This is a genomic window from Streptomyces sp. NBC_00086 (assembly GCF_026343255.1).
Classification (GTDB): domain Bacteria; phylum Actinomycetota; class Actinomycetes; order Streptomycetales; family Streptomycetaceae; genus Streptomyces.
Genome location: NZ_JAPELZ010000002.1, coordinates 1 through 56,784 on the forward strand (window position 1 = coordinate 1; position 56,784 = coordinate 56,784).

Annotated in this window: 54 protein-coding genes (1 of these 54 only partly in view); 29 read left to right on the forward strand and 25 right to left on the reverse strand. The window is 71.4% G+C overall.

Translation table 11 applies throughout. The features are described 5' to 3' along the window. Positions 1–316: 316 nt before the first annotated feature. Entirely contained in the window at positions 317–760 is a 444-nt protein-coding gene (locus OG276_RS37085; protein WP_266913589.1) for a transglycosylase SLT domain-containing protein, read from the forward strand. Positions 761–846: 86 nt separating this feature from the next. Here the strand turns inward: OG276_RS37085 and OG276_RS37090 are convergent, their stop codons facing one another. The 3 genes from OG276_RS37090 to OG276_RS37100 form a co-directional block, all read right to left on the reverse strand. Continuing rightward, entirely contained in the window at positions 847–3,672 is a 2,826-nt protein-coding gene (locus OG276_RS37090; protein ID WP_266913590.1) for a LuxR family transcriptional regulator, read from the reverse strand. Positions 3,673–3,767: 95 nt separating this feature from the next. Beyond that, on the reverse strand, positions 3,768–4,679 hold the full coding sequence (locus OG276_RS37095; RefSeq protein ID WP_266914160.1) for a dienelactone hydrolase family protein: 912 nt from the start codon (positions 4,677–4,679) through the stop codon (positions 3,768–3,770). A 288-nt stretch (positions 4,680–4,967) separates the two neighbouring features. Continuing rightward, complete coding sequence (locus tag OG276_RS37100; protein ID WP_266913591.1) at positions 4,968–6,155, reverse strand: CdaR family transcriptional regulator; 1,188 nt, start codon at positions 6,153–6,155, stop codon at positions 4,968–4,970. Between the two features lie 187 nt (positions 6,156–6,342). On the opposite strand from OG276_RS37100, the gene OG276_RS37105 reads away from it, so the two are divergent. The 5 genes from OG276_RS37105 to OG276_RS37125 are packed head-to-tail and all read left to right on the forward strand — an operon-like array spanning position 6,343 to position 11,209. Next, complete coding sequence (locus tag OG276_RS37105; protein ID WP_266913592.1) at positions 6,343–7,140, forward strand: ABC transporter ATP-binding protein; 798 nt, start codon at positions 6,343–6,345, stop codon at positions 7,138–7,140. Then, positions 7,137–7,928, forward strand: a complete 792-nt coding sequence (locus OG276_RS37110; protein ID WP_266913593.1) for an ABC transporter ATP-binding protein — start codon at positions 7,137–7,139, stop codon at positions 7,926–7,928. The genes OG276_RS37105 and OG276_RS37110 overlap by 4 nt, the downstream gene beginning before the upstream one ends. Continuing rightward, positions 7,925–8,815, forward strand: a complete 891-nt coding sequence (locus OG276_RS37115; RefSeq protein ID WP_266913595.1) for a branched-chain amino acid ABC transporter permease — start codon at positions 7,925–7,927, stop codon at positions 8,813–8,815. Before OG276_RS37110 ends, OG276_RS37115 begins: the two co-directional genes overlap by 4 nt. A gap of 40 nt (positions 8,816–8,855) precedes the next feature. Then, a complete protein-coding gene (locus OG276_RS37120; protein ID WP_266914162.1) occupies positions 8,856–9,950 on the forward strand; it encodes a branched-chain amino acid ABC transporter permease in 1,095 nt (364 codons plus the stop codon). Continuing rightward, positions 9,947–11,209: an ABC transporter substrate-binding protein gene (locus OG276_RS37125; RefSeq protein ID WP_266913597.1), complete on the forward strand. Its 1,263-nt coding sequence runs from the start codon at positions 9,947–9,949 to the stop codon at positions 11,207–11,209. Before OG276_RS37120 ends, OG276_RS37125 begins: the two co-directional genes overlap by 4 nt. A 120-nt stretch (positions 11,210–11,329) precedes the next feature. Here the strand turns inward: OG276_RS37125 and OG276_RS37130 are convergent, their stop codons facing one another. Together OG276_RS37130 and OG276_RS37135 are read right to left on the reverse strand one after the other, a co-directional pair. Further along, positions 11,330–12,118, reverse strand: coding sequence for a GNAT family N-acetyltransferase (locus OG276_RS37130; protein WP_266913599.1), 789 nt, complete (start codon positions 12,116–12,118; stop codon positions 11,330–11,332). Between the two features lie 163 nt (positions 12,119–12,281). Then, on the reverse strand, positions 12,282–12,485 hold the full coding sequence (locus OG276_RS37135) for a cold-shock protein (protein ID WP_243336897.1): 204 nt from the start codon (positions 12,483–12,485) through the stop codon (positions 12,282–12,284). A 306-nt stretch (positions 12,486–12,791) separates the two neighbouring features. On the opposite strand from OG276_RS37135, the gene OG276_RS37140 reads away from it, so the two are divergent. Both OG276_RS37140 and OG276_RS37145 read left to right on the forward strand, forming a co-directional pair. Beyond that, positions 12,792–13,184 (forward strand): molybdopterin-binding protein, encoded by a 393-nt coding sequence (locus OG276_RS37140; RefSeq protein WP_266913601.1) that lies wholly within the window; start codon positions 12,792–12,794, stop codon positions 13,182–13,184. Positions 13,185–13,190: 6 nt separating this feature from the next. Beyond that, a complete protein-coding gene (locus tag OG276_RS37145; protein WP_266913603.1) occupies positions 13,191–13,979 on the forward strand; it encodes a sulfite exporter TauE/SafE family protein in 789 nt (262 codons plus the stop codon). 55 nt (positions 13,980–14,034) lie between these two features. On the opposite strand, the gene OG276_RS37150 is transcribed toward OG276_RS37145, so the two are convergent. Continuing rightward, entirely contained in the window at positions 14,035–14,634 is a 600-nt protein-coding gene (locus tag OG276_RS37150) for a hypothetical protein (protein ID WP_266913605.1), read from the reverse strand. Further along, complete coding sequence (locus OG276_RS37155) at positions 14,631–15,005, reverse strand: PadR family transcriptional regulator (RefSeq protein WP_266913607.1); 375 nt, start codon at positions 15,003–15,005, stop codon at positions 14,631–14,633. The genes OG276_RS37150 and OG276_RS37155 overlap by 4 nt, the downstream gene beginning before the upstream one ends. Before the next feature lie 168 nt (positions 15,006–15,173). On the opposite strand from OG276_RS37155, the gene OG276_RS37160 reads away from it, so the two are divergent. The 4 genes from OG276_RS37160 to OG276_RS37175 all read left to right on the forward strand — a co-directional run bounded on the left by OG276_RS37160 (position 15,174) and on the right by OG276_RS37175 (position 20,306). Further along, a complete protein-coding gene (locus tag OG276_RS37160) occupies positions 15,174–16,199 on the forward strand; it encodes a helix-turn-helix domain-containing protein (RefSeq protein WP_266913609.1) in 1,026 nt (341 codons plus the stop codon). Positions 16,200–16,209: 10 nt separating this feature from the next. Then, positions 16,210–16,845 carry a class I SAM-dependent methyltransferase gene (locus tag OG276_RS37165; protein ID WP_266913611.1) on the forward strand — a complete coding sequence of 212 codons (636 nt, stop codon included), beginning with the start codon at positions 16,210–16,212 and terminating at the stop codon, positions 16,843–16,845. A gap of 320 nt (positions 16,846–17,165) precedes the next feature. Then, positions 17,166–19,295 (forward strand): glucose PTS transporter subunit IIA, encoded by a 2,130-nt coding sequence (locus OG276_RS37170; protein ID WP_266913613.1) that lies wholly within the window; start codon positions 17,166–17,168, stop codon positions 19,293–19,295. Positions 19,296–19,454: 159 nt separating this feature from the next. After that, complete coding sequence (locus tag OG276_RS37175; protein WP_266913615.1) at positions 19,455–20,306, forward strand: PRD domain-containing protein; 852 nt, start codon at positions 19,455–19,457, stop codon at positions 20,304–20,306. A gap of 51 nt (positions 20,307–20,357) precedes the next feature. Here OG276_RS37175 and OG276_RS37180 read toward each other — a convergent pair whose 3' ends face one another. Next, a complete protein-coding gene (locus tag OG276_RS37180; protein WP_266913617.1) occupies positions 20,358–21,032 on the reverse strand; it encodes a response regulator transcription factor in 675 nt (224 codons plus the stop codon). After that, positions 21,029–22,198, reverse strand: a complete 1,170-nt coding sequence (locus OG276_RS37185; RefSeq protein ID WP_266913619.1) for a sensor histidine kinase — start codon at positions 22,196–22,198, stop codon at positions 21,029–21,031. Before OG276_RS37185 ends, OG276_RS37180 begins: the two co-directional genes overlap by 4 nt. A 133-nt stretch (positions 22,199–22,331) precedes the next feature. Between OG276_RS37185 and OG276_RS37190 the strand changes: the two genes are divergently transcribed. Both OG276_RS37190 and OG276_RS37195 read left to right on the forward strand, forming a co-directional pair. After that, positions 22,332–23,252, forward strand: a complete 921-nt coding sequence (locus tag OG276_RS37190; protein WP_266913621.1) for an ABC transporter ATP-binding protein — start codon at positions 22,332–22,334, stop codon at positions 23,250–23,252. Then, positions 23,249–24,112, forward strand: coding sequence for an ABC transporter permease subunit (locus OG276_RS37195; protein WP_266913623.1), 864 nt, complete (start codon positions 23,249–23,251; stop codon positions 24,110–24,112). Before OG276_RS37190 ends, OG276_RS37195 begins: the two co-directional genes overlap by 4 nt. 53 nt (positions 24,113–24,165) lie before the next feature. On the opposite strand, the gene OG276_RS37200 is transcribed toward OG276_RS37195, so the two are convergent. Continuing rightward, positions 24,166–25,164 (reverse strand): endonuclease/exonuclease/phosphatase family protein, encoded by a 999-nt coding sequence (locus OG276_RS37200; protein WP_266913625.1) that lies wholly within the window; start codon positions 25,162–25,164, stop codon positions 24,166–24,168. A 478-nt stretch (positions 25,165–25,642) separates the two neighbouring features. Between OG276_RS37200 and OG276_RS37205 the strand changes: the two genes are divergently transcribed. Together OG276_RS37205 and OG276_RS37210 are read left to right on the forward strand one after the other, a co-directional pair. Next, on the forward strand, positions 25,643–26,176 hold the full coding sequence (locus OG276_RS37205) for an SMI1/KNR4 family protein (protein WP_266913627.1): 534 nt from the start codon (positions 25,643–25,645) through the stop codon (positions 26,174–26,176). Between the two features lie 126 nt (positions 26,177–26,302). After that, positions 26,303–29,641, forward strand: a complete 3,339-nt coding sequence (locus OG276_RS37210; protein WP_266913629.1) for an alpha/beta fold hydrolase — start codon at positions 26,303–26,305, stop codon at positions 29,639–29,641. Between the two features lie 95 nt (positions 29,642–29,736). Here OG276_RS37210 and OG276_RS37215 read toward each other — a convergent pair whose 3' ends face one another. From OG276_RS37215 to OG276_RS37230, 4 genes are all read right to left on the reverse strand, one after another. Further along, positions 29,737–30,120: a hypothetical protein gene (locus OG276_RS37215; RefSeq protein ID WP_266913631.1), complete on the reverse strand. Its 384-nt coding sequence runs from the start codon at positions 30,118–30,120 to the stop codon at positions 29,737–29,739. Beyond that, positions 30,117–30,704: a TetR/AcrR family transcriptional regulator gene (locus OG276_RS37220; RefSeq protein WP_266913633.1), complete on the reverse strand. Its 588-nt coding sequence runs from the start codon at positions 30,702–30,704 to the stop codon at positions 30,117–30,119. The genes OG276_RS37215 and OG276_RS37220 overlap by 4 nt, the downstream gene beginning before the upstream one ends. A 154-nt stretch (positions 30,705–30,858) precedes the next feature. After that, complete coding sequence (locus tag OG276_RS37225; protein ID WP_266913635.1) at positions 30,859–31,083, reverse strand: hypothetical protein; 225 nt, start codon at positions 31,081–31,083, stop codon at positions 30,859–30,861. 418 nt (positions 31,084–31,501) lie between these two features. After that, positions 31,502–32,836: an MFS transporter gene (locus OG276_RS37230; protein ID WP_266913637.1), complete on the reverse strand. Its 1,335-nt coding sequence runs from the start codon at positions 32,834–32,836 to the stop codon at positions 31,502–31,504. 70 nt (positions 32,837–32,906) lie between these two features. Here OG276_RS37230 and OG276_RS37235 point away from each other — a divergent pair, with 70 nt between their 5' ends. After that, positions 32,907–33,920, forward strand: coding sequence for a GlxA family transcriptional regulator (locus OG276_RS37235; protein WP_266913639.1), 1,014 nt, complete (start codon positions 32,907–32,909; stop codon positions 33,918–33,920). Between the two features lie 36 nt (positions 33,921–33,956). On the opposite strand, the gene OG276_RS37240 is transcribed toward OG276_RS37235, so the two are convergent. Then, positions 33,957–34,286, reverse strand: coding sequence for a putative quinol monooxygenase (locus tag OG276_RS37240; protein WP_266913641.1), 330 nt, complete (start codon positions 34,284–34,286; stop codon positions 33,957–33,959). A gap of 59 nt (positions 34,287–34,345) precedes the next feature. Between OG276_RS37240 and OG276_RS37245 the strand changes: the two genes are divergently transcribed. The 4 genes from OG276_RS37245 (at position 34,346) to OG276_RS37260 (ending at position 37,291) form a co-directional block, all read left to right on the forward strand. Beyond that, positions 34,346–34,705, forward strand: coding sequence for a MerR family transcriptional regulator (locus OG276_RS37245; RefSeq protein WP_266913643.1), 360 nt, complete (start codon positions 34,346–34,348; stop codon positions 34,703–34,705). A gap of 52 nt (positions 34,706–34,757) precedes the next feature. Next, on the forward strand, positions 34,758–35,882 hold the full coding sequence (locus OG276_RS37250) for a DUF6183 family protein (protein WP_266913645.1): 1,125 nt from the start codon (positions 34,758–34,760) through the stop codon (positions 35,880–35,882). An 88-nt stretch (positions 35,883–35,970) separates the two neighbouring features. Then, the gene (locus OG276_RS37255) at positions 35,971–36,417 is read left to right on the forward strand and encodes a hypothetical protein (protein WP_266913647.1); all 447 of its coding nucleotides are present in this window, start codon (positions 35,971–35,973) and stop codon (positions 36,415–36,417) included. Between the two features lie 649 nt (positions 36,418–37,066). Beyond that, positions 37,067–37,291, forward strand: a complete 225-nt coding sequence (locus tag OG276_RS37260; RefSeq protein ID WP_266913649.1) for a hypothetical protein — start codon at positions 37,067–37,069, stop codon at positions 37,289–37,291. Between the two features lie 388 nt (positions 37,292–37,679). Here OG276_RS37260 and OG276_RS37265 read toward each other — a convergent pair whose 3' ends face one another. The 4 genes from OG276_RS37265 to OG276_RS37280 form a co-directional block, all read right to left on the reverse strand. Beyond that, positions 37,680–38,180, reverse strand: coding sequence for a hypothetical protein (locus OG276_RS37265; protein ID WP_266913652.1), 501 nt, complete (start codon positions 38,178–38,180; stop codon positions 37,680–37,682). Between the two features lie 339 nt (positions 38,181–38,519). After that, the gene (locus OG276_RS37270) at positions 38,520–38,756 is read right to left on the reverse strand and encodes a hypothetical protein (RefSeq protein ID WP_266913654.1); all 237 of its coding nucleotides are present in this window, start codon (positions 38,754–38,756) and stop codon (positions 38,520–38,522) included. Between the two features lie 176 nt (positions 38,757–38,932). After that, positions 38,933–39,736 (reverse strand): phosphatidate cytidylyltransferase, encoded by an 804-nt coding sequence (locus OG276_RS37275; RefSeq protein ID WP_266913656.1) that lies wholly within the window; start codon positions 39,734–39,736, stop codon positions 38,933–38,935. Then, positions 39,733–41,511, reverse strand: coding sequence for a histidinol-phosphate aminotransferase family protein (locus tag OG276_RS37280; protein ID WP_266913658.1), 1,779 nt, complete (start codon positions 41,509–41,511; stop codon positions 39,733–39,735). The genes OG276_RS37275 and OG276_RS37280 overlap by 4 nt, the downstream gene beginning before the upstream one ends. 931 nt (positions 41,512–42,442) lie before the next feature. On the opposite strand from OG276_RS37280, the gene OG276_RS37285 reads away from it, so the two are divergent. Continuing rightward, complete coding sequence (locus OG276_RS37285; protein ID WP_266913660.1) at positions 42,443–42,874, forward strand: OsmC family protein; 432 nt, start codon at positions 42,443–42,445, stop codon at positions 42,872–42,874. A gap of 42 nt (positions 42,875–42,916) precedes the next feature. On the opposite strand, the gene OG276_RS37290 is transcribed toward OG276_RS37285, so the two are convergent. Further along, positions 42,917–44,305 carry a hypothetical protein gene (locus tag OG276_RS37290; RefSeq protein WP_266913662.1) on the reverse strand — a complete coding sequence of 463 codons (1,389 nt, stop codon included), beginning with the start codon at positions 44,303–44,305 and terminating at the stop codon, positions 42,917–42,919. A 652-nt stretch (positions 44,306–44,957) separates the two neighbouring features. Between OG276_RS37290 and OG276_RS37295 the strand changes: the two genes are divergently transcribed. The 3 genes from OG276_RS37295 to OG276_RS37305 all read left to right on the forward strand — a co-directional run bounded on the left by OG276_RS37295 (position 44,958) and on the right by OG276_RS37305 (position 47,220). Further along, entirely contained in the window at positions 44,958–45,170 is a 213-nt protein-coding gene (locus OG276_RS37295; RefSeq protein ID WP_266913664.1) for a cold-shock protein, read from the forward strand. Positions 45,171–45,640: 470 nt separating this feature from the next. Next, a complete protein-coding gene (locus OG276_RS37300) occupies positions 45,641–46,366 on the forward strand; it encodes a thioesterase family protein (RefSeq protein WP_266913666.1) in 726 nt (241 codons plus the stop codon). A gap of 77 nt (positions 46,367–46,443) precedes the next feature. Then, positions 46,444–47,220 carry a class I SAM-dependent methyltransferase gene (locus OG276_RS37305; protein ID WP_266913668.1) on the forward strand — a complete coding sequence of 259 codons (777 nt, stop codon included), beginning with the start codon at positions 46,444–46,446 and terminating at the stop codon, positions 47,218–47,220. Between the two features lie 75 nt (positions 47,221–47,295). Here OG276_RS37305 and OG276_RS37310 read toward each other — a convergent pair whose 3' ends face one another. Next, positions 47,296–48,525 carry a HAMP domain-containing sensor histidine kinase gene (locus OG276_RS37310; protein WP_266914164.1) on the reverse strand — a complete coding sequence of 410 codons (1,230 nt, stop codon included), beginning with the start codon at positions 48,523–48,525 and terminating at the stop codon, positions 47,296–47,298. 65 nt (positions 48,526–48,590) lie between these two features. Further along, entirely contained in the window at positions 48,591–49,253 is a 663-nt protein-coding gene (locus OG276_RS37315) for a response regulator transcription factor (RefSeq protein ID WP_266913670.1), read from the reverse strand. Positions 49,254–49,414: 161 nt separating this feature from the next. On the opposite strand from OG276_RS37315, the gene OG276_RS37320 reads away from it, so the two are divergent. The 4 genes from OG276_RS37320 (at position 49,415) to OG276_RS37335 (ending at position 53,384) form a co-directional block, all read left to right on the forward strand. Further along, complete coding sequence (locus OG276_RS37320; RefSeq protein ID WP_266913672.1) at positions 49,415–50,713, forward strand: ABC transporter permease; 1,299 nt, start codon at positions 49,415–49,417, stop codon at positions 50,711–50,713. A gap of 164 nt (positions 50,714–50,877) precedes the next feature. After that, entirely contained in the window at positions 50,878–52,257 is a 1,380-nt protein-coding gene (locus tag OG276_RS37325) for an FtsX-like permease family protein (protein ID WP_266913674.1), read from the forward strand. A gap of 5 nt (positions 52,258–52,262) precedes the next feature. Further along, positions 52,263–52,979, forward strand: coding sequence for an ABC transporter ATP-binding protein (locus OG276_RS37330; RefSeq protein ID WP_266913676.1), 717 nt, complete (start codon positions 52,263–52,265; stop codon positions 52,977–52,979). A gap of 102 nt (positions 52,980–53,081) precedes the next feature. Then, the gene (locus tag OG276_RS37335; protein WP_266913678.1) at positions 53,082–53,384 is read left to right on the forward strand and encodes a hypothetical protein; all 303 of its coding nucleotides are present in this window, start codon (positions 53,082–53,084) and stop codon (positions 53,382–53,384) included. Between the two features lie 39 nt (positions 53,385–53,423). Here the strand turns inward: OG276_RS37335 and OG276_RS37340 are convergent, their stop codons facing one another. The 3 genes from OG276_RS37340 to OG276_RS37350 all read right to left on the reverse strand — a co-directional run. After that, positions 53,424–54,254, reverse strand: a complete 831-nt coding sequence (locus tag OG276_RS37340; protein WP_266913680.1) for an alpha/beta fold hydrolase — start codon at positions 54,252–54,254, stop codon at positions 53,424–53,426. Between the two features lie 148 nt (positions 54,255–54,402). After that, on the reverse strand, positions 54,403–55,089 hold the full coding sequence (locus OG276_RS37345; RefSeq protein ID WP_266913682.1) for a 4'-phosphopantetheinyl transferase superfamily protein: 687 nt from the start codon (positions 55,087–55,089) through the stop codon (positions 54,403–54,405). 11 nt (positions 55,090–55,100) lie between these two features. Continuing rightward, a protein-coding gene (locus OG276_RS37350) for a type I polyketide synthase (protein ID WP_266913684.1) crosses the window boundary here: on the reverse strand, positions 55,101–56,784 show its end. The gene runs 3,182 nt beyond the window's last position; the window shows 1,684 of its 4,866 coding nt (coding positions 3,183–4,866); the start codon falls outside the window, past its right edge; the stop codon is at positions 55,101–55,103.

The window sequence follows — 56,784 nt, forward strand, 5'->3', positions numbered from 1 at the left end:
CCACGGAGGGTGAGATTCGGGGCTCCGGGCGGTGACCCGCCCCACAGGACCTTGGTCACATACGAGGCGGGATAGTAGTCCTTAAACGTCCCTTACCGGGCCCCTCGCATCGCTCCCCACCAGGGGTAATGCCTGCCCAGCCGGTGGGGGGCCATTGCGCCCCGGCTGCGAGGACCACTAGTAAGAGGGGTCGTTGCCAGGCGAGCTCGACCCCCGTAGAACTGGATGAGTCGCAGGGCGGACGGAGATCCCCCGGATCCCCGCTCCCGCCGACGAACCCCTCTCCTTCGTGTGAGTGGCTCACGCATGCTCCGGCATGCTGCGGCAGCCCTTGTCCCCTGCGAAAGGCCCGTCCGTGTCCAACGCCGTCATCCGCCGCATCGCCGCTTCGAAGAAGACCCTCACGGGTACCGTCCTCGCCCTGGGCGTCGCCGGTTCCATGCTGGCCGCGGTTCCCGCGCAGGCCGCCCCGATGAGTGCCAAGGCGATCGCTCAGCAGATGATCAAGGACCCGGCGCAGTTCGCGGCGTTCAACAACATCGTTTCCCGTGAGAGCGGCTGGGACCACACCGCCACGAACTCTTCCTCGGGTGCTTACGGCCTGGTCCAGGCCCTGCCGGCCTCGAAGATGTCCTCGGCGGGCTCGGACTGGAAGACCAACCCGGCCACCCAGATCAAGTGGGGCCTGGACTACATGAACTCCCGCTACGGCAGCCCCGAGGGCGCCTGGAGCTTCTGGCAGAACCACCACTGGTACTAAACCACCAGCGGATCGCGGGGACACGAAAACGCTTGGCCGGACCCCTCCGGCCGGGCGCTTTTGCATGCGCCCGCGGAGGCAACGGCTCACCCTTGCGCCGGTGCCCCGCCCCTTTCGGCCCGGTCCACCAGTCGGGAGAGCTCCGTCCGGGAGCGCACTCCGAGCACGGCGAAGACGTTGCGCAGGTGGTGGTCGACGGTGCGCGGGCTGACGGAGAGGGTCAGCGCCACCTCCCGGTTCGTGGCGCCCTCGGCGACACAGCGCGCGATCCGCAACTGCTGCGGTGTGAGCAGGGCCAGCCCGCCCGCCGGCGCCGGTGCGGGTGCGTCGCCGGTGGCCCGCAGTTCGGCGCGGGTCTGCTCGGCCCAGGCCGGGGCCCCGCAGCGCTCGAAGGTGACCAGCGCGTCCCGCAGCCGGTTCTTCGCCTCGGCCGGACGGCGCCGGCGGCGCAGCCACTTTCCGTACAGCAGCTGGGTGCGGGCCCGTTCGAAGTCGCCGTGCACCGTCTCGTGCTGTGTCAGTGCCAGGGCGTAGAGCGCATCGGCGGTGTCGTCCGGCGGGGCGATCAGGGCGCGGCACCGGGCCAACTGCGCCGGTGCCTGAGGATCGGTGCCCAGGGCGGCCCAGAGGGCGAACTCCTCGACGGCCGCCTTCGCTTCCGCCGAAGCCCCGGACTGTACGGCCGCTTCCACGAAGCACGGCAGGGCGAGCATGCGGACGGCGAAGTGGCCGCACCCGGGCCCCGGCCTGGTCAGCGGGCCGAGCCGGGCGGCGGCCTCGAAGGGCCGGCCCCGGCACAGGTCGGCGCGCGCCGAGGCCCATTCGGCCAGGGTGACGGCTTGCAGCAGCCCGTGCGGGCGCGCGATCTCCACGGCCGCTCCCGCGTGCGCGGCGACGGCTGCCGCGTCGTCCTCGACCGAGGCGACCAGGGCCAGGATCGCGTGCTGACCTGCGGCCACGTTGCGCTGGCCGGCCCGGTGGGCGGCGCGGAGGCCTTCCTGTGCGTGGGCCCTGGCCCGCGCGTGCTGGCCGGCCCGCAGCTCGGCGTACGCGAGGTGTTCGAGGATCCGCGGGGTGAGGGAGGCCAGCCCCCGCGACCGGGATACGGCCAGGGCCCGCGCGTTGGCCCGGCACGCCGCCGCGATGTCGCCGAGTACGAGCGCGGCCACCCCGGCCCGCAGCAGCCGGGTGGGGTCGTCGTCGTCCCGCGCACGGTCGAGGACCCGGCGCAGCGGTGATCGTGCCTCGGCCAGGTGCCCGACGATCGCCGTGCGCAGTCCCGCCCGGTAGTCGAGCATCGGATCCACGCCCCGGCCGGGCGCGAACGGGTCGGCCGGCGCCGCCGGTGAGCAGGCGAAGGCGGGGTCCCGTGGTGGAGCCGGGAGCGGGGCCTCGGCGAGGGCCGCGAGGCAGGCGGCGGCGTCGCCCGCGGCCCAGGCCGCGTCCATGGCCTCCATCCTGGCTTCCAGAGCGGCCTCCGCGTCGGACGGGTCGAGCCGCTCCGCGGCCATGATCAGCGCCTGATAGGCGTCGCCGACCGGCCCGTCCCGCAAGGCCATGCTGCCCCGGACGAGCTCCGTGCGGCCCTGCAGCGCATCGGGGGACGCGCCCTCCCGGGTGGCCGCCAGCAGCCGGCGCGCCCTGCGGGCGTGCCCGGCCAGGCGGGCGTAGTCCGCCGCGGCGGTGAGGCGGGCGGTACGGGCATCCTCGTGGGCGGTGAGTTCCGCGGCCCTGGCCAGGGCGGCCGAGCGTTCCATGCCGGACGTCGGCGTGCCGGGAGCGGCCGCCTCGACGAGGCCGGCCGCGAGGACGGCGTCGGGCCCTTGCGCGGCCAGTGCGAGGTGCAGCAGGTGGTGCAGGCGGTGGCGGTCGGAGTCGATGACAGAGGCGAGCAGCGCGTGGGCGGCCCGCCGCTGCGAGGACGGCGCGCCGGAGTACACGGTCCGGCGGAGCAAGGAGCCTGCGAAGGCGATGCGGTCCCCGTCGTGGTGCACCAGCCTCGCCGCCTCGGCGGGGTCCAGCGCGGCCGGGTCGAGTCCGGCCTTGCGGGCGGCCAGCAGGACCAGGGAGGCATCCGCCCCGGCCGCGTCGGGATCGGGCTCCTGCGCGGCCGCCACCAGGAGCAGGAGCTGTCGGGCGGGGGACGGCAGCGGGGCGAGGCGGCTCCCGAAGACGGCCCACAGGGCGCCGCCGTCCACGAGCGGGCGCGGCAGCGGCCGATGGCCGCCGAGCTGATCCGGTGTCAGGCGCTGGGCGAGGGCCGTCAGGACGGCCGGGTTGCCTTCGGCCTCCGACAACAACTCCGAACGTACGGCAGGGTCCAGTCCCCCACCGGTGAGGTCGCGGAGCAGGGCGGTCGCCGCACCGTCGTCGAGCGGGCCGAAGCGGACCACGGGCAGTCCCGCGAACTCGGGATCGTCCGCCCGGTGTTCCGCGACCGAGAGCAGGAGTCCGATCGGGCGCGCGGGGTCGGGACGTCGTGCGGCCGAGCCGAGGACGGCCCGCGAGGGCGCGTCCCACAGATGTACGTCGTCCACGCAGACGAGCAGGGGATGTTCCTCGGGGACGTACTGCCTCAGCAGTTCGGGCAGTCCGGCCGGCCGGACCGTTCCGAACGCGGCCCGCGGCGGCGCCGCGCCCCTACTCTCGGCCGCCGCGCACAGCAGTGCGTGCATACCGTCGTAGGGGCGGGGCTCGCCGGGGAGGCGTCGGGGGCGAAGGACCGGCCCGAGCGTGAACGCGTCGGCGGCCCAGGTGAGAAGAGCACTGCGGCCCAGGCCGGGCTCCGCCGCGAGCAGCAGCGCCCCGCCGTGTCTGGGCCGGAGCTGATCCGACAGGGCGGCCACAGCCGCCAGTTCGGTCGTCCGGCCGTAAATCCGGCAAGGAGTTGCCGCAGTCGTGTGTCCGGTCACGCCGGTGAGGTTACTGCCGTGTAAACAATGGCGGAAGACCGTACGCAGCAGGTGGGAGGCCGAAGCGGAACGGCCTCCCACCTTTCGGGGGTGGTTCAGGAGGTGTGGGGGCAGTTGCCCCGGTACTCCTCGATGGTCAGGCTCGGGCTCGGCACCGGGCAGAGGAACTGCTCGAAGCGGGTGTCGTTGTCGATGAACCGCTTCAGCCACGAAATGCTGTACTTCGCGATCGTGGTGTCCGAGCTGTTCGGGGTGAAGTGCGTGGCGTTGTTGAGTTCCAGGTACGCCTTGTCGAGCGAGCTGGGCAGGCTCGTGTAGAAGGGCTCGGAGTGCGTGGCGACCGGCGCGACCGTGTCGCCGTCGGCCCCCACGATCAGGGTCGGGGTCTTGATCTCGGGCCAGGACTTGTCGGTGTTCCAGCCGGTGAGCGCGATCGCCGCCTGCAGCGAAGTCCGGCTCTTCGCGGCCTCCAGCGTGCCGCCGCCACCCATGGAGTGGCCCATCACACCGAGCCGGCTGCTGTCGATCCTGTTGCGGACGCTACTGCGCTCCGTCAAGTAGTCCAGGGCGGAGAGCAGTTGACGTCCCCTGCTGTCGGGCTGGTCGAGGGTGGTGAGCGTGTCGATGGTCATGACGATGAAGCCCTGGGAAGCCAGTCGCGGGCCGAGCCAGGCGATGGAGGACTCGTAGGCGGTGAAGCCGGGCGAGATCACCACGGCGCCGAAGGTCCCGTCCGCGGTGGACGTGGGGTAGTAGATGGTGCCGCCGCCGAAGCCGGTGACCAGCAGGGAGGAAACGCTGGTCTGCGACACCGAGTAGGAGCCGCGGAGTGCCTCGATGCTCGAGTTGGTCGGAGCGGGGCCCCGCTCGTACGGGTTGGCCGCGGCCTGTGCCCCGGACGCCGTGAACGTGGCGATCGCGCCGATCGTCACGAGCGCCGCCAGTGCGGACACGAGCGAACGGAGCCGCGTCCCGCCGCCGGCGGGGTCGACGGACCGTCCCCGCATACCGGCGGCGCCGTGGTCGGAGTTGGCCTGGTGGGCGTTGTCGGAGTGTTGCTGCTGCACGACGGAGTCGTCCTCTCGGTCGTGGCGGAGCCTTCCCGGCGGTGGCCCGTACCCGGCTGAATGCCGAGGTCCGTGCCCCCTGACGGTGCTTCCCGCCGCTGTCGCTGGCCGGACCACTGTCACGGCGCGCTCCGCGACCGCACATCGGTGGAATCACCGGTCTCGCCGACGCAATCACCGGCCCCGTCGGTGGACGTACCGGGGCGCCGCCGGACGTACCGGTCTCGCTCAGCCCCCCGACAACCGGTACGCGTCCCGCGCCAGGGTCAGCGCGATCAGGTCCCGCGGACGGGACAGGGACTTCGACGTCAGGCTCTCCAGCCGGCGCAGCCGGTTGAAGACCGTGTTGCGGTGGCAGTACAGGCGGCTCGCCGCGCGGCCCGCCGAACCCTCCGCCGTCAGCCAGGCGTCGAGGGTCTCCAGCAGCATCGCCCGGTCCGCCGGGTCCAGGTCCAGCAGGGGGCCGAGGACCGCCTGGACCAGCTCGGCAGACAGCTCGGGCTGGCGCACGACCAGGGCCGTGGGCAGCCGGTCGGTCAGCCGTACCAGCACCCGTTCGTCCTGCCCGCAGGTCCGCAGCGCCGTCTCCGCCAGCCGGCGGGCCCGGCCCAGTTCGGCCAGTCCGTCCACCACGGGGCTGATCCCGCCCGGTCCCGGGCAGCGGTCCGCGAGCTCCACCGCCAGCTCGGCCGTCGAGGAGTCGCCCAGCGCCACCACGGCCAGCTCCCGCTCCGTGCGCATCCGCCAGAACAGCCGCATCCCGCCCGCCGCCACCACCCGGTGCACCGTGTCACCCCGGTCGGCCGGCAGCACGACCACCGCGTACCGCCCCTGCTCCGGCAGGTCCAGGGCGAGCGCCACCTGGGCCGCCAGCGCCGGAGCGCTGTCCCCCTCCAGCAGGGCGTCCAGGAGGGCCTGCACCCGCTCGTCGCTGCGCCGGCGCATCTCGACCTCCGCGCTGCGGTACGCCTCCGCGGTCGCGGCGGCCTGCTGCTCGATCCCGGCCCACATGGCCCCGGCGGCGCGGGCCAGTACGGGCAGCGCCTCCGGGTCCTTCTCGGTGACGATGTCCAGCAGCGCGTCCCAGGTGAGCCGGCCCGCCCTGCGGTACGCGTAGAGCAGCAGGTCCAGTGGCAGCCCCTGCTCGGCCCGTCGCCGGCCCAGTTCCTCCGCGTACGACAGGTCCTTGCGCGGGGCGGACCGGGGTGCGGCGAAGGCCTCGATCCCGTAGTGCATGGCTTTGCTGACCTGGCTCCAGTGTTCGTCCCGCGGAACGGCCAGGTCGAAAAGCGGCGAATGTTTCGCCAGGTCCTTGATGAGCTGGTCGGTGAGTCCGGGAATGTCCGTGATCAGTACGTCCGCCGCCGACAGCAGGACCGACCATTCCTGTTCCGTGCGTGTTCTACGTCCACCCATGGCCGCCGAGGATGTCACCCCGCCCACCGCCGCCGCCAGGGGCGTGCGCGGCCGGTCTGTGCCCGTGCACAACGCGCGAGTTCCACGGCTGGTCATCGGCAGCGATTCCGCATCCGCCGGTGGACGTCCGCCCCGCCACGGTGTTGGTCTGTGCGCCAGCACAAGGCTGCCCAGAGGAAGGAAACACGTGGGTTCGCTACAGGTACGCGCGCTCTCCGTCGGCTACGGGCCGGTCCGGGCACTGCGCTCCGTATCGCTCGACGTGCCCGCCGGCGCCGTGGTCGTCGTACTCGGTGGGAACGGCGCCGGGAAGTCGACGCTGCTGCGCGCGGTGTCCCGGACGCTCGGGTTCCACCGGGGCACCGTGACGGACGGCGCCGTCACCTTCGACGGCAAGCCGCTGGACGGGCTCAGCCCGGACCGGGTCGTCGCCGCCGGGGTGGTCCAAGTACCCGAAGGACGCAAGATCTTCACCCGCATGACCGTCGCGGACAACCTCCGTGCCGGGGCCCTGGGAGGCCGCGCGGGATCCCGCGCCGATACGGCCCGATCGCTGGCCCGGGTGCACGAGCTGTTCCCCGTACTGGCCCAGCGGGCTCGGCAGCGGGCCGGACTGCTGTCCGGCGGCGAACAGCAGATGCTGGCCCTGGGCCGGGCCCTGATGGCCCGCCCGCGCCTGCTCCTGCTCGACGAACCCACCCTCGGGCTCGCCCCCAAGATGGCCGCCACCATCGCCGAGACCATCACCGAGATCAACGCCTCGGGCGCCTCGGTCCTGCTCGTCGAGCAGAACGCCGCCCTGGCCCTGAGGCTTTCCTCGCACGCCTACGTCTTGGAGGTCGGCGAGGTCACCCTCGACGGCCCGGCCGACGAGCTGGCCGCCTCGGACGAGGTCCGGCGCCGCTACCTCGGCATCACGGACGAGACCGCACCCGGGCCGGCCACCGCCGGGACGGGCCCGGAACTGCGGAGGTGGTCGGCGTGAACGAGAACGCCTCCCCTCCGCCGCTCACCGTCACCGACGTCACCGTCCGCTTCTCCGGCCTCACCGCCCTCGACTCCGTGTCCTTCACGGTGGAACCCGGCAGCGTGCACGCCGTCATCGGACCCAACGGTGCGGGCAAGTCCACCTGCTTCAACGTGCTGTCCGGGGTGTACCGGGCCACCAGCGGGAGCGTCCACTTCGGCGACGCCGAGCTCACCGGTCTCGCCCCGCACGCCGTCGCGGCCCTCGGCATCGCCCGCACCTTCCAGAACCTGGCACTGCCCCCGCACACCACCGTCGCCGAAAGCCTCCTGCTGGGGCGCCACCGGCTGATGCGGACCGGCTTCCTGGCCGCCGGACTGCGGCTGCCCGCCGCCGCCCGCGAGGACCGCCGGCACCGTGAAAGGGTCCGGGAGATAGCCGAGTTCGTCGGGCTGGAGGGCGACCTCGCGGCGCCCGCCGGTTCGCTCCCGTACGGAAAGCAGAAGCTCGTCGAGCTGGCCCGCGCCCTGTGCATGGAGCCCCGGCTGCTGCTCCTCGACGAACCCGTCGCCGGGATGACCGCGGACGAGAGGCAGCGCACCGCCGCCGTCATCGCGGGTGTCCGGGACAGCCTCGGCATCTCGATCGTGCTGGTCGAACACGACATGGGCATGGTGATGCGGCTCGCGGATGCGGTGACCGTACTCGACTTCGGCAAGCGCATCGGCGGCGGGACCCCCGCGCAGGTGCAGAACGATCCCGCGGTCATCCGCGCATACCTCGGAGAGGAGGAACCGGCCGCATGACCACTTTCCTCGAACTACTTCTCGGCGGGCTCTCCATGGGCTCCGTCTACGCACTGATCGCCCTCGGCTTCGTGGTCATCTTCAAAGCCACCGAAGTGGTCAACTTCGCCCACGCCTCCCTGCTGCTGGCAGGCGGCTACGTCACCGCGACCCTGCACGAGGAGCTCGGATTCTGGGGCGCCCTCCTGGCCGGCGCCCTCTCGGCGGCCGCCGTCGGGGCGGCCATCGAGTTCCTGGTGATGCGGCGCTACCGGGGCCAGGACCAGAGCGTGCTGGCCATCGTCACCATCGGCGTCGACATCCTCCTCATCACCGACCTCACCCGGCGCCTCGGCACCGACGTGCTCTCGCTCGGCGATCCGTGGGGCGACCGCGTGGTCCACCTCGGCGCGGTCACCGTGCCCCAGACCCGGATCGCCGCCATCCTGGCCGCCGGGCTGCTCATCACCGTGTTCCTGCTCGTGTTCCGGCACACCTCCTGGGGCGTCGCCATGCGCGCCGCCGCCGAACAGCCCGAGACGGCCGCGCTGATGGGCGTACGGCTGGGCCGGGTCTCGATCGCGGCGTGGGCCGTGGCCGGTGCACTGGCCGCCGTCGCCGCGCTCTTCCTGACCGTCTTCCCCACGCCCGGCCTGGAGCGGGCCACGTCCCTGGCCGCCCTGAAGGCCTTCCCGGCCGCGATCCTCGGCGGCCTCGACTCCACCTCCGGCGCACTGGCCGGCGGACTGATCGTCGGAGTCACCGAGGCGCTGGCCACCGGCTACCAGGGCCAGTTGACCTTCCTCGGCCGGGGCATCGGAGATTTGGCCCCGTACCTCGTGATGGTCGCGGTCCTGCTGATCCGGCCCGCCGGACTCTTCGGCACGAAGGAGCTCGCCCGTGTCTGACACCCGCAGCCCCGTGCTGCAACCCGAGGCCGTCGCCCCGGTGGCGGCCACCCGGCCGGGCCTGCTCAGCGCCCGGAACGCGGCGGCGGCCGCCGCCGGCCTGGTGCTCCTCCTGCTGCCGTTCTACCTCGACCGGTTCTGGCTGCAGGCCGGGCTGTTCGCCATCGCCGCCGCCATCGGGGCCATCGGACTCAACCTGCTCACCGGAGCCACCGGTCAGCTGTCGATGGGACACGCCTTCTTCCTCGCCGTCGGCGCCTACGGGTACTGCGCGCTCGCCGGGGACGGCAGCACGGTGGGCAGCCACACGCTGGTCGGCCTCGGCCTGCCCAGCTGGCTCGCCGCGATCCTGGCCGTCGCCCTCGCCGGGGCGGCGGGCGGCATCTTCAGCCCCATCGCCGGCCGGCTGCGCGGCGCCTACCTCGGCATCGCCACGCTCGCGCTGATCTTCATCGGCCAGCACGTGCTGTTCAACGCCACCAGCGTCACCGGCGGCTTCAACGGCCGGGAGGTGGAGCCGCTGTCCCTCTTCGGCTTCACCTTCGACGACACCGAGACCGTCATCGCGGCCGTCCCCTTCCAGTCCGCCGAGAAGCTCTGGTACGTGGGCCTCGCGGCCCTCCTCTGCGGAGCCCTGTTCGCACGCGGCGTCCTGCGGGGCCGTCCCGGCCGGGCCATGAACGCCCTGCGCGACCACAGCATCGCCGCTGGGGTGATGGGGGTGCCGGTCGCCCGGTACCGGGCCGCGGTCTTCGTCCTGTCGTCCATGTACGCGGGGCTCGCCGGCGTCCTGCTCGCACTGGTCTTCCAGCGCACCGTGCCCGACTACTTCGGCATGGTGCTGTCCCTGGAGTACCTCGCCATGATCGTGATCGGCGGCCTCGGCACGGTCTCGGGCGCCATCGTGGGGGCGGTCTTCGTCTCCCTCCTGCCCCAACTCCTCACCCGCTACAGCGACGCCCTCCCGCTGGTGTCCGCACCCGGAACGGGCGGGGTCTCGCCGGGCGAGGCCTCCCGCTACCTGTACGGAGCCGCCGTCGTCGTGGCCGTCCTGTTCCTGCCCGGCGGTCTCACCGGCATCACCCGGATCCTCCGCACCCGCACCCGCACCACACCCTCGAAGGAGCGAACGTGAACAGAAGAAGGCACGCTGCCGCGATCCTGGCGGCCGCACTCGTCCTGACCGGCGCAGCCGGGTGCAGTAGCAAGGCCAAGACTGCAGAGGGCGACAAGCCCGCCGCAGGCGGGATCAAGACCGGCCCCGGGGTGAGCGACAAGGCCATCAAGCTCGGCGCGCTCACCGACATGACCGGCGTCTACGCCTCCCTCGGCAAGAGCGTCACCCAGGCCCAGCAGCTGTGGGTGAAGCAGACCAACGCGGCGGGCGGCATCTGCGGCCGCACCATCGAGCTGACGGTCCGCGACCACGGCTACGACCCGCAGAAGGCCCTCGCCGGCTACACCGAGCTGGAGCCCTCCGTGCTGGGCTTCTCCCAGTTCATCGGCTCCCCGTTCGTCTCCGCCGTCAAGCAGCGGATCGACGGACAGGACAAGGGGCTGGTCATTCCCCAGGCCTGGTCCGCCTCGCTGCTGGGCAGCCCGTACATCCGCACGGTGGGCGCGACGTACGACGTCGAGACCATCAACGCCGTCGGCTACCTCCTCGACGAGAAGCGGATCGCCTCCGGCGACAAGATCGGGCACGTCTACTTCGAGGGCGACTACGGCGAGAACGCCCTGACCGGAGCCAAGGCCGTGGCCGCCGAGACCGGGCTGACCATCGTCGAGCAGAAGATCAAGCCGACCGACAACGACATGACGGCCCAGGTCGCGGCGCTCAAGCAGGCCGGGGTCAAGGCCGTGATCGTCAGTGCAGGACCCCGGCAGGCCGCCTCGCTCGTCGGGGTCGCCGCCGCGAGCGGATGGGGCGTGCCGGTCGTCGGCAACAACTCGGCCTTCTCCCCGCAGCTCCTGGCCACCCCGGCGGGCGCGGCCCTGCAGAAGGACTACTACTTCGCCTCCTCCACCTTGCCGATCGGCTCGACCGAGGCGGCTCCGGCCGCGCTGGCCGCCGCGTACAAGGCGGAGTACCCGGACTCCGGGCTGGACAACGGCGTGGTGGCCGGATTCTCGGCCGGCACCCTGTTCGGGGAGGTGCTGAAGAAGGCCTGCGCCGACAAGGACCTGACCCGCGAGGGCATCCGGGCCGCGCTGCTGAGCCTGAAGGCCTACGACAACGGCTTCGGCATCACCCACGACTTCTCCGACCCGAAGGCGCCCTCGACCCGGCAGAGCGTGATCCTGAAGCCGGACGCTTCGGTCCCCGGCGGCATGAAGGTGGTGAAGGGGCCGGGCACGGCACCCGCCGCGGCGAAGTTCACGCCCGCGTCCTGAGCAATGCGTCCAGCCGTTGCCGCCCCGGCCCGTGCCGGGGCGGCAACGGCCGTTCGGCTGTCCGGCCGGTCCGCTGTCCGGTTCCCGGCGGGCCCCGGCCGGTCGCGAACCGCCGACGCCTTACGGGCGGGCCGTGAAGGCGGCTTCCGTGAACTCCGTGACCTCGGTGAAGCCGAGCCGGCGGTAGAGCCGGACGGCGGTGGCGTTGTCCGCACGGACGTTCAGCCCTATGTGGTCCACGGTCTTTCCGAGCTGTCGGCACAGGGCCGCGACGCAGGCGCCGCCCGCGCCCTGGCCGCGTACCCGCGGGTGCGTGGTGACGTTCCCGAGCGCGGCGACCCGGTACGCGGCCGAGTGGACGTGCACGCCCGCCACGGCGACCAGCTGCCCGTCCTGGCGCGCGCCGAGGTACTGGCCGGTGTCGAGCATGCGGTGGTCGAACCAGTTGCCCGGGTACGCCTGTTCGAACAGTTCGAGCAGTTGCGGGAGGTCGTCCCGGCTCAGCGGAGCGGGCCGCCACGGCCCGGCGGGATACCGGTCGGCCAGGCCGGGCTCGGTCAGCGCCATCCTGAGCAGGGTGCCGTGCGACTCCGCGGTGTACGCGGATTCCAGTACCTTCGCGGCGTTCCCGGTCAGGTGTCCGAGGAAGCGCCGGGGGAGTACGGGCAGCAGCGCCTCGGCCAGTTCCTCCAGGGCGGCCGCCTGCCCGGGGCGGGTGAACCCCAGCAGCGTCGGGACGTCGCCGACGGCGTAGAGGAGTGCCACCGGGCCGTCCTCGGAAAGGGTGTACCAGCTGGTGTGGGGCCACGGCAGGTCGTCGAGGTCGCCGAGCTCCATCAGGTTCACGGCCGGGTCCCGTTCGAAACGGGCGGCCAGGGCTGATCGGTCGTGAAGGCTGTGCAGGATCACCCGGACAGAGTACGGCGGGGACCGGACCGGCTCGACGGCGAGGTGGGCACGGACGCGGGACGCCCTCCGCCGGACGCCCCCGCCGGACGCGGCGACGCCCCGCACCGAAAGGGTGCGGGGCGCCGGGATGCTGCGGCTCAGAGCTGCTGCTCAGGGCTGCGGCTCAGAGGGGACGGATGTCCTCGGCCTGCGGGCCCTTCTGGCCCTGCGTGACCTGGAACTCGACCTTCTGGCCCTCCTGGAGCTCACGGAAGCCCTGGGCGTTGATGTTGGAGTAGTGGGCGAAGACGTCGGGGCCGCCGCCGTCCTGCTCGATGAAGCCGAAGCCCTTTTCCGAGTTGAACCACTTCACAGTTCCGGTGGCCATCTGAATGCTCCCTGTCGGGGACGAGGGCCCTCGCTTGTGAGGACCCTTGGGTGTGGGTTGCTTGCCCTGGTCCTCCGACGCTTGGTGAAGCGGTACTTCGGACACACGACTGCCGATCACGAGGCATGATCTACCCACTTGCACGAGGAGGGCAAACCGATGATCGGTTTGCCCTTGCATCGGCACCTCCCCGGGTCGGCGAAGACGTCTCACAGCGGTCTTCGCACCCGGTGCCAAGAGCCCGGAACGGCGCGGGGCACAGGGCGCTCAACCTGCCCATGACCTGCAGCCTCTAGGGTGGCCCTCATGGAGTCTTACACGATGGGGCAGGCCGCCGAGCTGCTGGCCGTGAGCGTGGACACGGTGCGGCGGTGGGCGGACGCGGACCGCTTCCCGACCCACCGGCAGGGCAACCGGCGCATCGTGGAGGGGCCCGACCTCGCCGCGTTCTGCGTGGAGGTCGCCCGGGAAGGCGCCGAGGGCGAGGACACCCCGCACACCTCGGCGCGCAACGCGTTCCCGGGGATCGTGACCGCGATCAAACTGGGCGAGGTCTCGGCGCAGGTGGAGGTCCAGGCGGGGCCGCACCGGGTGGTGTCGCTGCTGACCCGGGAGGCCGTCGAGGAACTCGGCCTGGAGCCGGGCGTCACGGTCACCGCACGGGTCAAGTCGACCAGCGTGCACGTCGAGCGCGGCTGAACGGCCTTGGAGTGGGGGACGGGCCTGGCCGGCCTGGCCACCGGCCTGCTGATCGCGGTGATCACCGCACCGGTCGGCGTCTCCGGGGCGGTGTTCCTGCTGCCCGTGCAGCTGAGCGTGTTCGCGGTCCCGAGTCCGGCGGTCACACCGACCAACCTGCTCTACAACGTCGTCGCCGGCCCCGGCGCGCTCCTGCGCCACCATCGCACCGGCACCCTGCACGGGCCACTGGTCCGCAGGCTGGTCCTGGGAACCCTGCCCGGCGTGGTCATCGGCGCCGTCGTCCGGGTGTTCGCGATCCCGGGCCCGGTGGTCTTCAAGGCCCTGATGGCGGCCTTCCTGCTGCCGCTCGGACTGTGGCTGGTCATCCGCACGCTCCTGCCGTCCCGGCGGTCCGGACGGGCCCGTGAGGAGCTGTCCCCGCGCGCGGTGACCGGCCTGGCCCTGGGTGTCGGAGTGGTCGGCGGGATCTACGGCATCGGTGGCGGCTCCCTCCTGGGCCCCGTCCTCGTCGGCCGCGGCACGCCCGTCGCCCAGGTGGCCCCGGCGGCCCTGGCCTCCACCTTCGCCACCTCGGTGGTCGGGGCCGCCACCTACGCGCTGCTGGCGCTCTCCGGGCCGGGCAGCATCGCGCCGGACTGGTTCCTGGGCCTGTCCTGCGGCGCGGGCGGACTCATCGGCGGCTACCTCGGCGCCCGCCTCCAGCCCCACCTCCCCGAGAAGGCCCTCCGGCTCCTGCTGGGCACCCTGGCCACCGGCGTCGGCACCCTCTACGCCGCCCAGTCCATCGCCTGAGGCTCTTGTCCGAGCCACGGACGGTGACAACGCCTCAGGAGACGGCAACCACGCCTCAGGCGCGCCGGATCCGCCAGAGCCATCCCGTCGTACCGGCCAGCAGAGCGAGCGTCGCCAGGTTTGCCAGGTTGGCCGCGGTGTCGCTCGGCGGTGCGGCGAGGAACAACTTGCAGAGGCCGATGGCGAGGGTCGGCAGGACGGCGGTGAGCAGAACGCCGGTCGTCTTCTGCGTCGAGGTCCAGTGCACCGAGGTGCACAGGAGCACCGCGCCGATGACGCGGAACAACGTGCTCAAGAACGCCGTGACGTCGCTGTAGGGGAGGACCGCGGCGACGAGGAAGGGGACTGTGAGCATCAGGAGGGGGGCCAGGGGGTGCACCTTGCCCCGCCGGACGGGTGCGCCGGCGCCGCTCTCGGCCGGGGACCCGACGACCCCGTCGCCGGCCTCGGCCAGTGCCGTCGCCGCGATCGTACGGGGATCCCCCAGCTCCGCGAGAACCTCGCCGATCGTGACGTGGGGACGTTCGGCGCGGGTCACCTCGATGTGTTCGGCGAGATCGGCGAGGAGTTCCCGGCGACGGTCGGCGGGCAGTGCGGAGGCCTCGCGCTCGACGGCGGAGAGGTAGTCGCTTACGGGGTCGGCCGAGGTCTTCATGCGGGATCTCCGGTGGCGGGGTGCGGGATGGTGAGGAAGTCGTCGACGGCGTCGCGGAAGCCGGGCCAGACGCGGGTGAACTCGTCCAGCGCGGCGCGGCCGCTGTCGGTGAGCGCGTAGTAGCGACGGGGCGGTCCGGAGGCGGACTCCTGCCAGGTCGTGGTGACCAGGTCGTCGCGGCGCAGCCGGGAGAGCAGCGGGTAGACCGTGCCCTGGCTGGTGGCGAGGGTGCCGGAGTCCTCCAGGGCTTGGAGGAGCTCCACGCCGTAGCGGGGGCGGTCCCGCATCAGGGCGAGGACGCAGTACTCCAGGACCCCCTTGCGCAGCTGGGCGGCTGCCCGGGCCTGCTTGGTCGAATCACCTGGTTCCATGCGATGCAAGATACCTGGTGAGGCAACCAGGTGGGAAGAGGGGGTGTGGACCCGGCACGGATGCGTGACCTCGCCGGATTCGCGTGACTGATACTTGATCGCGGACGGGGGGAAGCACGGCTGTGGGGCGACCGGTGAAGGGCTGGTTCCACTGCCAGGTCAAAGGGTGTGGGTGATCGCATGGGCTCGCTGGTGGCGTCGGAAGCCGTCGTGGAGCGCGGGGACAGGTTCGACTGGTTCTGCGAGACGGTGTCCAGCGACGTGATGCCGGTCATGCTCAGCACCCCGCACACGGCCGACTTCCGCGCGAAGATCACGGACCTGGACCTCGGCGTGGTGCGGTTGTCCTCCCTGGCGTGCTCACCGGTGCTCTCGCGCCGTACCTCGGCCCACGTACGGCGCGGCGATCCGGAGCACTTCCAACTGGCCCTCGTGACGCAGGGCCGTGTCCGGATCTCTCAGCGGGGCAGCGATTCGGTGGTCTCCGGGGGGCTCGTGCTCACCGACACCTCACGGCCGAGCTCGGGGGCCTGCGAAGGCGGGCAGGTGGAGACGATCGTGCTGCAGATCCCCCGCCCGGCCCTGGCGCTGCGCCCGAACCGGGTGGACCGCCTCCTCGCACAGAACCTGGCCGCGGACACCGGGTCGGGGGCGATCCTTGCCGACTTCCTGAAAACGTTGCTCACACACGGTTCGCCCTGCCGCCCGGAGGAACTGCACGGGATGGGGGCCATTGCCCTCGGTCTGGCCACCGCGTGCCTCGCGCGACAACTGGGGGACCTGGCCGAGGCGCCCGCCGAGGTCCGCACCCAGGAGACCCTGCAGCGGATCCACCGATTCATCGAGAACAACCTCGGCGACCCCGGCCTGACTCCTCAGGCGATCGCGGACCGGCACAACATGTCCCTGCGGGGTCTGCACGCTCTCTTCGCGGGCCAGGACCTGAGCATCACGGCTCGCATACGCGAAAGCCGGCTACAGCGAGCCCACGCCGACCTCGCCCGTGCGGAACTGCGCGCTCAGCCCGTCCAAGTGATCGCCGCCCGCTGGGGATTCTCCAGCGCCACCGCGTTCAGCCGGGCATTTCGCGAAGCCTACGGAACCACCCCCACCGAACACCGGGCGTCATCGCCGTCCACCCCGGGACAGGCACTCCCGGCACCGGCCGGGCGGGCCGCTCCGCGCGGATGTTAGCTTCCTCCCCGTGGCGGATCATCAAGAGCAGACCAGGGTGGCCTACGACGGCATCGTCGAGCTGTACGCGTCCATGTTCGCCGACCGGCTGGAGACGCAGCCCTTCGCGCGAGCCATGATCACCACCTTCGCCGAGCTGGTGCGGGGCACGGGGAACCCGCGAACGGCCGACGTCGGGTGCGGTCCCGGACACCTGACGGCCATGCTGCACGACCTGGGACTGGACGCCTTCGGGCTCGACCTCTCCCCGGCCATGGTCGACCACGCCCGCCGGGCCCATCCGGCGCTGCGGTTCGACGAGGCGCGCATGGAGGCCCTCCCCATCGAGGACGGCGCGCTCGGCGGCGTACTGGCCCACTACTCGATGATCCACACCCCGCCCGGGGAACTGCCCGCGCTGCTCGCCGAGCAGGTCCGCGTCCTCGCACCGGGGGGCCTGCTCCTGGTCTCGTTCTTCGGGACCGACGGACCGGATCCGGTCCCCTTCGACCACAAGGTGGCGCCCGCCTACAGCTGGCCGGCGGACCGGCTCGCCGAGTTGCTGACCGCAGCCGGCCTCGTCCCCTTCGCCAGGCTGCTCCACGACCCGGCCTCCGAGCGCGGCTTCCTCGACGCTCACCTGCTGGCCCGCAACCCCCGTCCGTAGCCGCTGAAACCGCGCCGCGAGCCGCGCCGTGAATCGCTCCGTGCATCGCGCCGTGAGTCCCATCACGCCGGCACCGTCCTGTGCACGCGTTTCCCGGTGTTAAGGTTTTGTCTGATCGATCTCGATCACAGGATTGTTACTCCCCGAGGACGTCACCTTCGTCGCCACCCGCGACGTCAAGGCGGTGGACCGCTTGAGGGGAGGCAAGGCCTGGGTAGCGCCGTGTGCGCGACCCGGGCCTTTTTTGTTGCCCGGATCCGGGCGTGAGAGATCGCGGACCGAAGCAGGATGGCCAGCGCCCCAGGATGCAAGGACGCATCATGAACACACCCGTAGCCGGACCCGGCACGCTCGCGGAGCAGATCCTCCGCGGCGTCGGCGGAGCCGAGAACATCGAGAGCCTCACGCACTGCGCGACGAGGCTGCGCTTCCAGCTCCACGACGGGGCGAAGGCCGACGCGGCCGCGCTCGATGGCCTCGACGGCGTCATGGCCACCGTGCCGCAGTCCGGTGACCGCCTCCAGATCGTGATCGGCGGAGCCGTCGCACGCGTCTACTCGGAGATCATGAACCTGCCGTCGATGAGCGGCGGCGCCGCGCCCGGCCCGAAGTCCGACGCGGACGTCAAGGCCGCGATGCGGGCCAAGAGCCGCGGCCGCTACGCCTGGGTCGACAACTTCTTCGAGTACCTGTCCGACTCGTTCCGCCCGCTCATGGGCGTCCTGCTGGGCTCCTCGCTCATCATCGCGATCGCCTCCGTCCTCGACGCCCTCGGCTTCGTCGACTTCCGCGCCGCGGACAAGTCCGCCACCTGGGTCTTCGTCGACGCCATGTGGCGCTCGGTGCTGTACTTCCTGCCGATCATGGTCGCCTACAACGCGGCCAAGAAGCTGAAGATCGACCCCTGGGTGGGCGCCGCGGTGATGGCCGCGGTGATGACCCCGAACTTCACCGGCATGCTCAACCCGAAGTCCGGCATCCCCGGCATCACCTGCACCACCAACGGGACCCTGGGTACCCAGGAGTGCGTGGCGCACGTCTTCGGACTGCCGATGCAGCTGAACGACTACGGCGGCCAGGTCTTCGTGCCGCTGCTGATGGTCGCCCTGCTCGCCCTGGTCTACAAGGGCCTGCAGCGCATCTTCCCGGAGGCCGTCCACCTGGTCTTCGTGCCGTTCTTCAGCATGCTGATCATGATCCCGATCACCGCCTTCCTCATCGGCCCGCTGGGCGTCTGGGCCGGCAACGGCCTCGGTGAGGGCCTGTCCTGGCTGAACGGCAACGCCCCGATCGTCTTCGCGATCCTCATCCCGCTGCTCTACCCGTTCCTGGTGCCGCTGGGCCTGCACTGGCCGCTGAACGCGCTGATGCTCGTGAACATCAACACCCTCGGCTACGACTTCATCCAGGGCCCGATGGGCGCATGGAACTTCGCCTGCTTCGGCGCCACCGCCGGTGTCCTGCTGCTCTCGCTGCGCCACCGCGAGAAGGAGATGCGCCAGACCGCCACCGGCGCCCTGGCCGCGGGTCTGCTCGGCGGCATCTCCGAGCCCTCGCTGTACGGCATCCACCTGCGGTTCAAGCGGATCTACCCGCGCATGCTCGTCGGCTGCCTCGTGGGCGGCGTGATCGTGGGCGTCCTGGGCGGCGTGGACACCAAGGCCTTCGCCTTCACCTCCCTGCTGACCATCCCGGTCTTCTCCCCGATGGCCACCTACGGCATCGCCATCACGGCCGCCTTCTTCGTCTCGATGGCGCTCGTGTACTTCTCCGACTTCCGCACCCCGGAGGACCGCGTCCAGGCCAACGCCGACCGCGACGCCGCCGAGGCCGCCTCCCACGGGGAGACCGCGGCAGCCGATGACCGCGAGCTCGTCACCGTCGGCGCCGCCACGGCCGCCGCGGGCGCGTCCACCGGCTCCGCCACCGCATCCGCGACCGGCTCCGTCTCCGCGTCCGCCACCGCCGCCGGTGCCCCCGCCTCCACCCCCGCCCGGGGCACCGAGCTCGCCGCGCCCGTCGCGGGCCGTGTGGTCGGCCTCGACGAGGTCGGGGACCCCGTCTTCGCCTCCCGCGCGCTCGGCGAAGGCGTGGGCATCGAGCCGGCCGACGGCCGCATCGTCGCCCCGGTCGACGGAGAGCTGATCATCGTCGCCGCCACCGGCCACGCCTTCGGCATCCGTACCGCCGACGGCATCGAGGTCCTCATCCACATCGGCATCGACACGGTGAAGATGCGCGGGGAAGGCTTCGACGTCCGCGTCGAGGCGGGTCGGCAGGTCTCCGTCGGCGACCTCCTCGCCGAGGTCGACCTCGACGCCGTGCGCGCGGCGGAGCACCCGACCGTCACCCTCATGACCGTCACCAACACCGCCGACCTCACCTCGGTCGAGCCGCACACCGGGCAGACCGTCGCCGCCGGTGCCCCCGTGGTGACCGTACGGCGGTAACGACCGTCATCGTTCCGACGCGGGCGCGCCACCTCCCGGGGGGCGCACCCGCGTCGGAACGGTTCGGGGGAGAGGGTGGCGCATGCGTGCCAGACAATGCGGGATCATTGGGCAGAACCGGACCGCGAACCGGACCGCGAACCAGAAGGAGAGCAGGCGTTGAAGGCGCTGCGTGTCCTCAACAACAACGTGGTTCTCGCGCGCGACGACAAGGGCCAGGAAGTCATCCTCACCGGTCGCGGCATCGGGTTCAGCTCCCGCCAGGGCAAGCCGGTCGACCCCGCGCTGATCGTGCGCGTCTTCGTCCCGGCGGACGGCCGCGACCCCGATCACCTGAGCGAGGTCCTCGCCCTCATCGACGAGGAGGTCCTGCGGGCCGTCGTCATCGCGCTCGACGAAGCGGGCATCGAGGGGCGCGAGTCCACCCGGCCGACCCTCGCCATCGCCGTCGCCGACCACGTGGCCGGCGCCCTGGACCGGGCCGCGCGCGGCATCGTCATCGAGTACCCGCTGCGCGCGGAGGTCCAGGCCCTGTACGCCTCCGAGTACGCCCAGGCGCAGCGGCTGCTGGACGCGATCAACGAGCGCCTGGACCCGCGCCTGGGGGACTCCGAGGCGATCGCGCTCGCGTTGCACCTGGTCAACGCGGGCTTCGCGACGGGCGACCTGTCCTTCACGTACACGATGACCGGGGTCATCCAGCAGATGCTCGCCGTCGTGCGGGAGCGGTACGGGCTGTCCGTGTCCCAGGAGTCCATGAGCGCGGCGCGGTTCATCACCCACGTGCGCTACCTCTTCGTGCGCATCCAGCAGCACCGGCAGCTGAAGGGGCACGAGACCACGATCGGCGAGGGCATCCGCCGGCACTACCCGGAGGCGACCCGCACCGCGCAGCAGTTGGCGACGATCGTCGAGCTGCGTCTGGGCGAGCACCTGAGCGAGGACGAGGTCTCCTACCTGGCACTCCACGTGGCCCGCATGACCACGGAGCCGGACGGCACCGCCGCGTAGGCGGGCCGGCGGGGGAGCCAGTGGTACGGGACGCGGATCCGCCGGCGCACCTCAGCCCGGCGGCGCGACGAGGCCGAACTCGTAGGCGAGGATCACCAGGTGGACCCGGTCGCGGGCGTCGAGTTTGGTGAAGAGCCGTGCGAGGTGGGCCTTCGCGGTGGCGACGCTGATGGTGAGCTCCCCGGCGATCTCCGCATTCGACAGACCGCGGCCGACAAGGGTCAGGACCTCGCGCTCCCGGGCCGTGACGCCGCCCGCGACCACCCGGCGGGCTTCCGGCCGGACATCGGGGGAAGGGGCGGGACGCGCCGCGAACTCCTCGATGAGACGGCGCGTGACGCCCGGCGCGATGAGGGCGTCCCCGGCGGCGACGACCCGGACCCCGTCCAGGATGGACTCCAGCGGCATGTCCTTGACGAGGAAGCCGCTCGCGCCGGCGCGGAGCGCACCGTAGACGTACTCGTCGTCGTCGAAGGTGGTGAGGACCAGGACGCGGGTCGTCGACCGCGGATCCGCGTCGATCCGGCGGGTGGCCTCGATCCCGTCCGTGCCGGGCATCCGGATATCCATGATGGCCACGTCCGGCCGCAGCCGTGCCACCAGCTCCACGGCGTCGGCGCCGTTCCCGGCCTCCCCGACCACCTCCAGGTCGGGGGTGTCGGCGATGAGGACGCGCAGCCCCGTACGGATCAGCGGTTGGTCGTCGATCAGCACGACACGGATCAACGCCCCGCCTCCTGCGGTATCGGCAGCACGGCCGCCACCCGGAAGCCGCCGTCCGGGAGCGGCCCGGCGCTGAACTCGCCGTGCAGCAGCCCGACGCGCTCCCGCATGCCGACGATGCCGTACCCGGACCCGCCGACGCTGCCCCCGCGGCCGAGGTCGACGACCTCGACGGCCAGCTCGCGGCCGCGGTGGTCGACCGTCACGGTGCAGTCCCGGGTGCCGGAGTGCCGCACCACGTTGGTGACCGCCTCCTGGACGATGCGGAAGGCCGCGAGGTCCACGTCCGAAGGCAGCTCGCGACCCTCCCCACTCCGGTGGACCTCGACCCGGACGCCGGCGGCCGCGCTCCGCCCGACCAGCCGGCCGAGGGCGGCCAGACCGGGGACCGGCTCCAGCGGCGCGGACTCCTCCTCGCCCTTGCGCAGTGCGCCGAGCATCCGGCGCAGCCCGGCGAGGGTCTCCCGGCCGGTGGCCTCGATGGCATCGAGCGCCTTGCGCGTCTCGGCGGGCTGGGTGTCCATGACCCGGCTGCCCACGCCGGCCTGGATGGTGATGATGCCGATGTTGTGGGCGACCATGTCGTGCAGCTCCCGGGCGATGCGCAGCCGCTCCGCGGTGACCGCCTGCCGCGTGACCTGGGCGCGCACCGTGTCCGCGTGCGCCCGGTTCTGACGGATCGTGTTGCCGATCAGCCAGGCGATGACGACGGTCGACGCGAGCCCGGCCGGCGCCGAGGGGTTGAAGAAGTCGCCGCGGGTCAGGTCCCAGACCGCGTAGCCCGCCAGGGTGGCGAAGCAGAGACCGGCGGCGGAAAGCGAGACCCGCCGCGGACGGGTCGCGGCGGTGTATCCGACGCCCGCGTCGGCGAGCAGGAACAGGACGAACGGCGTCTCGCCCACCGCCATCCCGAGCGAGAACACGGTGCCCGCGAGCGCGACGGCCACGGCCGCCAGCGGCGCGCGGGACAGCAGCAGCGCGCCCAGGGTCGTGACGACGGCGGTGGCCAGCAGCGGCCCGTCCTCGACGTTGCCGTTGTACTGGACCAAGTGGCGCAGCTCGTCCTGCCGTTGCAGCACGCGGACCAGGATGAGGGCCACCCAGAAGGCACCCACCCACGCACCGGGTGGCACGCGTCTGAGCAGGGACGGACGAGGAGGAGCGTTCATCGGGCGATCGTATCCGCGCCCGCCCGCCGGGACATTGGCCCGCAGGACTAATCCCCCGGGCTACCGGAAGGGCGTCGCGGTGTGAACCACCGGCCGACGCACGGACCGTACCCGCACGGGCAGCGTGGACCCCGTGATCGAATCCACTCGACTGACCAAGCGGTACGGCGACACCGTCGCCGTCGACGACCTGAGCTTCACCGTGGAACCGGGCCGGGTGACGGGGTTCCTCGGCCCCAACGGCGCGGGCAAGTCCACCACCCTGCGGATGATCCTGGGCCTCAACACGCCGACCGGCGGGACCGTCACCGTGGACGGGGTTCCCTTCGCCCGCCGCCCGCGCGGACTGCGCCACGTCGGCGCGCTGCTGGACGCCCAGGACGTGCACGGCGGACGCAGCGCGCGGGCGCACCTGTCGGCCCTGGCCCGCGGCAACCGCATCCCCCTGTCCCGCGTGGACGAGGTCCTGCGGGAAGCGGGGCTGACGAAGGCGGCGGGCCGCCGGATCGGCGGGTTCTCCCTCGGGATGAAGCAGCGCCTCGGCATCGCGGGCGCCCTGCTCGGCGATCCGCCGGTGCTGCTCTTCGACGAGCCCCTGAACGGCCTCGACCCCGAGGGCGTGCTGTGGGTGCGGGGCCTGTTCCGGCGGCTGGCGGCCGAGGGTCGCACCGTCTTCGTCTCCAGCCACATGATGGCCGAGATGGAACACACCGCCGACCGGATCATCGTCATCGGCCGGGGGCGGCTCATCGCCGACGCGAGCCTGGCGGAGTTCTCGGCGCGGCACGCCTCCCTGGGCGTGACGGTCCGGGCCCCCGACCCGGCGGCCCTGGCGGCACTGGAGGCCGTACTGGTCGCCGAGGGCGCGTCGGTGCGGCGGGAGGACGGCCCGGCGGCCCACGTCACCGGCCTGACGGCGGCCCGGATCGGCGACCTCGCCCACCGGCACCGCATCGTGCTGCACGAACTGGCCACCCACACCTCGTCACTGGAGTCGGCGTTCATGGCCCTCACCGCCGACAGTGTCGAATACAGCGCAGGAGAACCCCGATGAGCACGCCGACGGAGTCCGGCACCAGGTCGTCCGAGCGAGCGGCCGAACCCGCCGCCGGTTTCACCGACCTGCTCGCCGCCGAGTGGATCAAGATGCGCTCGCTCAGGTCCACCTACTGGGTGCTCGTCCTCAGCGCCGTGGTCGCGATCGCGATCAACGTGAACGCCGTCCACTCCGACTTCCCCTACATCGACCAGCCGCACCCCCCGATGCCCGGCGAACCCGCCTACAAGTACGACCCGTTGTTCCACGGCCTGAGCAGCATCGCGGCCGCTGTCATGGCCCTGGCGGCGGCCTCCTTCGGTGCCATCACCGTCTTCGGCGAGTACGCCACCGGGATGATCCGCACCACGTTCGCGGCCGTCCCCGACCGGCGTGCGGTGATCACGGCCAAGGTGGCCCTGGTCGCGTCGACCACGCTCCTGCTCGGCGCCCTCGTCTCCGTGGCCTCGTTCTTCACCATCAACGCGATGCTGGCCTCCCGCCACGTCGGCCTTTCGATCCAAGACCCCGGCTGCCTGCGGGCCGTCGTGGCCTACGCACTGGTCGTCCCGGTCTGCGCACTCATCGGGATGGCCTTCGGAGCAGTCCTCCGCCACGCCACGGCCTCGATCGTCGCCGTCGTGGGGATCCTCTTCATCCTGCCCCTGCTCTTCGGCGGCGACCGGTACCGAGCCCTGAAGGAGATCGGCAACCACCTCCCGCTCGCCGCCCAGGAGCGGCTGTCCCTGAACCCGGACTCCTACACCAGCCTGGGCGCCCACCCGGGCACGATCACCGGCTCCTGGATCGCGCTCGCGGGGTGGGCGCTCGTCTCGGTGATCGTCGCCGTGACGGTCGTACGACGCCGGGACGTCTGAGACCGGCTCGGCGGGTGGTTGCCCGGGGGAGTGCCGACTACGAGGCCCGCGTCTCAACGCAGCTTGAGCACGCTTCTGACGCCGGCGTGGTCGGAGGGCCACAAACCTGACGGGGTGCGGTCGGCCTGGGCATGGCCCACCCGGTGGGTCGTCAGTGCCGTGATCTTGCCGCGCACGAGCACGTAGTCGATGCGCTGCGTGAGGGCGGAGACGGCGTTGCGCAGGTCGGGGGCCTGACAGCAGGTGAAGCCCGGGTCGCGGGGGCGGGTGGCGGTCCAGGCGTCGGTGAACCCGGCTGCCAGGAGGCGGTTGTGACTCTGGGTGCTGGTTCCCGGTGTTGCCCCGACGCCGCCGGCAGCCGAGTTGAGGTCGCCGAGCAGCACGGTGGGGAGCGTGGTGTCCAGCGGGCCCGCGAGCAGTTCGGCGGCCTGTGCTTCCTGGACGGCGGGGGCGGCGGGTTCGAGATGGGTGTTCACCACTCGGACGGTGCGGCCGCGCAGCGTGGCGTCGGCCGCGACCCAGCCGCGCTCGATCCGCAGGGCCGGGTTGGGCGGGCAGCCCAGTACGGGGCGGCAGAGGGGTACGTGGCTCTGGAACCGGGCGGCCTGCGGGTTGGCCACGGAGAAGTTGCGTGCGGGCAGGTCGGTGCGGGCCAGGAGCACGTCGCGGTCGGTGAGGCGGATGTCCTGCAAACCGCCGGGCGTGGAACGCGGGGCCTCGAAGTCGCTGCCCACGGTGACGCTGGCCACGGCCGCGTAGTGCTTGCCCCGGGCGGAGAGCTCATCGAGAAGGATCTGCAGGAAGTCGTACTCGACGTGGGTGGCGCTCCCCGGCCCGGCGGGCGTCTGGCTGCGCCACAGCACGGCTTCCTGGAGGCCTACGAGGTGGGGGTCGCTCTCTGCGATCTCGTCGGCCAGGGCTTCGGCCCGCTCGGGGAAGTCCGTCGCCCGGACGTTCGCCCACACGCCGGTCACCGCGGCGACGAGCGCCTGGGGGCTGGTAGCGGCGAGAACGGGCGCGAGGTCGGCGCCGAGGTAGAGGTTGCGGGTCATGACACGCAGAGAAGTACGGCCCCCTTCGGCGGCCGAGGCCGCGCCGAGTGACCCCGGTGCGAGGAGCGCGAGTGCGCACAGAGCGGATGTGAACCAGCGGCGAGCCATGCGGGCAGCCCTTTCGGTCAAAGCGGGCGATTTCCCGCCTACTCGCCGAAATCTAGAATGGTTGACGGCATCGGGCGATCCAGGTGTGGGCCGGGCGGCCTACGGTGCGCCTGAAAGCGCCGGAGTCACCCCGGGATCCCCGGCCGGCCCGGAGCCGGGGCCGTTTGGTCCAGTACGGCCGCACCCCATATGGCACACCGCCGGGCACCGCCCCAGGCAGCTGCTGTCCGAATCCCGGACGATGCGTCACCTCGCCGGGCCGGCCCCCACGTGGCCACCTCCACCTGCACTAAGTTGACGAGAGCGGCCGAAGGAGGGCCGCCGGCCGGCACCCAGAACCCCATCGACCTTCGGAAACAGGACTCACTCCATGTCCCACGCCCTTGCGCGGCTTCATGAAATGGCCCCGGCGCCGGGTGAACGGCACCAGAAGGACTGGGATGAGGTCGAGCGCGCCCTTGGGTTCCAACTACCAGGGGACTACAAGGACTTCATCCACGCCTTCGGCGGCAGCAACTGGGACGACTATCTGTACGTCCTGGAGCCCGGCTGCCCCAACGAGAACTACGACCTCATCGCGTGGGCGAAGAACCAGGCCGAAGACCTGGAGGACCTGTGGCAGTTCGAGAGGAAGCCGGCGGAACTGGAGGTCGAGGGTTCCCGGGTCGTCCCGTGGGCGACCACGGACAACGGAGAGTGCCTCTACTGGCTCGTGCGGCCGGGCATCGAGCCGGATCGATGGACCGTCATGGTGAACGAGGCCCGCGGTGACCGGTGGGAGCATTTCCCCGTATCGTGCACGCAGTTCCTCGCGTCCTCGCTCGACGGAGAGCTGCGGTCGAGCCTTCTCTCCTCCCTGTTCCCCGGCGCAGGACATGAATTCCGCCGACTTGCCCCGGCATGACACACCGCCGCCCATCCCGTCCCACCCCGACGCGCCGCAACACCCCGTCCCGCAGCGCTAGTTCGCGGCCGAAGTCGGTGGGGTAGGAACCCCGAGCGAATTCGCCGATGGTGGGGGAGGGCTCGTATGGGTGACCGGGACCGGCTGGGCGTGGTGTTCGTCCACGGGTTCGCCTCAGGACCGAAGGTGTGGGACCGCTTCCTCTCCCTGATCGAGGGGGACGCGGACCTGGACTTCGTCGACACCCGGACCCTCGGGTACGCCACCGGGTTCGGCCGGCTGCGGCCCGACCGGGCCCTGCCCTCGCTGAGCACCGTCGCCGACCACCTGAAGACGCTCCTGGAGACCGAGCCCGCGCACCGGCCGCTGGTGCTCGTGGGCCACAGCATGGGCGGCCTGGTGATCCAGAGGTGGCTGGTGCGGATGCTCGCGGAAGGCCGCGGCCGGGAACTGGCCCGCATCCGCCGGATCGTTCTCCTGGCCTGCCCGAACGCCGGCTCCGATCTCGCCCGCGGCGCGCGCAGGCAACTGCTGGGCGGCAACCCGCAGGAGCGGCAGCTGCGCACCCTCGACGAGGACGTACGGGACACCCACACCGCCGTGCTGCGCGACATCGTCGGCGCCGACGCCGTCAGCGAGCGCACCTGCCCGATCCCGTTCTCCGTCTACGCCGCCGAGAGCGACGCCGTGGTCCCGCGCGCCTCCGCCCAGGGGGCCTTTCCCCGCAGCGGTGTGCTGCCCGGGGACCACTTCAGCGTCGTACAGCCCCGCTCCCGCGACCACGCCTCGTACGCCACGCTGCGGCACCTGCTCCGCGAGGAGGCCAGCGGCAGCGATCCGCCCGCCGTACGCCCCGTCTCGGCGTTCACGCCCAAGGCCCTCGAAGTGCACGGCGCTCCCCTCCCCGGAGGCCGCCCGGAAGACGCGGGCGACGGGCCGCTGACCCCCTACCTGCTGCGCCCGCACGACGCGCGCCTGCGCGCGGCACTCGACGCGGCACTTGCAGGCGGTACCCCGCGCCTGCTGGTCCTGACCGGCGAGTCGGCTACCGGGAAGACCCGAGCCCTGTACGAGGCGCTGCTCGACCGGGCCCCTGAGCGGCCCCTCCTCAAGCCGAGCACCGCCGCGGACCTGCTGTCGCTCCTGCGCGCGGGACGGGTGCAGGAGGGGGCGGTGCTGTGGCTGAACGAGGCGCAGCGGTTCTTCTACGGCGCCGAGGGGGAGGCCGCGGCGAACGCCCTCCACCAGCACCTGGCACGGGACGGGCGGCTCGTGGCGGTGGCGACGCTGTGGACCTGGCCGTACTGGACGCAGCTGACCGCCCCGGACCGGACCACCCACGTCGGGGCGAAGGCCCTGCTCACCCACCCGGCCCTGACGCTACGGCTGACCGTACCGCCGTACCTGGACGACCAGGACCTGACCGCGTGGGCGGAGTTGGAGGGCCTGGCCGGCGACCTGCGCCTGGGGCCGGCCCTGGAGGCGGGCCGCGCCGACGGCCGCGTCATTCAGCAGCTCACCGGCGGGCCCCAGCTGCTGGAGGCCTTCCTCTCGGGTCCGGAGGTGTTCTTCACCGCCTCGGAACACGCGCTGATCGGCGCGGCACTCGACGCCCGGCGCCTCGGCCACCACGCGCCCATGGCCCCCGGACTCCTCGCCCGGGTCGCCGACGGCGCGCTGACCCCCCGGCAGCGCAGCGGAGTTCCGGGCTGGGAGGTACGGGATCTCAAGGCACTCGGCGAAGGCACGCGCGAGGACGGCACACCGACCGCCGTCCGTACCCTCACCGCCCTGTCCGCGCTGCGGCCCCGCTCCGGTGCACCCGCGGTGTTCGAGCCCGCCGACTATCTGGAGCAGCACGTGCGCGGGCTCCGGGCGGGCCTGCGACCGCAACCGGCGCTCTGGGACGCCTTGGTGGAGTACGCCGACGATCCCGGGGACCTGGCCCGACTGGGACGGTCCGCGTGGGACCGGGGCCTGCGGCGGCACGCGGCCCTGCTGTGGCGGCGCGCCGTACTCGCGGGTGACGCCTCCGCTCCCGCCCTCCTGGTCTCGTACCTGAGGGGCCCGCTCGACCCCGCCGGCACGGTGGCCCGCTGGGCCGCCGCCCACTGTTCCCTGGAGAACCCGTTCGCCTGCTTCGACCTGCTGAAAGCGCTCGCCAACACCGACGCGCCCACCGAGGCCGTGGAAGCCGAGCTCCGGGCGCGGGGCCTGATGACCCGTCTGGAGGAGTTCTCCGTCCTCCCCCTGGTCCTGCACGCCACCCTGACGAGGCTGCGGGACGCGGGAGCGGCCCCGCTGGCCCGGGAACTGCTGGACCGGGGCGCCGTCACCCGCATGCAGCTCGGCCGCAGTCCGGGCTGGACCGGGCTGCCGGGCATCCTGAGCTTCCTCAACGATGCCGGCGCAGACGAGGCCCGCGCCGAGTTCCTGGCACGCGGTCCGGCGGCCCACCTCGACCGGGACGACCCACTGGAGACCATCTGGATGCTGGAGGCACTGCTGAGCGCCGGTGCGCGGGAGGCGGCGGAGGAACTCGTCGAGCACTGCGCGCTGGGCACAAGGACGGACGTCGCTGATGCCCGGACGGTCGCCGACCTGCTGTTTGTCCTCGACAGGTTGCGTTCCCCCGCCATGGAGGAGCTGTTGGCCCGCGACCCGACCGGCTGCGCGGACCTGCAGTACGCCGGCAGTGTCGCGTGGCTCCTGCGGGCGCTGGACGCGATCGGGGCCGACGACGCCGTGGCGCGGCTCCTCGCGCGCGACCCCGCGTCCCACGCGGACCTCGGGCACAAGGGACTCGAAGGCGTCACGCTCCTGTTGGAGACCCTCGACGGGCTCGGGGCCGCACGGGGCGCGGCGACCCTGCGCACCCGGATGGCTGCGGAGCTGGACCCGCTCGAACCGGGGGTCCTACGAGTCCTGCGGGCGCAGGCACCCGCATTGGCCCGCGAAGCGCTCGTGACCCAGTACCCGGTGGACGACCAGGACCCGGACTTCGCCGACGAGATCGGGATGCTGCTCAGCGCCTGGGCGACGGTCGGCGACCAGGAGACGGTGGGAGATCAGGAGACGGTGGGGGATCTGGAGATGGCAAGTGACCAGGAGACGGCCACCCGCGGCCTTCTCGCCCTGGATCCGGTGGCACACGCGGACCTCACGGACGCCTCGGCGGTCGCCCGGCTGCTCCGCGGACTGTTGGACTCGGGGTCGACCCTCGCCCTGCGCGCGTTGCTGGACCGGGATCCCGTCGCCCACGCCGCGACGACCGAACGCGATGCAGTGGACGAACTGCTGAGGGCCCTGCGGGACGCGGGGGCGGAGTCCGACGCCGAAGCCCTGGCGGAGCGGGCCTGGGAGGCGGGCACCGCCGTACCCGCCCGCCTCCTCCCGTACGGGTGCGGACCGGACGCCCGTCCGGCGTCGCCGTGGACCTGGGAGGACCTCCCACCGCTTCCCTGAGCACCGGTCGGGGCAAAACACCCGGAACGGGCCCAGGCGGGCCTCCGCGAAGGGGGCCCTGCGCGAGGCTGCCGCGGGAAGGCTCCGAGGACGCGCTACGCGGCGCCCGCCGCGGCCAGCACCGCGACGGGCAGGAGCAGGATCCACTGCGGCAGGCGGAGCAGCGGCCTGGACCAGCCGACGGACAGGGTGACGGCCAGGAAGGCGGCCGCGTACGCGAGGAAGTGCGCGGCCACGAACCACGCCACCATGCCGGTCCCCGGCGTACCGGCGTCCTTCAGGGAGAGGTACAGCAGAGCGAGTCCGGAGAGTGCCAAGTCGACGCTCACCATGTGCCAGACGGCGTGCAGGACGCGCTTGGGTTCGTCCGCGAGCCCAGAGGACAGCAGCGGGCGCACCACATCGCGGTGCCCGCCGACCATGTGCACCACGGCCACGCCGACCGCGGTGATGCCCGCCGCGAGAAACCAGCTGTTCATCGGACCTCGATTCCCTTGGCCACGACCGTGGCCAGCAGTGTGGCCAGCTGCCGGCCAGGGTGTTCCCCGACGAGCCCCACGTGGAAGAACACGGCCCCCGCCAGCGTGTCCAGGACCAGGTCCACCGGTGTGTCGGCCGCGATCTCCCCGCGTACCGCGGCGCGTTCGAAGACGATCAGGAGCCGTTCCTTCGACGGGGCCAGGAAGTCGCCGCGGATCCGCGCCCGCAGTTCCGGATCGGCGGCGAAGTCGGCGAGCAGCCCCGGGAGCGCCGCCGCGGCGGCGGGCGCGCGGAACTCGTCGACCAGGCCCTGGAGCAGCACGGTCAGATCCCCGGCCAGCGTTCCGGTGTCCGGGGGCGGAGCGTCATCGGTGGTCGTGAAGACGGCTTCGAAGACCAACTCCGGCTTGCCCGGCCACCGTCGGTAGATCGTGTCCTTGCCGACACCGGCCCGCGCGGCCACCGCCCCGATCGACGTCGCTGCGTAGCCGGCCTCGACCACCAGCTCCGCCGTGGCACTGATGATCGCCTCGTGCGAGCGGGGATCCCTGGGACGCCCCCTGGAGGGCTGAGAGGAACTCATGGAATTACCTTACGGGTCGACCCGTAAGGTAAACAAGAGAGTCGGCCACCCCGGACCGGCCGGATCCAGGCAGGCAGGGCATGAAGAAAGCCTCCCCGGCGGATTCTGTATCCAGCCGGAAAGGCTCACTGCTGTCGGTGGATCGACCAGGTGCTCAGGGACGACGACGGCGGCGAATCAACCGCAGCACCACTCCGGCGGCGAACAACAGTGCACCGAGGCCGCAGAGCGCGAACCCGACCCCGTTGAAGACGTCGAGGGCCAACCATGGTCCAGCCGACCGGTTCCACCATGCCACGAGGAGCAGGGAGCCGCCCAGGCCGATGAGGGCCAGGCCGCGGGCGTACCAGGTCTGCGGGTCGCGGTTGTCGATCGGCACCCGCTCGGGGTCCGGCGCCGCGAGAGCCGCCGCAGCCGCACGGCATACATGGCGGCCAGGCCGAACTGGACGACCGTGCTGCCCGCCACGATCGCCGGTACCAGCCCGCCCGGCATGTCGAGCGGATCGGGAACCATCAGGAGCCAGAACGCCAGCGCCCCGCACCACGCCACGCCGCAGACGCCGGAGATCCACAGCCCTGCCTTCGGGTGCATCGGCTTCTTCGTATTCTTGTTCACCGTCATGATGACTCCCCCCGGTTCCCTTCCGTCAGGGTAGGTGCGCGAGCTCCCTGGCGATATGCACGCTTCAGGCCGGGGAGCAGGTCCGGAGCAGGCCCCTGACGTACTGGAAGGCGGTCGGGCGGGAGGCGCCGATCGCCTGAGCGCCCCGTCCTCAGCCGTCGGCGCAGCGCGGGTCAGGGTCTGGCCGCAACCAGTTCGCCGCCGTCCGGGGGAGAGACGCGCCGCAGGGTGCGGATCGCCGGGATCGAGAGCAGCGCCACGCAGCCCGCCAGGCAGGCGCCCCCGGAGACCAGCAGCAGCCTGTCCGGGGACGCCAGCTCCGTGGCCGGTCCCGCCAGGATCTGGCCCAGGGCGATTCCGGACACCGAGCCGGCCAGCTCGTACGCGGTGACCCGGTTGAGTACCGCTGGTGGCGTGTGGGTCTGGACACTGGTCGCCCACATCACCGACCAGAACGCCCAGGCGCCACCGCCGAGGACGTGGCCCGCCAGCAGCACCGGCAGCCCGGCGCCCAGCGCCACGCAGAGTGGCAGCCCGCTGAACAGCACCATGGCCATCGCACCGGCGGCCAGCGGCCTGGCCGGGCGCAGTCGCAGCGCGAGCAGGCCTCCGAGCACCGTGCCGACACCGAGGAAGGAGACGGCCAGGCCGTACGCGTTCGGGCCGAGCCGGGCTCCGATCAGCGCTGAGCTCAGGGGCACCAGCGGGCCGAAGAGCAGCACGCCGTAGACCACCCAGATCAGGATCACGGCCCACATCCAGGTGCGGGAGCGGAACTCCTGCCAGCCCTGGCGCAGGTCGCGACGGAGGGAACTCCTCGGCACTGCGGTGGAGTCGGCCTCGGCGTGGGTATCGGCCAGGGTGCCCGCGGAGGTGCCCGCAGGGGCGAGGCGGATGAGCCCCAAGCACAGGGCGCTGAGTACGAAGGTGCCCGCATCGATCGCGTAAACGGTCCCGGCGCCGGTCAGCACGATCAGCAGCCCCGCCAGGGCCGGGCCGAGCAGTTGGGCGAGCGCGTCGGCGACTTTGAGCGTGGCGTTGGCGCGCTGCGGTTCCCGGGCGACCAGCGGGACCATCCCGTTGACCCCCGGCTGGAACATCGCGACGGCCGCACCGGCCAGTGCCGCCATGGTCACCAGCAGCCAGAACGGCGGGGTCCCGGCGAAGAACGCGGCAGCCAGGACACCCTGGGTGACCACCCGGACGAGGTCTGCGCCGACCATCATCCGGCGTGCGCCGATCCGGTCGGCGAACACCCCGCCGAACAGGACCAGGAGGACGAACGTCCCGGTCCAAGTGCCGAGGACGAAGCCGACTCCGGAGATCCCGTACAGCGGTCCGACCGCGAGCGCGGCGGCCACCGGCATCATCGCGTCGCCGACCAACGACACCGCGCGGGCGGTGAAGTACAGCATGAATCGCCGGTCCCACAAGGGGGGTCTGGCGGTCGAAGCCTCGCCCTGGACGGTCTGGGCCTGTGCTTGCGTCTGTGTCTGTGCGGTGGTCACAGGACGATGCTGGACTGGACCAATCGACCGCTCCAGTGTCCTGAACGACACGATGGGGTACTTTCGCGCCATGACCTCTCGTCCACTGCCGAAGTCCCCGGCTCTTCACCGGGTCGTGGCCGTGCTGCAGTCCCCGCAGTCGACCTTCCCCCTGGCCTGCGCGACCGAGGTGTTCGGCGACCACAGCCCGGCGATCCCCGCCCGCTACGCGTTCGAGGTCTGCGCCGAGCACCCCGGCCCGGTGCGCACCCAGGCCGGATACGACCTGCTGGTCACGACGGGCCTGGACGCGTTGGAGCGCGCGGACACCGTACTGTTCCCCGGCTGGCAGCAACCCGTCGGCACCGAAGTGTCGGCGACGCTGATCGCAGCGGTCCGCCGGGCCCACCGCCGGGGCGCGCGGGTCGTCGGCATCTGCTCGGGCGCCTTCATGCTCGCCGCAGCCGGTCTGCTGGACGATCGCAGGGCCGCGACGCACTGGGCCCAAGCCCCCGAGCTGGCCGCACGGTTCCCGCGGGTCCGGGTCGACCCCGCAGTGCTGTACGTGGACCACGGCGACGTCGCGACCAGCGCCGGATCGGCGGCAGGCGTGGACCTCTGCCTGCACCTGGTGCGCACCGACCAAGGAGCCGCGTACGCGATGCGGATCGCCCGCCAGATGGTGATGCCGCCGCACCGCGAGGGCTGCCAGTTGCAGTACGCCGAACTACCCACCTCCGGGCCGGTCGCCGACTCGCTGGCGCCGCTGCTGGAATGGCTGGGCGAGCGGCTGGACCAGCCGGTCAGCGTCGCCGAGATGGCGGTCCGCTCCCAGGTCTCGGCCCGCACGCTGACCCGGCGCTTCACCGACCAGTTGGGCATCAGTCCCGGGCGCTGGCTGCTGGACCGGCGCATCGCCGCCACCCGGGCCCTGTTGGAGGAGACCGACCTGCCCGTGGAAACCATCGCGCACCGGGTCGGCCTCTCCTCGGCCGTCAACCTGCGCCGGCGCTTCCACGAGGCCCTGCGCACCACACCCGCCGCCTACCGCCGCGCCTTCCGGGCGGACGAGGCCGGATCTGAGATCGAAACGGCGCCGCGGTGACAGGGCGGCACGCGGATCGGCCGCGGTCATCCCCCTTCAGGCGAGAACCGGTTGGGCCTCCGGGTACGGGCTGATCATGGTGTCGAAGTAGCCCTCCGGGGCCCCCTCCAGGAAGGTCGAAAGATTCTCCAGGAAGGCGCGCAGCGGAGGCGTCGCGTTGTGACGGTCCAGGTCTTCCTGGGAGCGCCACACCTCGTAGAGGAAGAAGCGGCCGTCCTCGTGTTCGTGGAGGTGGTACTGCAGATTCCCGGGTTCTTGGCGGGTGGGTTCCACGAAGGAGGAGAGGACGCTCCGGACCTCGTCCGCGCGCTCGGGCCGGGGCCGCAGGAAACCGTAGAGGGATATGGGGCGTTCTGAGTTCGTCATGACCCTCACGCTAAGATCTCACACCAATGTGAGGTTCAAGGGATAGTGAGGAGCGCCACATGAAGATCGGCGAACTCGCCGCCGCGACGGGCACCTCCGTCCGACTGTTGCGGTACTACGAGGAACAGGGCCTCCTGGAGTCCCACCGTCTCGACAGCGGGCACCGCCGCTACGACGACAGCGCGCCGACCGTGGTCCAGCGCATTCGCGCGCTCCTGGACGCCGGCCTTCCGACCCGGGTCATTCGCGATCTCCAGCCGTGCATTCGCCAAGACGGCACGGTCGCCGCGTGCAAGGTGGAGACCCTCCGGGAACACCTCCGCGGCTTGGACGACCGAATCTCCGCACTATCGGAGACCCGCACGTCCCTGGCCGAGCTCATCTCCGCCACCCGGACCCCCGAACCGACCCTCGCCTAGACAACCTGGTCAGGCCCGTCGTCTTGGAAGCGACGCTTTAGGCTGGCGCATCGTGAACGACGAAGCGAACGGCACAGCGATCCACGGAGAACCCGCGTACATCTCGCGCGACGACGCCCTCCGGCACGCCATGTCGGGCGACATCGTCCATCTGCGCGGGGTGGTGTCGCACCTCACCACCCGGTACGCGGCCGCCGCCCGGGGCACCCGGATCCACGGAAGCGACCTCTCCTACATCCGGCGCCTCCTCACCACGACCCCAGGCCGCGACAGCGTCGAACTGCTGCTCCGGCTGCTGAGCGAGCAGGAAGCGGCTGCCGGAGCAGCGGCCCTCGAACTGCCGCTCATGGCGACGATGCTCGCCCAGCACCAGCCGGCCGCACTCCTCGCGCAGGCAGTCTTCGCCGACGTCCCCGAGAACGATCGGCTCGGCGAGCTGAGGACCTGCCTGTTCCACGAGTTGTTGTTGCGCGGGGTGGACCTGGACGAGTTCCCGGCCCTGCGCCCCGGTTCGCGGCTGCACCCCCTGGCCTGGCTCCCCGACCGCCGCCGCGCCCTGGAGACCGAACCCGACTTCACGAGCCACTCCGCGAACGGCTCGGCCAGTGGCGTGAAGACCAGCCTGCCCGCCCACGGCCGTCTGGATCCGCCCACCCCCCGCCCGACTGCGGCATCACCGCTGCGGAACTCCGTGACGGTGGACGAGCACGACCTCATCGTCGCCGCCGCCCACGGGAACTGGGGCTACGCCGAGGCATGGGTCTTCCGGCCGGAGCACCCCATCGCTCCCGACCAGGTGCCGGCCCTGCTCCCCACCCTGCCGATGGACTGCGTCGCCGACCTCGGTCCCACCGGCCGTTACGAGATAGCCGCCCGCCCCGTGGGCGACATCTGGTCCCTGCTCTTCGCCACCGCGTCGATGGGAGGCTTCGGCGGCACCGGCCTGTACGGGGCATGGGGCCGACTGCGGGCATGGCGCTCCCTGGCGGGCCTGTGCGGCCTTCCGTTCCAGGCGAGCGCGGGGGAGGTGGAACGCCGTGCCGAGCAGCACGCCTGGTTCCACTTCCAGACCGACTCCGAGTTCTTCCACAACGAGATCGACAACGACTACGCCATCGCCGCCCTCTCCCCGGACGGCCGCCGCCTCGCCGTCCTGGCGGCCACGGACACCGACTAGTGCTGTGACCGGCCACAGCACTGGAAGAGGACCGGGCCCGCGAATCGTCAGGCCGCTGCGCGGCGCTGTGGATGCCAGAATCGGCGGCATGACCCTGTGCGACTACTTCTCCGCCGTCGACGACGAGGCTGCCGTCGCGGTCCTGCACTCTCCGGGGGGACCGGGCCGAGCGGAGTTCGACGTGTTCCCCCTCAGGAACATCGACCCGGTCGTCGCGATGGCCCAGCTCGAAGCCGTCATGACGGGCTGCAGCCATGAGGAGGCCGCCGAACGCCCACGGTCCGGGGAGCTGCTGTCATCGCCGCAGGACGGCCCTCCCTTCGTGGTCAGCTTGTCGGACACCTTGTCCGATGCCCTCGCCACGGCAGCGGATGACGACCTCGTCCGCTTCGCCGAGCCATGGTCGAGGACCGACGAACTCCAGCAGATGGGGATCGGCGTTGAGGTCACGGCGGATGTGCTGAGGGGCCTGGCCGGACTGGCTCGGCGCGCTCAGGCCTCCGGCCGGCGGCTGTACTGCTGGTGGGCGCTGTGACGTTCGCGCCGCCGGCCGCCCAGGGGCACGTTCCTCACCCTCTCCTCCGGAGCGACGCTCCTGCCGGCCGTGCCGGCCAACCCGCACCGCGGCAGGCCCGTCACGCCGGAGCCGAGGATGTCGTCGAAGGACGGGCCGAGAACGAAGTGCATCACCGGTTCGGAGTCCGCGAGCGGCTCCTTCTGATCGCGGCCGGCCGCCGAGCCTAACCCCTTGCGCCTCGGGCCTGGCGGTCCAGGAAGTCGATCAGCCGCGTCTCCGAACGTAGAACCCGTTCTCGCTGCTCAGTAGGCAGCGACGCGAGGAGGTCGACAAGGACTCGCTTCCGCGGGACCTGCACCATGTTGCCGGAGTAGATCCGGCAAGAGGAACACCAGGCGAGTCCGACGCACCTCTCGAACATCGAGGACTCCGGCGGATGGAAGCGATACTGGTACGAACGGACGGGCGTTCCGCAGACGGCGCAGACGCGTCGGTCGCCGTCGGGAACCGTGTCCCAGCTCCCGACCTTTCGCCAATGCTGTCGCCCGGCCGGTGCTCTTCAAGTCGTCATGCCGAGCATTCTCGCGCAGCACAGCCTCCGAGCACGACCGCGGCCGACCGGCGCGGTGCCGGATGGGTGACGGCTGCTTCAGGCGCTGTACGGCTCATGAGCTGGCATGAAGCACTGCACCTCGAGTACCTGGCCGAGCAGGAAGAGGATCTACCCGACCTCGACGAGGCAACCATGGCCGAACTCCAGCGCCAGCTGCGGGACCTCGACCTCATCGCGACCCACTCGGAGGATCTGCGACTCGCCGGCCTCGGGCTGCCCGTCGACACGTCGATCCGGCTCCGCGCGGAACTGCGGACCCCTCTTTCCCGCCGGGGCTGAGGGCCGGCAGGACTCGGTGCCGGTGGCCCCCACCATCAACTACGGACGTCGTTAGCGCACGTAGCCCGCACGGTCGAGTACTGACTCAAGCGTGAGTTCCGCGACGACACGGTGAACTCGGGCGGGTATCGGACGTGGGCGCTACGACCTCGGCGCCTCCTCGCCACAGGCGAGGAATACGCCCACCCTGCTCACCACAAGACAGGCACCACAGCACGCCGCGGCAGCGTCCGGTACTTCCGGGGCGAGCCATGTGTCGCGCCAGTTCACGGTGCCACCCCTCGGCATCGAGGTCCCCGAACTGGTGCGATACCTGAACGCGAAACCCGACATGACCCGGGGCTCACGGGCCGCCCCCGCAGCACGGTGAATCGCTGATCCAGCACTTTCAGGGGGCGGTGAGGAAGCCGTAGTAGTCGGCGCCCGCGACGAGAACCGAGGTGAAGGAGAGGGGGAGTCCGTCGGCGTCGCGGGGGACCTCCTGCGAGGTCTGGCGGGTGAATCCGAGGGAGATGCCGGGCACGATCAGGCTCTCGGTGTCCGGGGCCGTCACGGTCCAGCCGCGCCCGCGCACCTGCCGGAGGATCTCCTCGGCAGGCTCGGCGAACACGTCGTGGCCGTCGAACAGAACCCGGGGGAGCCGGGTGCGCGTGCTCTTCCCTTCGGCCGGCCGCCACAGTTCGATCGCGTGGAGGCGGCCGTCCTCATCGAAGAAGGCGGTGTAGCCCACTCCGTCGAAGGAACCCACCGCCCGCCGTGTGGGGCGTCCCGGGCGCGGTCCGATCGTCCGCGGCTCGCCCCAGGGAACCGCGGCGGCCATCGCCTCGTCGAAGGTCATGCCGAACCGCAGGGGATGCACACCGTTGGGCGGGTCGAGGATCAGGTCCATCGTGTTCTCTGGCTGGTCTGCTTGGGGACGTCGTAGTGTATCGAGCAGCCGCGTCCGGTCGGCATGTTGTCCCCTTTGAGGGACAGAGCTTGTCCGGTCCCGTCCGAAGCGGTGCCACGGGGTTCCGGCCCGGTGCTGCGAGGGAGCTCGACCCGCGGCGCCCCGGACCGCCCCCGTCGGCACACCTGGCGGAGGAACGGCGGAGCTCGCGGAGCGGAACACCGCGCTCCCCGTAACACCCGCGACGAAGAACCTGCTGAAGCGGATCGCCGAGCCGCCTCGTTCGACCGGAGTCACGCCCGACGACGAGCGCTCGCCGGCCCTACGCCACCTGAGGGATCAGAGTCCAACGGCCGGCGCCGGACCGGCGGGAGCCGCGGGCAGGGCGAGGCGGGACCCGAGGCGGCACCGCATCTCGCCTGCGGCGGCACGGACCTCTTCGGAGCGGGTCTCGTCCTCTAGGGCGCCGAGCAGCATCATGACCGCCCTCGCTTCGTCGCCCGTGAGGAGCTTGAGGCGGGTCTCGGTGACGGCGTCCAGGAGTACGCCGAGGAAGTCTTCGTCGTCCATGTCCATGCCGGGACAACGCCGTACCCCGGTCACCAGTCACCGGTCACCCGCGGCAGCACCCGCCTGCGCGACGCGGGCCGGTACCCCGCAGAGGACTCCTTGCCACCCACGACGGCTTGAGGCGTACGGGGCCGAGGTGGGCCGGAACCGTTCCGCCTTCGCAGGTCCGTGGCCGCAGAGGGTCAGCTCAGCACGAGCAGGACCGCCAGCGCGAAGAGCAGTGAGTCGATCCGGTCCAGCAGACCGCCCGAACCGGGCAGCCACCCCCCGGCGTCCTTCACCTTCGCGCCTCTCTTGATCATGGACTCAAGCAGGTCGCCGGCCGGACCGCCGACCGCGGCCGCAATCGCCATCGGCCAACTCAGCGCCGACAGGAGGCCGAGGACCCCTATGGCTGCCGCGGCCCCGGCCAGGGTTCCGCTCCACCGTTTGGCCGGTGACAGCGGCGACAGGCGCGGCCCGCCCAGCCTCTGGCCGGCGAAGTACGCCACGATGTCAGCGGCCGAAACCGCCACGAACAGGGCCAGGGCGCTCGCTCCGAGCGGTACCAGCGCGGCCAGGACACTGAGCCAGGCGAGGCCGAGGAGCCCGGAGGCGAGCCGACGCAGGCCGTGATCGGCGTCGCCGGCCAGGAGCGGCACTGAAGCCACCGCGAGGGCGCCGATCGCCAGCGCGCGAGGTTCCTGCCCGGGAGCCCACAGGGCGGTGAGCACCACGCCCGTCACCGCCGAGGCGAGCACCGCCCGGTCGGCCCGGGGCATCCGCATCAGGCTGCCGAACTCCATCGCCGCGATCATCCCGACGACGACGGCAAGGGCCGCGGCGCCCGGACGACCCAGCCAGAACGCAGCCGTGACCAGCGGCACTCCGACGGCCCAGATGCACCACCGGATCATCAACTCCCGGCGCCGGGACGCTGCCACCGCGACACCGGTCAGCGCCAGCGCCCCACCAAGGACGGGCGCCAGAGAGGCTACCGTGATCACAACGAGGGGCCGGTCGCGGAGACGCTCTCCAGCATCGGGACGGGTGAGGCCGAGCCCGGTCGCAGCACGCTCATGGCCTGCCGGAAAGCCGACACGATGCGCGCGTTCTCGACCGTGTCCCTGACCGCGATGCGCACCGTACGCCCCTGGTACTCGCAGGACATGGGCGACAGATCCCGCAGATAGACGTCGAGTCGGCGACACTCCTTCACCAGTTGCGCGGCGCTCGGGCCATCGGACGGCAGCGTCACGGTGAGCCAGTTGGCGACGGATTCCTCCACCGTCACGCTCTCATCCGTCCCGACAAGATCGGCGGCCAGTTGCCGCCGCAGGGCATGGGTGTGAAGCCAGCGGCTCCTGTAGTACGCCGGGTCGCGCAGGGCGGCCACTGCGGCCAGTTGCGCAGGCAGGCTCACCGCCCAGGGCGGCGTCCGCCGGCGCAACTCCATTGCGGTGACCGGCTCGGCAACCAGGTATGCGGCCCGCATGCCGGACAGCGCGTACATCTTGGACAGGGAACTGCACACCACCACCTTCGGATCCGTCGCGGCAAGGTCGACGAGCGACTCGCTCATCTCGACATAGCCCAGGTACGCCTCGTCGATCCACCAGCGGGTTCGCTCGGGCGCGGCGGCGATCAGGGAGCGCAGTTCGGCGGCAGGGGCATGGCGCCCGGTCGGGTTGTTCGGATTGACGACCACGACGAGGTCGTAGCCGCCGTGCTCGACAGCCGTGGACAACTGGTCCCAATCGATGCGCCAGCCGTCCTCGCGGCGCAACCGGAACCGGGTCACCTGGCATCCGATGACCTTCTCCGTGACGTGGGCGTACTCGCCGTAGCCCGGGTCCAGCAGAAGCACCCTGCTCTGCGGGGTGAGCCACTGACCGAAAGCCCTGAAGATCAGGTCGGACGAACCGGCTCCGGGTACGAGTGCATCCAACGGCAGTGCCCGTACCCGGGCGATCTCCGCCAGCAGACCGTCGGCGCCGGTCGGAGGCGAGGTCCTGGCGGCCCACTCGGGATCATCGGTGAGCACCGCTCGTACGCCGGGCGCCGGCGAGAACCAGGCATCCAACACATCCGCCGCGACGACCTGATGGCGGCGGTCGAGGTCCTGGAAGTCCGTTCCGATGGCAGCGAACGAGAGGCCTCCGTGCTCGCAACCGTCCGCGCGGGGTGCGAACGGAGCGTCCAGTCGCCAGTCCACTTGGGCTCGCAGTCGGTTCAACGTCGTGCGATGGCGGTCCATCGCACCCCTCGTCAGCTCGGTGACGTTGCCGGTCAGCACCTCGAACGTCAACGCCCCACTACGCACGGTGCGCCCGACCGGCTGCAATCCGGCGGCCAGATACATGTCGAGCAGCTCGGTGCGTCCCATCGCCACCACCCGACGGCCACCCCGGGAAGCGATCCAGCGCAGCGCCGCATACATGAGCAGCGCCGCCGCCGCGGAGGTCCGCCAACGGGGCTCGACGGTGAGAATGCGTATTTCGAAGAGATCTTCCTCGTCCAGCAGCGGCAGCTCTTCGCGGGACACGTACTTGTCCAGTGCGTACCGCTTCAACCAGGGCGGGGTCAGACTGATGAAGCCGATTCGGGCCTCTCCTCGTGCCGCGACCAGATAGACGTTGTCGCCGTCCAGACCGTCACGAAGCCGCCCGACCGAGTTCGGTTCATGCTGGCCGAGCTCTTGCGCGTAGACCCGGTGACGCAACTCGTGGATCCAGTCGAGATCCTCGGCAGTGGCGGCGCGCAGCTGCAATTCACGTTCCATCAGTTCCTCATCCTTCGAATTGAGTTGATCATGCGCAGCGTGTATCTGCCGTGTCAGAGCTGTCCGGCTCATTCGACCTGGGTACGGGTGCTCAGGCGCACCGGCTCGGGGTGTGCGACAGACCCGGGGAACAGCGGGCGCGCCGAACAGGGAGACCGTGCTGGAGGTCGTGGGCCCTCTCGCCTGCCCCGTCGAGGCCAAGACCGACGCGAAGTACGGCGTCTACGAGCGGATCGCCGGCTGCGGTGATCCGGTAATCGGATGCAAGGCGCCGTCTAAGCGAAGGAACGCAGTGGGCGCATCGAACTCTGCGGGCGAGCAATGGGGATGATGGGCATCGCGGCCATCCGTCAATGCCGGAGCCTCATTCGAAACCCTCGCAGTGTCAGCAAGGGTAGAAATCGTCACCCAAGTCACCGGGGGCCGGAGCGTCGAGGGGCACCTCTGATGATGCCGCTTCATGCTCTATCCTGCCCTGGAACTCGCTGTACTCGGCCGAGTGTACCTCACACACATTTGCCGTCACGGTCTCTCAGGAGAGCTTCCCCTTTTTGAATCACTGCTGTGGAGAACGTTTTACGGAAATGTCCTCATGTACAACGATGGGAGCCTTCAACGAGACGTTCTCATGGGCGTCGTTGAGGGGGGTGCTGTCGGATATGAACGGCGCTGTAGTGAATGGCTCCAGAGTTCGCCGGTACCTGGCAGAGGTCCATGAGGGGCGAAGGGGCCGCAGGACCGATTCCCGGACGATGTCGAGGCGCTCCGCGGCGATGAGACGAGACCGGCTGTGACGGCTGTGAGGCCCTCGGCATTTCTCCCCAGGGCGGCGTCGGCTGCATCGCAAGCGCATGGGATTCCTGATCCGGACGAGGCCCCTTCCGCCGTGTGGTGCGGCAGGTGCGGGGGTCGCGAGGCTAACGTCAATGTCATGACACCTGATTCCCTGCGCTCCGTCACCGTCGAGCGGACCGGTCCGGGCACGTTCACCGCGACCAACTCCCGTGGTGACACGATCACCTTCGCCACCGGATCCGGTGCGGGCTTCACCCCGGTCGAGCTCTTCCTCGCCGCGATCGGCGGCTGCTCGGCGGCGGATGTCGACGTCGCCACCAGCCGGCACGCCGAACCCGCCGAGTTCTCCGTCGCCGTCCACGGCCACAAGGCCGAGGACGCCGGCGGCAACCTCATGACGGACCTGGAAGCCGCCTTCACCGTCCGCTTCCCCGCGGGGGAGGCCGGCGACCGGGCCCGTGCGATCCTGCCTCGTGCGGTGAAGACCTCCCACGACAAGCTCTGCACGGTCAGCCGCACGGTGGAGGCCGGAACCCCGGTCGCCGTAAAGGTCGTCGACACGGACTGACCAGCCGAAACGAGGGACCGGGATCCGGCTGGGCAACGGCTCTCAGCCGGCTGTACGGGGCTGAGGCCGGCTCAGGACCAGCGCGTTGGAGCGGTCCAGGAGGAGTCGAGCGCCGGGGTGTCGTTGATGGGCGGCCAGGTGTTGGCGTATGCGGGTGTGGGCCTGGTCGACGGTCGCGGAGTGCAGGTGGGGGAGGGCGGCGAGGAACGCCGTCCAGTGTGCTCCGGCCTCGTCGAGGTGGCCGATGCCGGTGAGGGTTTCGGCGAGGTCGGCGTGGGTGAGGGCCGTGTTGCGGCGCTCGTCCGGGGGGCGGTGGCGCAGGGAGGCGGTCAAGGCGATGGCGGCCTGACGGTGCTCGCCGACGGCCCGCAGGACCTGTGCGCGCTGGTAGTCGAACGCGGCTCTCGGATAGGTGCCGCCGAGGCCGTTCCTGCCGGTCCGTCCGTTCCCACCGACCTGTCCGTCGTCGTGGAGGGCCTCGGCGGCGACAAGGACGCGGACCGCGGCTCTCGGCCTGGCGTCCAAAGCGAGGGTCAGGGCCTGCTGGGTGAGTAGAAACGATTCCTCGGCGTGTGCCGCCCTCCCCCTTGTGGTCTTGACGGCGGCGTCGGCGAGGGCCGCCGCGTAGCGGTGGCGGCCGATGCGGACCGCTTGGGCGCTCATCACGCGCAGGGTGATCGCGTACGTGGTGCGCTCGTCGGCCTCGGCGGCGAGGGCCAGGGCGGCCGTGAAGTAGTGCTGTGCCAGGGCGTGGTGACCCGCGTCGTCGCTCATCCGGGCCATGAGGTGCGCCAGCTCGGTCGCGGTACGGAGCCCTTGGCGGCGGTCTGCACCGGGGGCGATCCGGGTCAGGAGCGCGGCCATGTCGTCGGCGATGTAGGAGGCGACCGCGCCCCGGCCGTGCCGGCCGCCGAAGGCGTCGTACATGGTGTGGAACACCTTGGTCATCTGGGCGGACGCCAGGGCGGGACCCGCGACCGGTTGGCGGCCGGGGCGTGCGCGGGGTGGAGGGACGCGGTCGTGCCAGGGCGGCTGGGGTACGGGTCCGGGGCGGAAGACGCTTCGGGTGAGCTCGGCCCGCCCTTCCACGGTGAGGTCCTCGCGCGCGAGGAGGATCAGAGTGGCGAGGGGGCTCGCGCCGGGACTCAGCGCGCGGACGGCAGCCCCCAGGTGTGCGGGGTGGCGGGTGAGCCCGGTGTCCTCGGCGCTGACGCAGCGGCCGAGTCGCTCCGAGAGGGCCTGGGCCACGAGCTCGGGGACCGGTGCCGGCGGGCGGGAGCCGGCCAGCCAGTGCGAGACGGTCGAGCGCCCGTAGGCCACATCGAGGCCGGCGGGGTGCGCGAGGGCGCGGACCTGGCGGGCCAGTTCCGCTGCGCTGTACCCGGCCTCGTCCATCAGTGTCTTCAGCTGGTGATTGGCATGTCGTCGCACCGCGGGGCCCTCCCGATCCGGCAGGCGGCCGGCTGAGGAGGGCCGACCGCGAAAGTGCTCCCGGGTGCGGTTACCCCCGTAACGAGCAGAAAGGCTTCTCCTGGGAGTGACCAGCAGCAGAGGTGTTCGGAATCCCGGAAAGGCCGCTGAGGGCCGGGAGGCACCGGGGGGCCGGGGCCGGGGCCCGTACCCGGCCGCTCGGAGGTCGGGTACGGGGTGGATCCCCGCATCCCGGTCAACGACGCGGCGGCGGGCCTGGTTGGCGTCCGCGGCTCCCGCACATGCGTGCAGAACCGTTTCCCTGCGGCCTCGTTCAGGAGACCGGGCACACCCGCATGCTCGCTCCCGATGCCTCGACACGGACGGGTCGGCTCCCGCCCGTGGCCCGTGGCCCGTGGCCCGGGGCCCGTGATCCGTGACCCTCCACACCTGAGAAGCCGTTCACAAATGCGCAAACGTGCACGGTGCGAACCTCCGTGGGCGCGGACACCCCTTCCCCTCGACACCGGCGCAGATCTTGACTGGTCACAGCAGCCCCACCACACGTGGTTGCCGTCCCCGCGACAGACGCAGCACGTCTAGGTTCCCGGCTCCCTCCCCACCGCGCGGATCCCTGCCAGCACTGCCGCCACAGCGGCAGGACCGGAGCACGATGAACATCGACCAGCGGCGCACGGGCGTCGTCGTGTCCTACAACCGCGACCGCGGGTACGGCTTCATCCGCCCGTACGGCGACCAGAGCACCCTCTACGTCGAGCGGAGAGCGCTGGAAGGGTGGCTGCCCTTCCTTGCCGAGGGACAGCAGGTGTCCTTCCTCGTCGAGTTCACCCACGGCCGGTTCACCGCCGAGCGCGTCCTGCCCTGAGTACGCGGCGCCTGCCCACTGCCGGGCATCTCGCGGACGCGGCTCCTTGCGGCCCGGCCGGGGGAAGCCCGCTGCCGACCGTCTCGGCCCTCGAAGGCGCCGAGCCGCTCGACCTCGTCCTCTGCCGACCGAACTGCCCTGACACATCGGCGATTCCAGGTCCGGCCCGCGCCTCTCGGGAGGCTCCGTTGTCCATACCGCCACCCGTTCCCGGGGTCTGGCGCGATCCGTCCGTCCCCACCGCCCGTACGTGGACCGAGCCGATGGTCCGGGCCTGGGTGCAGCGCCTGCCCGCGGACAGCGATGTGCCACTCCTCATCCGCAGGATCTGTTCCACCCCCGGTACCGCGGTTCCCACGTCCAGTCTGATCGCACTGCTGCCGCACTGTCCGAGGTCACAGGTCCGGCGGCACATCGGTGCGTGTGTGCGGCGGGCGAACTCGGCTGCCCGGATCGTCGAGGAGCTGCGCATGCCCATAGCCCGCGCCCGCGACGGCACGTACACGGCCTCGGACGCCGTCGCCCGCATCGTCCTGGACGAGCTCGACCACCGACTCGACCACCCGCGTGACCACCCGCTCGACCACCGACTCGACCACCCGCGCGAGGACCGGCCGCCACCCCGGCTCCCCATCCTCGCCACCGATCACCGCCGCTCACCCCGGACAAAGGATGTCAACGTGGAGAACGCCCCGATCCCCGCACAGGACCCGAAGCCCGTTGCAGCACCAGGCCTCACCCTGCCCTCGGACCCGGCGGAGCAAGCCGTCCGCGAGTTCAGGTGCGAGCGCCGGACCCGGCTCTCCGACCTCGACCGGTTCGGACGGGTCCACAACCTGTTCCTCATCCAGTACATCGAGGACGCGCAAGTCGAGTTCGGCTACGCGGCCACCCCCGGAGCCGACGGGCTCCTCGACGTCGGCTGGGCCGCGGTCCGCCGTGACACCTCGTTCCTGCGCCCGCTGCCGATGATGGCCGAACCCGTCTCGATCATCACCGCCGTCGGCCGGCTGGGCCGCTCCACCATCACGCTCCGCTCGCGGGTCGAAAGCCAGGGCGTGGTGCACGCCCGGTCCGTCGACCAGTTCCTGGCCTGCGACGTCCAGGGCCGGCGCCGGCGCATCGACGACACGGAGCACTCCTGGTACCTGAAGTGGTCCGCCCCCGAGAACGCCGACTCCACCAAGCGCTCCTGATCCGGGTGATCCGGGCCGGTGGCACACCGGACGACGGAACAACGACCCACACCGCAAGCATCGAGGAGTTGATCCGGATGGACACCTACGACAAGAGCGTCCTGGGCCACGAGGTGCCGGGAGAACTGGAACGGCTTCGCCGGCTCGAAGCACTCGCCGACCCCCTGACGCGCAAGACCCTCGACAGGATCGGCATGACCTCGACGTGGCGCTGCCTCGACGTCGGCGCCGGCGCCGGATCGGTCGCCCGCCACCTCGCGCAGCGGGCGACGGCAGGCCATGTCACCGCCACCGACCTCGACACCCGGTTCCTGCCCCTTGACGTGCCGAACCTGCTGCCTCTGAAACACGACGCCTGCGTCGACGACTTCCCTGCCGAATCGTTCGACCTGATCCACGCCCGTCTCGTCCTGGACCACCTTCCGGACCGGGAGAGCACCCTGCGCCGCATGATCGGCTGGCTCGCCCCCGGAGGGTGGCTCTACCTCGGCGGACTCGACGTGAGCACGTCCCTCAACTCCCCGTACCGGCCGGTCCTGGACGGCGTGTCGAGGTTCGCCTCGACGATGACGGCGCAGATGGGAACGGACCTACGCTTCACGCGCCGTGCCACCAGCCTCATGCGCTCCATGGGGCTGCGCCACGTAGGCATCGACTGCGCGCCCATCATCCTGGGCGACCGCGGCGAAGGGGACCGCTTCTTCGGCATCATGCTCAAGCAGTTCCAGACGGCCCTGCCCGCATCAGACCAAGAGGCACATGCCGAACTGCGAACAGCCACCGAGTGGCTGGCCGCCCCGACGGGCGTCGAGATCGGAGGGCTCTTCACGGCGGCCTGGGGGCAACGCGGCTGAGTCCCGCAGACGCCGGCAGTGCTCAGCGTCGCTGGCCCTCCCGGCCTTCCCGGCCCTCCGGCCCTCCTGGCCCTCCTAACCGTCCTGGTCGTTCACGGTGGCGAGGGATGCGATCCGTTGCTCGTGGTCGGGGAAGCGCAGAGTGAGGGTGAGTCCCCCCTCCGGGCCGCCGGGTCGTGCGGTCAGGGTGGCGTGATGGGCCTGGGCGATGGAGGCCGCGATCGACAGTCCCAGGCCGTGGCCGGTGCTCGCGGTGCGGTCTCCGTCGAGGCGTCGGAAGGGCTCGAACAGGTCGGGGATGCGGTCAGCGGGGACTTGGCGGCCGGTGTTGGTCACCGTCACGGTCGAGGCGCCGAGCCGTACGAGGACGTGGCCGCCGGGGTGGTTGTACTGGACTGCGTTGCCGACCAGGTTCGCCAGCAGGTGCCGCAGCAGCACGGGGTCACCGGGAACCACCAGGGGCGTGCCGGCGCCGGCGTCGGTGTCGATGCGCAGGCCGGCCTCGGCTGCACGCGGAGCGAACTCGGCGATCACGAGCCGGGCGGTGACCGTGAGGTCCACGGGCTCGGTCTCCTCCAGTCCGCGGTCGCTGCGGGCGAGCAGCAGGAGCGCGTTGATGAGCTGTTCCGCTTCCCGGTTGGCGGTGAGCAGGTCCTCGCGGACGTCGGTGAGACCGTCGGGCAGGGGGTCGGCGAGGCCGACCTGGAGGGTGGTGCGCTGTACCGCGAGGGGCGTTTTGAGTTCGTGGGAGGCGTTCGCGATGAAGCGGCGCTGGCTCTCGAAGGACTTCTCCAGCCGGTCGAGCATGCCGTCGAAGGTGTCGGCGAGGCGGAGCAGCTCGTCGTCGGGGCCGGTGAGCGCGAGGCGCTGGTGCAGGTTCTGTTCGCTGATGCGGCGGGCGGCTTCGGTCACGGAGACGACGGGACGCAGGGCCCGTCCGGCCAGCCACCGGCCGAGGAGCCCGGCGAGGAGTGCCATGACGACGAGGCCGACGGCGGACCAGCGGACCATTTGGCCCAGCGCGGTGTCCTGGACGGCCCGCACGGTTTGGTCGATCTTCTGGAGCATGGCGACATCGCTCGGAGGCTCGGGCCTGCCGTCCGGCCGGGTGGGGTGCACGGACTCCACGGGCGCCACGGACTCCATGGGCGCCACGGACTCCCTGGGGGTCGCCTGACCGCTCGGCAAGTCGCCGTAGGTGACCGAGATTCCCTGGACCTGCTGAGCCGTTCCGTAGCGTGCGAGCAGCACGACGAAGGTGAGGAGGAGGATGCCGGCGAGGAGGAAGAGCCCGGAGAAGGCCATGGCCAGGCGCGCACGGAAGGGCAGCCTGCTCAGCAGGGCCCGGGGGTTCAGCGGTGCCGGGAGGTTCAGTCGCACAGCCGGTACCCCTCTCCCTTGTCGGTGAGGATCGGGCAGGAGTCGCCCAGTTTGCCGCGCAGGCGGCTGATGGTGGTGCGGACGGCGCTGGTGCGCGTGTCGAGGTGTTCGTCCCAGACGGTGCGGACGATGTCGTCGTGGGCCACTGGTGCTCCGCCGGCCCGCATCAGCAGGCGCAGGACCGCGGTCTCCTTCGGGGACAGTTCCAGCGGGATTCCGTCCACGGACACCTCGCGACGCGTCTCGTCGAGGGTGATGTTTCCGAAGCTCAGCACGGTGTGGTGGGGCTTGGGGGTACGCCGGCTCAGTGCCCTCACCCGGGCGACGAGTTCGGTGAAGTCGAAGGGCTTGGCCAGGTAGTCGTCGGCGCCGAGCTCGGTGAGGCCGTAGACCCTGTCCGTGAGCTCGCCCGCCGCCGTCAGCATCAGGATCCGGGGAGGGTCGCTGAGCTCGCGCAACCGTCTGCAGACCTCGTCGCCGCTCATGACCGGCAGGTCGCGGTCGAGGATCAGGACGTCGTAGGCGGTGAGCAGGCACATCCGCTCGGCCTCGTCGCCCGTGGCGGCGAGGTCGACGGCCATCGCCTCGCGGCGCAGACCGGTGGCGATGGTACGGGCGAGGACGCGGTGATCCTCGGCTACCAGGACTCTCATGACTACAGGAAACCAAGATCACGATTGCAGTCGGATAAAGACGCGGGAGCCGGGGGAGTGAGGGCCGGGGCCAAAGACCAGGCCAGACGTGCGAGGCGGTTCCTTATGCCGCTGTAACACGCTTATCCGTCAGCAAACAGCAGACTGCTTTCGTCTCGGGCATGAACTTCGTCAAGCGTGCCGCTACGAGCCTGGGTGCCAGAAGATCCAAGACCGCGGCCCTGCTCGCGATCTTCCTCGTCATCTGCACCCTGCTCCTCGGCGGCTTCCTGCTACAGGCCGCAGCAGCCCGCCAGGAAGCCGACGCGCAGCGCTCCATCGGTGTCGACGTGACCGTCAGGAAGGAGGGTCTTACCCAGACACTGGCCGACCGGCTCGGCCACGTGCGCCCGGTGCACCGCTACAACGTGGAGATCCGGGTCCGGGCCGACCCCCAAGGGTTTGCGCCGTTGACGCCGAACGCTCCGGAGCCGCGCGGTACCGAGGCCGAGGAGGAGGCGAAGGCGAAGGCGAAGGCGAACGGCGCGCTGGCCGTGAACGGCGTCCGCGACTCGGGCATGCTGCTGCCCTTCTCGTACGGCTCGACGAAGATCACGGCGGGTCGCGGCATCACGCCTGAGGACGCGGGCGGCGACGTCGCGCTGATCGAGCAGCGCCTGGCCGACGAGAACGACCTGAAGGTGGGCGACACCGTACGGGTGCGGTCGGCGGACGGCGCGCGCACGACGGCCGTGGTGGTCGTCGGCATCTTCCAGGACCCGGCACGGGATCCGACGACGTGGATGCCTCCGCATGAACTGCCCGGCAACACGCTGTACGTGCCGCCGGGCACCGTACAGAAGCTCGCTGCCGGGTCCGGCTCCGCGACCGTCAGCGAGGCGGTGTTCAAGATCGGCTCGCCGGACGGGACCCGGCAGCTGCACGCCGAAGCCCAGCGGCTCCTGGGCAACGGCAGCTTCGAGTTCCGCGTCAACGACAAGGCGTACAAGGACCAGGTGCTCCCCATCCAGCGGGTCGGCACCTTCGCGGGACTCATCGTCTGGGTGATCGCCCTGGCCGGAGCGCTGATCCTCGGCCTCATCGTGACACTGCAGATCCGCGAACGGCGCACGGAGTTCGGGGTGCTGCTCGCGATGGGCGAGAAGAAGTGGAAGCTCATCGGCCAGCACGCCGTCGAAGTGGCGGCCGTGGCCCTTCCCGCGGTCGCTCTCGCCGCCCTGGCCGGCTCGCTGGCCGGACAGCCCGCCGGGGAGGCGTTCCTCGGCCATCAGGACGACAGGCCGGTCTCGGCAGCCCGTGCCCCGGACATCGGGATCGCCCCGCCCGCGGTACGGGTCGAGCCGGCCGATGTCGGCAAGGTCGCCGGCATCGGGCTCGGGATCTCCCTGATCTCCACCGTCATCCCGGGCATCGGGATCCTGCGCCTGCACCCCCGCTCCATCCTCACCGACAGCGAATAGCGGCTTCACCTCCCCGTTTTGCCGCTTCACCTCCCCGAATAGCCACTTCACCTCCCCGAACAGCCGCGCCGCCTCCCCGAATGGCCGCGCCGACTCCCCGCACGGCAGTCACACCACACCGACCAGCCACCCACTCGCACGGACCGAGAAAGCAGCAGATCCCCTTGAACTTCGTCAAACGCGCAGGGCTCAGCCTGTGGGCCCGCAAGGGCCGCACCCTGATCACCCTCGCCACCTTCCTCGTCATCTCCGTGATGGTGCTGGCCGGCGTCCTGATCAACGGTGCGACCACCCGGGCCGAACAGGACGCCAAACGCTCCGTGGGCGCCGAGGTCAACCTCGACATGGACCTGAGCCAGATGGGCAAAACGGCGCAGCTCCAGGCACCGAGCATCGAGGCCTCGACCGTCGACAAGATCGGGTCCCTGCCCCAAGTGCAGAAGTACACCTACTCGGTGTGGGACCGCGCCCTCCTCACGGGCAAGAACAAGCTGGTCGACGGCGGCCCGAAGGACCCCATGGGCCCCGGCGGAACCGTCGCCACGGGAGTCCTCGACTCCTCGCTGCTGCCGGACTTCCGCAGCGGCAAGTCCGTCCTCCTTTCCGGTACGCACATCACGGCCGCCGACAAGGAGGAGAAGCAGCTCTTGATCGAGGAGCGGCTGGCCGAGCAGAACGGCCTCGAGGTCGGCGACAAGATCACCCTGACCGGCAACGACGAGAAGACGACAGCCGAGTTCACCGTGGGCGGCATCTACCGCGACCCCCGCCCCACCGCCGAGGCCGACGCCGAGTACGGCGTCAGCCCGGCCAACATGCTCTACGCAACGGTGGGCGGCCTCGGCGCGCTCGGCACCGAGGGCAACGGGCCGCGGAAGGTCGGCAAGGCAACGTTTCTCCTGCAGGACGCGGACGTCCAGGGCGCGTTCAAGAGCGAGGCGAAACGAATCGCGGGCCCGGCGCTGGCCGGCTTCAAGCTGGACGCCAACGACAAGGCCGTCCAGCAGATGACGGGCCCCCTCAAGAGCATCCGCTCCACAGCCACCGCGGCCATGTGGCTGATGGGCCTCGCGGGCGCCGCCGTACTGGCCCTGCTGGTCAACCTCGCCGTCAAGCAGCGCCGCACCGAGTACGGCGTCCTGCTGGCGATGGGGGAGCAGAAGACCAAGCTCATCGCCCAGCAGGCCTTGGAGATCGTGATCGTCGCCGTCATCGCCATCGGCGTGAGTTCCCTCTTCGCCCCGAAGCTGACCCAGAGCGCCGGCCAGGCACTGCTCGGCAAGGAAGCCTCCGCCGCCGAGCGGAAGCTCGACTCCTGGAAACCCCCGGCCCTCGGCAGCACCGGACTCGACCAGGGCATCGACCCGAACGACAGGCCCGTCGAGAACGCCGACCCCATCGACGAGATCACGGTGGTGCTCGACCCGGCAGACCTCGCAACGGTCGGTGGCGTCGGCCTCGGCATCGGCCTCCTCGCCACCGCAGTTCCGGCCGCGTCCGTACTGCGGCTGAGCCCCCGCACCATCCTCTCGAAGGGCAAGTGACCGCCATGACCGCAACCACCACCGCCACTCAGGCCCAGCCCGTCCTACGCCTCAACGGGGTCAGCCACACCTACTCGGGCCAGCGCCGCAGGACCACGGTCCTCAGGGACGTCGACTACGCCTTCGAACGCGGCACCTTCTACACGATCCTGGGTCCCTCGGGCAGCGGCAAGACCACCCTGCTCTCCCTGGCCAGCGGCCTGGACACCCCCACCCAGGGTGCGATCAGCTTCGACGGGCAGGACCTCGCCGAGGTCGGCCTCGGCCGCTACCGCAACAAGCACGCCGCCACGATCTTCCAGCAGTACAACCTCCTCACCTACATGACCGCCCTCCAGAACGTCACCACCGCGATGGAGATCACCGGCGCGAAACCCGCGACCGGAAGCCGCAAGGCCAAAGCCCTGCAACTCCTCGAAAACATCGGCCTCGACAAGGCGATGGCCACCCGCAACGTCCTGCAGCTCTCCGGCGGCCAGCAACAGCGCGTCGCCATCGCCCGCGCCCTCGCCTGCGACGTCGACATCCTCTTCGCCGACGAACCCACCGGGAACCTCGACGAAGACACCGCCCAGGGCATCATCGACACCTTCCGCGACCTCGCCCACGAGCAGAACAAGTGCGTGGTCGTCGTCACCCACTCCCAGCAACTGGCCGCGCAGTCCGACCGCATCCTCAACCTGCGCAAAGGCAAGCTCACGGAGCAGGTGAACGCCCGATGAGCGGGGCAGCCCCACCGTCCGTCGGCTCACCGTGAGTAGTGATGCCATACCCTTCGGTGACGGAAGTGGTTGCGGCAAGACGAAAGAGGCAGGTGGACCGGGATGCGCGAGACACGTCACGCGGCGCGGGTACTGGGGGCGTGCGCGGCGGCGCTGACGCTGGCGCTGGCGGCGCCGGGTACGGCGCAGGCGGCGGACGGGGTGCTGTTCATCGATCGGTCACCGGTGCATGACCCGTCCGGCTGCTACCCGTTGGGCGACTTCGTGCCCTCGGAGGTGGCGAACCTGACGAACGAGACCGCCTTCGTGTGGTCGGGCCCCCACTGCAACGGGCAGGTGACGGGAGCCGTCCTGCCGGGTGAACTCGTCCGTCCCGCCCCCGGCATGAGCCTGTTCATCCAGTAGCAGCACGTCGGGCGTCCGCCGGCTCGGGTGGGGGTCAGGTCACGGGCGGGTCAGGAACGCACGGAGGGCGGCGCCGGTCTCCTTCGGGTGGGTGAGGAGCCCTCCGTGCGCGGCGCCGGCGATGACCGTGAACTCGCCGCGCGGCAGGGCGTGGGCGGCGGCCTTGGACGCGTGCGGCGGGAAGTAGAGGTCGTGCTCGAAGCCCAGGACCAGCACGGGGACGGTGATGTCGGCGAGCGCGGCCATGCGGTGCGGGTCGCGCAGCCACGCTTCGGCTGCGGTGGCCTGGCCCACCTCCCCGTCGGACGAAGTCCAGAGGTCTTCCTGGGCTCCGAGGAGCTCCAGCCAGGCGCGGGTCTGCTCCTCGTCCTCGCGCAGGACCGCCGGCGGCAGGCTGGAGAGCAGGGTCTGCAGGCGGGTGAACGCGGCGGGCAGCCGACCGGTCGCGGCGATCAGCTCGGCCTCCGCGTCCAGCATCGCGTCGAGGACCCCGGTGACCGGTCCTGCGCCCGCCATCAGCACCGCGGAGGCCACGAGGTCGGGCCGGGTACGGGCCAGCAGCTCGACGGTGAAGCTCCCCAGCGAGTACCCCACCACCGCGGCGCCGGTCAGGCCGAGGGCGTCCATCAGCCCCGCCAAGTCCCCGGTTAGGTCCGCCATCGAGCACACCGCCGAAGGGGCGTCGGAAGGGGCGACACCGCGCGCGGCATAGGTGATCACCTCGAAGCCCGCCCGCACCAGGACTTCGCGGACCCCGCACAACTCCCATGCCACCGGCGGCATCCCCGTACCGCCCGCCAGCACCACCGGCCGGCCCCGCCCTGTTCGCTCGTACGCGATCCGCACCCCGTCCACGACCACCGACTCCACGCGCGCCCCCTGCTCCGTGCTGATGTGTCAGGGAAGGATGCCCACTCCGGAGACCACCTCACCCGCCTACGGGACTGCGGCCTGGTCGTCGCCGTTTCCGACGGCCACTGCACCCCGGCTCGATCTCGGTCGACCGAGGCGATAGCGGTCAGGGCCCCGGCCGCTGGTCGGCCCGGGACCCGGCCGGTGCCGCGAGGACGAGGGCGAGCACCGCGTCTCCCGCCTGCCACGCCATGGCGCGGCGACGTCCGCCGAGGACGGGCGGCCGCAGACCCAGGATGGCGATGCCCCGCGCAGCGGTCCCGAAGATCCCGGTCCGGTCGGCCTTGACCGCCGCTTCCTTCAGCGCCCAGGCGCCCGCCAGCGCGTCGGGCCGGTCCGTACCGACGAGGGAGAGCTCCCCGGGCGAGAGCACGTGGTCCGCGACCCGGCGTACCGCGTCGGCCGAGGCGGTCTCGCACAGGTCCACCCCGACCGGCTGCGGTGCGAGGGCCGCGGCGACGTGGTGGGCGGTGTGGCTGATGGAGACGTGCAGGGCGGGCACCGGGCTGCCGCCGACGAGGACGTGGGGGCTGCCGTCCTCGCGCGGGAGGATCTCCACGTCGGCCGCCGGGGCGTCGAGGAACTCGCCGACCAGGCGCTTGGCGAGCAGCCGCCCCGCCGCCCACTCGGCCTGCCGCCAGGCGGGCAGAGCCCGGGCCAGCTGCTGCTCTGCCGGTGAGAGTGACGCGAGGGACACCGCCGGGTGGAGGGCGGGGCGCCGGGTCACGAGGACCCCGGCCCCGCCCCATCGGTGGACCTGTCCCGGCTCGATCGGCGGAAAGACGGTGTGCACGGCGGCGGGGGTCACGCGACGGCGGGGGCGGGGGCGGGGGCGGCGGTGGCCGGGTCCGCGTCCGGCTGCCGCAGTGCGCCCTCCAGCGCGGTCACGGCCTGCCGGATCTGGTCGGGCGTGTGGTCACTGGTGATGAAGAAGCGCAGCCGGGCCATTTCCTCCGGTACGGCCGGGTAGAGGATGGGGTTGACGCTGATGCCCTGCTGGAAGAGGGCCTCCGCGAGCTTCAGGGTCTTCAGCGAGTCCCCGACGATGCACGGGACGACCGGCGTGTCGTGGCTGTCCCCGACGTCGATCCCCGCCTCGCGCGCCAGGCGCACGAACAGCGAGGCGTTGTACGCGAGACGCGTGACGCGCTGCGGCTCGGTGCGCAGGAGGCGCAGCGCGGTCAGGGAGGCGGCGGTGTCGGCCGGGGTCATGCCCGCGCTGTAGACGAAGCCCGGCACGGTGTAGCGCAGGTACTCGATGACCGGGCGGCTCCCGGCGACGTAGCCGCCGCAGCTGGCCAGGGCCTTGGACAATGTGCCCGACCACAGATCGACGGCCGAGCGCTCGGTGGGGTGGTACTCGCCGATGCCGCGCCCCGTCGCGCCGATCGTGCCGATGCTGTGGGCCTCGTCGATCATCAGCAGCGCGCCGTGGCGGCGCTTGACCTCGATGAGGGCGGGCAGGTCGGCGATGTCACCGTCCATGCTGTAGACGCCTTCGATGACGACGAGCACCCGCCGGTACTGGTGGCGGACCTGGCTGAGCAGGGCGTCGAGTGCGGCGGCGTCGTTGTGGGGGAACGGCCGCCGGGTCGCGCCGGAGAGCTTGCAGCCCTGCAGGATGCTGTCGTGGGCGAGGGAGTCGTGGACGACGAGGTCGCCGGGGCCGACGAGGTGCCCGATCACGGTGACGTTGGTGGCGTGCCCGTTGGCCAGGGTGAGCGCGGATTCGCATCCGAGCAGTCCGGCGAGTTCCGCTTCGAGTTCCAGGTGGAGCGGACGGCTGCCGGACAGCAGCCGGCTGGCGGACACCGAGGTGCCGTAGCGCTCGACCGCCTCCTTGGCGGCCGCCTTCACCGACGGGTCGGTCGCCAGGCCCAGGTAGTTGTAGCTGGAGAAGGAGACGAGTTCCCGGCCGTCGATGACCGTCGTGTCCGTCATACCGGCCTCGTGGACGAGGAAGTACGGGTTGGAGAGTCCCAGCCCGGCCAGCAGGGCGATCCGCTCGCCGTGGGCGGTGACCTCCGGGAAACGGTCGATCCGCGTGTGCTCCTCCGGCGCGGCCGGGGCCTCCGCCGGCTGGTCCGGGGGCGTCGGGACCACGTGCAGCCGGGGGGAGTCCGCTGCCGCGGGCGGGTCGGGAGCCACCACGACCGGCGTCGGGTCGGCGGAGATTGCCGGAGGCGTCCCGTCACCGTGTCCGGCGCGCTGCCCGGGGACGGGCGTCTCGGCCGTGGGCTCCGGGCAGACACCCGTGATCAGCGCGGTGAGCCGGGCGACGGTCGGCCGGTCGGCGGCCCGCTCGTCGAAGGTCCACTGCGGCCACTGCCGGGTGAGGGAGGTGAACAGGTCGGTCAGCATCAGCGAATCGAAACCGAGGTCGTCGATCAGCAGTTGGTCGTTGCTCAGCTGCTCCACCGGGAAGGCGCTGACCCGGGCGACCTGCGCGAGCACGGCTTCGGTGACCTCGCCGGTGACCTCGTCGGCC

Coding starts and splice junctions, on each gene's coding strand:
- OG276_RS37315 (WP_266913670.1), bottom strand. CDS start 49,253: ATGAGAGTCCTGGTAGCCGAGGATCACCGCGTCCTCGCCCGTACCATC.
- OG276_RS37330 (WP_266913676.1), top strand. CDS start 52,263: ATGACCGCAACCACCACCGCCACTCAGGCCCAGCCCGTCCTACGCCTC.
- OG276_RS37150 (WP_266913605.1), bottom strand. CDS start 14,634: ATGAAGACCTCGGCCGACCCCGTAAGCGACTACCTCTCCGCCGTCGAG.
- OG276_RS37220 (WP_266913633.1), bottom strand. CDS start 30,704: ATGAGTTCCTCTCAGCCCTCCAGGGGGCGTCCCAGGGATCCCCGCTCG.
- OG276_RS37335 (WP_266913678.1), top strand. CDS start 53,082: ATGCGCGAGACACGTCACGCGGCGCGGGTACTGGGGGCGTGCGCGGCG.
- OG276_RS37205 (WP_266913627.1), top strand. CDS start 25,643: ATGTCCCACGCCCTTGCGCGGCTTCATGAAATGGCCCCGGCGCCGGGT.
- OG276_RS37195 (WP_266913623.1), top strand. CDS start 23,249: ATGAGCACGCCGACGGAGTCCGGCACCAGGTCGTCCGAGCGAGCGGCC.
- OG276_RS37295 (WP_266913664.1), top strand. CDS start 44,958: ATGAACATCGACCAGCGGCGCACGGGCGTCGTCGTGTCCTACAACCGC.
- OG276_RS37240 (WP_266913641.1), bottom strand. CDS start 34,286: ATGACGAACTCAGAACGCCCCATATCCCTCTACGGTTTCCTGCGGCCC.
- OG276_RS37100 (WP_266913591.1), bottom strand. CDS start 6,155: ATGGGTGGACGTAGAACACGCACGGAACAGGAATGGTCGGTCCTGCTG.
- OG276_RS37135 (WP_243336897.1), bottom strand. CDS start 12,485: ATGGCCACCGGAACTGTGAAGTGGTTCAACTCGGAAAAGGGCTTCGGC.
- OG276_RS37260 (WP_266913649.1), top strand. CDS start 37,067: ATGAGCTGGCATGAAGCACTGCACCTCGAGTACCTGGCCGAGCAGGAA.
- OG276_RS37285 (WP_266913660.1), top strand. CDS start 42,443: ATGACACCTGATTCCCTGCGCTCCGTCACCGTCGAGCGGACCGGTCCG.
- OG276_RS37270 (WP_266913654.1), bottom strand. CDS start 38,756: ATGGACATGGACGACGAAGACTTCCTCGGCGTACTCCTGGACGCCGTC.
- OG276_RS37140 (WP_266913601.1), top strand. CDS start 12,792: ATGGAGTCTTACACGATGGGGCAGGCCGCCGAGCTGCTGGCCGTGAGC.
- OG276_RS37215 (WP_266913631.1), bottom strand. CDS start 30,120: ATGAACAGCTGGTTTCTCGCGGCGGGCATCACCGCGGTCGGCGTGGCC.
- OG276_RS37200 (WP_266913625.1), bottom strand. CDS start 25,164: ATGACCCGCAACCTCTACCTCGGCGCCGACCTCGCGCCCGTTCTCGCC.
- OG276_RS37265 (WP_266913652.1), bottom strand. CDS start 38,180: ATGGACCTGATCCTCGACCCGCCCAACGGTGTGCATCCCCTGCGGTTC.
- OG276_RS37245 (WP_266913643.1), top strand. CDS start 34,346: ATGAAGATCGGCGAACTCGCCGCCGCGACGGGCACCTCCGTCCGACTG.
- OG276_RS37280 (WP_266913658.1), bottom strand. CDS start 41,511: ATGGAACGTGAATTGCAGCTGCGCGCCGCCACTGCCGAGGATCTCGAC.
- OG276_RS37235 (WP_266913639.1), top strand. CDS start 32,907: ATGACCTCTCGTCCACTGCCGAAGTCCCCGGCTCTTCACCGGGTCGTG.
- OG276_RS37185 (WP_266913619.1), bottom strand. CDS start 22,198: ATGAACGCTCCTCCTCGTCCGTCCCTGCTCAGACGCGTGCCACCCGGT.
- OG276_RS37210 (WP_266913629.1), top strand. CDS start 26,303: ATGGGTGACCGGGACCGGCTGGGCGTGGTGTTCGTCCACGGGTTCGCC.
- OG276_RS37305 (WP_266913668.1), top strand. CDS start 46,444: ATGGACACCTACGACAAGAGCGTCCTGGGCCACGAGGTGCCGGGAGAA.
- OG276_RS37115 (WP_266913595.1), top strand. CDS start 7,925: ATGACCACTTTCCTCGAACTACTTCTCGGCGGGCTCTCCATGGGCTCC.
- OG276_RS37085 (WP_266913589.1), top strand. CDS start 317: ATGCTGCGGCAGCCCTTGTCCCCTGCGAAAGGCCCGTCCGTGTCCAAC.
- OG276_RS37320 (WP_266913672.1), top strand. CDS start 49,415: ATGAACTTCGTCAAGCGTGCCGCTACGAGCCTGGGTGCCAGAAGATCC.
- OG276_RS37155 (WP_266913607.1), bottom strand. CDS start 15,005: ATGGAACCAGGTGATTCGACCAAGCAGGCCCGGGCAGCCGCCCAGCTG.
- OG276_RS37255 (WP_266913647.1), top strand. CDS start 35,971: ATGACCCTGTGCGACTACTTCTCCGCCGTCGACGACGAGGCTGCCGTC.
- OG276_RS37095 (WP_266914160.1), bottom strand. CDS start 4,679: ATGCGGGGACGGTCCGTCGACCCCGCCGGCGGCGGGACGCGGCTCCGT.
- OG276_RS37310 (WP_266914164.1), bottom strand. CDS start 48,525: ATGGCCTTCTCCGGGCTCTTCCTCCTCGCCGGCATCCTCCTCCTCACC.
- OG276_RS37300 (WP_266913666.1), top strand. CDS start 45,641: ATGCCCATAGCCCGCGCCCGCGACGGCACGTACACGGCCTCGGACGCC.
- OG276_RS37170 (WP_266913613.1), top strand. CDS start 17,166: ATGAACACACCCGTAGCCGGACCCGGCACGCTCGCGGAGCAGATCCTC.